The organism is uncultured Phascolarctobacterium sp., assembly GCF_905212365.1.
GTDB lineage: Bacteria > Bacillota > Negativicutes > Acidaminococcales > Acidaminococcaceae > Phascolarctobacterium_A.
The window spans coordinates 1-57671 of the sequence record NZ_CAJMEH010000004.1; the positions used below are offsets into that span (position 1 = coordinate 1).

Annotated in this window: 53 protein-coding genes and 1 pseudogene (1 of these 54 running past the window's edge); 22 read left to right on the forward strand and 32 right to left on the reverse strand. The window is 49.9% G+C overall.

Annotated features, from left to right (window positions below; genetic code table 11):
- From QZ105_RS01345 to QZ105_RS01375, 7 genes are all read right to left on the reverse strand, one after another.
- Positions 1-358, reverse strand: a 358-nt coding sequence (locus QZ105_RS01345) for an L-serine ammonia-lyase, iron-sulfur-dependent, subunit alpha (RefSeq protein ID WP_293728052.1), incomplete at its 3' end; no start/stop codon positions are given.
- A 10-nt stretch (positions 359-368) separates the two neighbouring features.
- Positions 369-1034 (reverse strand): L-serine ammonia-lyase, iron-sulfur-dependent subunit beta, encoded by a 666-nt coding sequence (sdaAB, locus tag QZ105_RS01350; protein ID WP_293728053.1) that lies wholly within the window; start codon positions 1032-1034, stop codon positions 369-371.
- Between the two features lie 13 nt (positions 1035-1047).
- Positions 1048-1488, reverse strand: coding sequence for a HutP family protein (locus QZ105_RS01355; RefSeq protein ID WP_293728054.1), 441 nt, complete (start codon positions 1486-1488; stop codon positions 1048-1050).
- 4 nt (positions 1489-1492) lie between these two features.
- Positions 1493-2926, reverse strand: coding sequence for a sodium:solute symporter family protein (locus tag QZ105_RS01360; protein ID WP_293728055.1), 1434 nt, complete (start codon positions 2924-2926; stop codon positions 1493-1495).
- 466 nt (positions 2927-3392) lie between these two features.
- On the reverse strand, positions 3393-4139 hold the full coding sequence (locus QZ105_RS01365; protein ID WP_293728056.1) for a DNA methyltransferase: 747 nt from the start codon (positions 4137-4139) through the stop codon (positions 3393-3395).
- Positions 4139-5020, reverse strand: coding sequence for a type II restriction endonuclease (locus QZ105_RS01370; RefSeq protein WP_293728057.1), 882 nt, complete (start codon positions 5018-5020; stop codon positions 4139-4141). Before QZ105_RS01370 ends, QZ105_RS01365 begins: the two co-directional genes overlap by 1 nt.
- An 83-nt stretch (positions 5021-5103) precedes the next feature.
- Positions 5104-6039, reverse strand: a complete 936-nt coding sequence (locus QZ105_RS01375) for a DNA adenine methylase (protein ID WP_293728058.1) — start codon at positions 6037-6039, stop codon at positions 5104-5106.
- Positions 6040-6308: 269 nt separating this feature from the next.
- Here QZ105_RS01375 and QZ105_RS01380 point away from each other — a divergent pair, with 269 nt between their 5' ends.
- The 5 genes from QZ105_RS01380 to QZ105_RS01400 are packed head-to-tail and all read left to right on the forward strand — an operon-like array spanning position 6309 to position 10910.
- Entirely contained in the window at positions 6309-6548 is a 240-nt protein-coding gene (locus QZ105_RS01380; RefSeq protein WP_293728059.1) for a TIGR03905 family TSCPD domain-containing protein, read from the forward strand.
- A 32-nt stretch (positions 6549-6580) separates the two neighbouring features.
- Complete coding sequence (locus QZ105_RS01385) at positions 6581-7531, forward strand: magnesium transporter CorA family protein (protein WP_293728060.1); 951 nt, start codon at positions 6581-6583, stop codon at positions 7529-7531.
- A 24-nt stretch (positions 7532-7555) separates the two neighbouring features.
- Positions 7556-7786: a hypothetical protein gene (locus QZ105_RS01390; RefSeq protein ID WP_293728061.1), complete on the forward strand. Its 231-nt coding sequence runs from the start codon at positions 7556-7558 to the stop codon at positions 7784-7786.
- Between the two features lie 12 nt (positions 7787-7798).
- Positions 7799-9334 carry a helicase HerA-like domain-containing protein gene (locus QZ105_RS01395; RefSeq protein ID WP_293728062.1) on the forward strand — a complete coding sequence of 512 codons (1536 nt, stop codon included), beginning with the start codon at positions 7799-7801 and terminating at the stop codon, positions 9332-9334.
- 10 nt (positions 9335-9344) lie between these two features.
- Positions 9345-10910 (forward strand): ClC family H(+)/Cl(-) exchange transporter, encoded by a 1566-nt coding sequence (locus tag QZ105_RS01400; RefSeq protein ID WP_293728063.1) that lies wholly within the window; start codon positions 9345-9347, stop codon positions 10908-10910.
- A gap of 80 nt (positions 10911-10990) precedes the next feature.
- Here the strand turns inward: QZ105_RS01400 and atpC are convergent, their stop codons facing one another.
- From atpC to pdxS, 13 genes are all read right to left on the reverse strand, one after another.
- Positions 10991-11401, reverse strand: a complete 411-nt coding sequence (atpC, locus tag QZ105_RS01405; protein WP_293728064.1) for an ATP synthase F1 subunit epsilon — start codon at positions 11399-11401, stop codon at positions 10991-10993.
- Between the two features lie 2 nt (positions 11402-11403).
- Complete coding sequence (atpD, locus tag QZ105_RS01410) at positions 11404-12816, reverse strand: F0F1 ATP synthase subunit beta (RefSeq protein ID WP_293728065.1); 1413 nt, start codon at positions 12814-12816, stop codon at positions 11404-11406.
- A 30-nt stretch (positions 12817-12846) separates the two neighbouring features.
- The gene (gene atpG, locus QZ105_RS01415; protein WP_293728066.1) at positions 12847-13731 is read right to left on the reverse strand and encodes an ATP synthase F1 subunit gamma; all 885 of its coding nucleotides are present in this window, start codon (positions 13729-13731) and stop codon (positions 12847-12849) included.
- A 7-nt stretch (positions 13732-13738) separates the two neighbouring features.
- Positions 13739-15565 carry a F0F1 ATP synthase subunit alpha gene (gene atpA, locus QZ105_RS01420; protein ID WP_293728067.1) on the reverse strand — a complete coding sequence of 609 codons (1827 nt, stop codon included), beginning with the start codon at positions 15563-15565 and terminating at the stop codon, positions 13739-13741.
- A 93-nt stretch (positions 15566-15658) separates the two neighbouring features.
- On the reverse strand, positions 15659-16138 hold the full coding sequence (gene atpF / locus QZ105_RS01425; RefSeq protein ID WP_293728068.1) for a F0F1 ATP synthase subunit B: 480 nt from the start codon (positions 16136-16138) through the stop codon (positions 15659-15661).
- Positions 16139-16183: 45 nt separating this feature from the next.
- A complete protein-coding gene (gene atpE / locus QZ105_RS01430) occupies positions 16184-16447 on the reverse strand; it encodes a F0F1 ATP synthase subunit C (protein WP_366935949.1) in 264 nt (87 codons plus the stop codon).
- Positions 16448-16501: 54 nt separating this feature from the next.
- Entirely contained in the window at positions 16502-17215 is a 714-nt protein-coding gene (gene atpB, locus QZ105_RS01435) for a F0F1 ATP synthase subunit A (protein ID WP_293728070.1), read from the reverse strand.
- Between the two features lie 16 nt (positions 17216-17231).
- On the reverse strand, positions 17232-17636 hold the full coding sequence (locus QZ105_RS01440; protein WP_293728071.1) for a hypothetical protein: 405 nt from the start codon (positions 17634-17636) through the stop codon (positions 17232-17234).
- Positions 17633-17893, reverse strand: a complete 261-nt coding sequence (locus QZ105_RS01445) for an AtpZ/AtpI family protein (protein ID WP_293728072.1) — start codon at positions 17891-17893, stop codon at positions 17633-17635. The genes QZ105_RS01440 and QZ105_RS01445 overlap by 4 nt, the downstream gene beginning before the upstream one ends.
- 93 nt (positions 17894-17986) lie before the next feature.
- A complete protein-coding gene (wecB, locus tag QZ105_RS01450) occupies positions 17987-19144 on the reverse strand; it encodes a UDP-N-acetylglucosamine 2-epimerase (non-hydrolyzing) (protein ID WP_366935950.1) in 1158 nt (385 codons plus the stop codon).
- A gap of 16 nt (positions 19145-19160) precedes the next feature.
- The gene (locus QZ105_RS01455) at positions 19161-20174 is read right to left on the reverse strand and encodes a glycosyltransferase family 4 protein (protein WP_293728073.1); all 1014 of its coding nucleotides are present in this window, start codon (positions 20172-20174) and stop codon (positions 19161-19163) included.
- A gap of 281 nt (positions 20175-20455) precedes the next feature.
- Complete coding sequence (pdxT, locus tag QZ105_RS01460) at positions 20456-21028, reverse strand: pyridoxal 5'-phosphate synthase glutaminase subunit PdxT (protein ID WP_366935952.1); 573 nt, start codon at positions 21026-21028, stop codon at positions 20456-20458.
- Positions 21025-21900 carry a pyridoxal 5'-phosphate synthase lyase subunit PdxS gene (pdxS, locus tag QZ105_RS01465; RefSeq protein ID WP_293728107.1) on the reverse strand — a complete coding sequence of 292 codons (876 nt, stop codon included), beginning with the start codon at positions 21898-21900 and terminating at the stop codon, positions 21025-21027. Before pdxS ends, pdxT begins: the two co-directional genes overlap by 4 nt.
- 136 nt (positions 21901-22036) lie before the next feature.
- Between pdxS and QZ105_RS01470 the strand changes: the two genes are divergently transcribed.
- Entirely contained in the window at positions 22037-23452 is a 1416-nt protein-coding gene (locus tag QZ105_RS01470) for a PLP-dependent aminotransferase family protein (protein WP_293728075.1), read from the forward strand.
- 2 nt (positions 23453-23454) lie between these two features.
- On the opposite strand, the gene QZ105_RS01475 is transcribed toward QZ105_RS01470, so the two are convergent.
- A complete protein-coding gene (locus QZ105_RS01475) occupies positions 23455-24075 on the reverse strand; it encodes a YigZ family protein (RefSeq protein ID WP_293728076.1) in 621 nt (206 codons plus the stop codon).
- 228 nt (positions 24076-24303) lie between these two features.
- On the opposite strand from QZ105_RS01475, the gene QZ105_RS01480 reads away from it, so the two are divergent.
- Positions 24304-25281: a bile acid:sodium symporter family protein gene (locus tag QZ105_RS01480; protein WP_293728077.1), complete on the forward strand. Its 978-nt coding sequence runs from the start codon at positions 24304-24306 to the stop codon at positions 25279-25281.
- Positions 25282-25399: 118 nt separating this feature from the next.
- Here QZ105_RS01480 and QZ105_RS01485 read toward each other — a convergent pair whose 3' ends face one another.
- The 3 genes from QZ105_RS01485 to QZ105_RS01495 form a co-directional block, all read right to left on the reverse strand.
- Positions 25400-25756 carry a type II toxin-antitoxin system PemK/MazF family toxin gene (locus QZ105_RS01485; RefSeq protein ID WP_293728108.1) on the reverse strand — a complete coding sequence of 119 codons (357 nt, stop codon included), beginning with the start codon at positions 25754-25756 and terminating at the stop codon, positions 25400-25402.
- Positions 25757-25761: 5 nt separating this feature from the next.
- Positions 25762-26016, reverse strand: coding sequence for a hypothetical protein (locus QZ105_RS01490; protein ID WP_293728078.1), 255 nt, complete (start codon positions 26014-26016; stop codon positions 25762-25764).
- Positions 26017-26135: 119 nt separating this feature from the next.
- Positions 26136-26825 (reverse strand): hypothetical protein, encoded by a 690-nt coding sequence (locus QZ105_RS01495; RefSeq protein WP_293728079.1) that lies wholly within the window; start codon positions 26823-26825, stop codon positions 26136-26138.
- Between the two features lie 838 nt (positions 26826-27663).
- Between QZ105_RS01495 and ahpC the strand changes: the two genes are divergently transcribed.
- The 4 genes from ahpC to QZ105_RS01515 all read left to right on the forward strand — a co-directional run bounded on the left by ahpC (position 27664) and on the right by QZ105_RS01515 (position 35451).
- On the forward strand, positions 27664-28227 hold the full coding sequence (ahpC, locus tag QZ105_RS01500; protein WP_293728080.1) for an alkyl hydroperoxide reductase subunit C: 564 nt from the start codon (positions 27664-27666) through the stop codon (positions 28225-28227).
- A gap of 4 nt (positions 28228-28231) precedes the next feature.
- Positions 28232-29878 carry an FAD-dependent oxidoreductase gene (locus tag QZ105_RS01505; protein ID WP_293728081.1) on the forward strand — a complete coding sequence of 549 codons (1647 nt, stop codon included), beginning with the start codon at positions 28232-28234 and terminating at the stop codon, positions 29876-29878.
- Positions 29879-30145: 267 nt separating this feature from the next.
- Positions 30146-33586 (forward strand): pyruvate carboxylase, encoded by a 3441-nt coding sequence (gene pyc / locus QZ105_RS01510; protein ID WP_293728082.1) that lies wholly within the window; start codon positions 30146-30148, stop codon positions 33584-33586.
- A 311-nt stretch (positions 33587-33897) separates the two neighbouring features.
- Positions 33898-35451 carry a hypothetical protein gene (locus tag QZ105_RS01515; protein ID WP_293728083.1) on the forward strand — a complete coding sequence of 518 codons (1554 nt, stop codon included), beginning with the start codon at positions 33898-33900 and terminating at the stop codon, positions 35449-35451.
- Positions 35452-35530: 79 nt separating this feature from the next.
- On the opposite strand, the gene QZ105_RS01520 is transcribed toward QZ105_RS01515, so the two are convergent.
- From QZ105_RS01520 to QZ105_RS01530, 3 genes are all read right to left on the reverse strand, one after another.
- The gene (locus QZ105_RS01520; protein WP_293728084.1) at positions 35531-36028 is read right to left on the reverse strand and encodes an HD domain-containing protein; all 498 of its coding nucleotides are present in this window, start codon (positions 36026-36028) and stop codon (positions 35531-35533) included.
- 233 nt (positions 36029-36261) lie between these two features.
- Entirely contained in the window at positions 36262-37935 is a 1674-nt protein-coding gene (locus QZ105_RS01525) for an ammonium transporter (protein ID WP_293728085.1), read from the reverse strand.
- A 187-nt stretch (positions 37936-38122) separates the two neighbouring features.
- Positions 38123-40210, reverse strand: a complete 2088-nt coding sequence (locus tag QZ105_RS01530) for a glutamine synthetase III (protein WP_293728086.1) — start codon at positions 40208-40210, stop codon at positions 38123-38125.
- A gap of 444 nt (positions 40211-40654) precedes the next feature.
- Between QZ105_RS01530 and QZ105_RS01535 the strand changes: the two genes are divergently transcribed.
- Entirely contained in the window at positions 40655-42109 is a 1455-nt protein-coding gene (locus QZ105_RS01535; RefSeq protein ID WP_293728087.1) for a 4Fe-4S dicluster domain-containing protein, read from the forward strand.
- Between the two features lie 79 nt (positions 42110-42188).
- Here QZ105_RS01535 and QZ105_RS01540 read toward each other — a convergent pair whose 3' ends face one another.
- Positions 42189-43085, reverse strand: coding sequence for a LysR family transcriptional regulator (locus QZ105_RS01540; RefSeq protein WP_293728088.1), 897 nt, complete (start codon positions 43083-43085; stop codon positions 42189-42191).
- A gap of 111 nt (positions 43086-43196) precedes the next feature.
- Between QZ105_RS01540 and QZ105_RS01545 the strand changes: the two genes are divergently transcribed.
- The gene (locus QZ105_RS01545; protein ID WP_293728089.1) at positions 43197-44534 is read left to right on the forward strand and encodes an MATE family efflux transporter; all 1338 of its coding nucleotides are present in this window, start codon (positions 43197-43199) and stop codon (positions 44532-44534) included.
- Between the two features lie 68 nt (positions 44535-44602).
- Here the strand turns inward: QZ105_RS01545 and QZ105_RS01550 are convergent, their stop codons facing one another.
- Complete coding sequence (locus QZ105_RS01550; protein ID WP_293728090.1) at positions 44603-45154, reverse strand: hypothetical protein; 552 nt, start codon at positions 45152-45154, stop codon at positions 44603-44605.
- Positions 45155-45537: 383 nt separating this feature from the next.
- Between QZ105_RS01550 and QZ105_RS01555 the strand changes: the two genes are divergently transcribed.
- The 9 genes and pseudogenes from QZ105_RS01555 (at position 45538) to hemL (ending at position 55702) form a co-directional block, all read left to right on the forward strand.
- Positions 45538-47001, forward strand: coding sequence for an NAD(P)/FAD-dependent oxidoreductase (locus QZ105_RS01555; RefSeq protein WP_293728091.1), 1464 nt, complete (start codon positions 45538-45540; stop codon positions 46999-47001).
- Positions 47002-47003: 2 nt separating this feature from the next.
- Positions 47004-48272 (forward strand): NAD(P)/FAD-dependent oxidoreductase, encoded by a 1269-nt coding sequence (locus QZ105_RS01560; protein WP_293728092.1) that lies wholly within the window; start codon positions 47004-47006, stop codon positions 48270-48272.
- Positions 48273-48284: 12 nt separating this feature from the next.
- Positions 48285-48659 carry a DUF1667 domain-containing protein gene (locus QZ105_RS01565; protein ID WP_293728093.1) on the forward strand — a complete coding sequence of 125 codons (375 nt, stop codon included), beginning with the start codon at positions 48285-48287 and terminating at the stop codon, positions 48657-48659.
- A gap of 161 nt (positions 48660-48820) precedes the next feature.
- On the forward strand, positions 48821-49522 hold the full coding sequence (locus QZ105_RS01570; RefSeq protein ID WP_293728094.1) for a bifunctional precorrin-2 dehydrogenase/sirohydrochlorin ferrochelatase: 702 nt from the start codon (positions 48821-48823) through the stop codon (positions 49520-49522).
- On the forward strand, positions 49476-50780 hold the full coding sequence (hemA, locus tag QZ105_RS01575) for a glutamyl-tRNA reductase (RefSeq protein ID WP_293728095.1): 1305 nt from the start codon (positions 49476-49478) through the stop codon (positions 50778-50780). Before QZ105_RS01570 ends, hemA begins: the two co-directional genes overlap by 47 nt.
- On the forward strand, positions 50752-51672 hold the full coding sequence (gene hemC, locus QZ105_RS01580; RefSeq protein ID WP_293728096.1) for a hydroxymethylbilane synthase: 921 nt from the start codon (positions 50752-50754) through the stop codon (positions 51670-51672). Before hemA ends, hemC begins: the two co-directional genes overlap by 29 nt.
- A gap of 13 nt (positions 51673-51685) precedes the next feature.
- Positions 51686-53199: pseudogene (gene cobA / locus QZ105_RS01585) on the forward strand (uroporphyrinogen-III C-methyltransferase).
- A 56-nt stretch (positions 53200-53255) separates the two neighbouring features.
- A complete protein-coding gene (gene hemB, locus QZ105_RS01590; protein WP_293728097.1) occupies positions 53256-54248 on the forward strand; it encodes a porphobilinogen synthase in 993 nt (330 codons plus the stop codon).
- 146 nt (positions 54249-54394) lie between these two features.
- Positions 54395-55702, forward strand: coding sequence for a glutamate-1-semialdehyde 2,1-aminomutase (gene hemL / locus QZ105_RS01595; protein WP_293728098.1), 1308 nt, complete (start codon positions 54395-54397; stop codon positions 55700-55702).
- A 77-nt stretch (positions 55703-55779) separates the two neighbouring features.
- On the opposite strand, the gene QZ105_RS01600 is transcribed toward hemL, so the two are convergent.
- The 3 genes from QZ105_RS01600 to QZ105_RS01610 form a co-directional block, all read right to left on the reverse strand.
- Positions 55780-56988, reverse strand: a complete 1209-nt coding sequence (locus QZ105_RS01600; protein ID WP_293728099.1) for an ATP-binding protein — start codon at positions 56986-56988, stop codon at positions 55780-55782.
- Between the two features lie 249 nt (positions 56989-57237).
- Complete coding sequence (locus QZ105_RS01605) at positions 57238-57573, reverse strand: type II toxin-antitoxin system RelE/ParE family toxin (protein ID WP_293728100.1); 336 nt, start codon at positions 57571-57573, stop codon at positions 57238-57240.
- Positions 57570-57671: the 3' portion of a hypothetical protein gene (locus tag QZ105_RS01610; protein ID WP_293728101.1), read on the reverse strand. The gene runs 207 nt beyond the window's last position; 102 of the gene's 309 nt are visible here — the last part of the coding sequence; the start codon falls outside the window, past its right edge; its stop codon occupies positions 57570-57572. Before QZ105_RS01610 ends, QZ105_RS01605 begins: the two co-directional genes overlap by 4 nt.

The following is a 57671-nucleotide window of genomic DNA, read 5'->3' on the forward strand; positions in this document are numbered from 1 at the left end:
CCGTCGGCGCTGCCACGATACGGCCCATGGCCGCGTTGCATTCGCCCACCGCCGTAGCGTAAATCACGGCGTCCAGCGCTTTATCTCCCAAAAGGCGGACAAGCTGCTGCCCGGCAGCCGCCTGAGCCAATTTTTTCGCGTCGCCGCCCGTCAGGCCGCTGTGCGAGCGCACGCCGGTCAAGCCATGCTCCACCGATTTTTCCATAACTTTAAGCATGGCTTTCATCTGCTCCAGCAAGTCTTCTTGGCTGCATTCCAGCTCGCGCATATTATAATCCAACAAAAATTCATCCAAAGGCTGCTGCCAACCGGCGGCTTCATCAATCCAACCGTTTAACGAAAGCATTTCTTTTTTCATCGCAAGCTCCTTACAAAACACTGCCGATAAAGCGCACTGATTCAATCTGCTGCAAAGCGCCGATAAGATTGATAATTCCCTGCGGCACAGCCTGGTCGCATTCAATAACCATGGAGGCCATACCGCCCTTATTGCTGCGGAAAACGCGCATCGTCGCGATATTCACTCCGGCATTAGCCAGCGTGCTCGTCACCAGCGCAATCACGCCGCGTGCGTCCACATGCACGGTTAAAATGGCCGGCAGCCTGCCTGTGAGCTCCACGGGAAAGCCGTCGATTTCCGTTACCTTGACCTGCCCTCCGCCAACGGAAGAACCGATAATTTCACAGTAGCTGCCGCCGGCAGAGGTCAGCTTAAACAGCACCGTATTAGGATGGGCCTTATTGCCCAAATCTATTTTATGGTAAGAATAAGCAAGCCCTGCATCCGCAGCATATTCTGCTGCCTGGGGAATGCGCTCGTCGTCGGGCAGCCATCCCATTAAGCCTGCCAGCAGCGCCATGTCCGTGCCGTGCCCCTGATAGGTTTCGGCAAAGGAGCCGTGCAAGTGAATTTCCGCCTTTACCGGCCGAGCTCCTAAAATGCTGGAGGCCAAAAGCCCCAAGCGCACAGCTCCGGCCGTATGCGAGCTGGACGGCCCAATCATCACCGGGCCGATAACGTCAATAATATTCATGGTCAATCACCCTTTATTCATCGCTGGCCAGGGAACGGTGAGCCAGCCCCACGCACATTTCGTTAAGATTGAGTACGCCCACGCCCATGTACAGCGCCACGCATAAATGCTCGCCGCAGCGGGCCAAGCCAATCTTGCCGCCCACATTAAAGCCCACGGCCTTATTCTTCACCTGCTCCAGCGCCTCGTGCGCCGCCCCGGCCACCGCGCCTGCGCCCACATGAGTTTCCGTCACCAGCCCCTGGCGCTGAGCGGCAACTACGGCGCGCTCGATAATCTTGACGATGGAGGGAATGAACTCGCCGCCAAAATCCACGGCCGTCGCGCGGATGCCCGAAGCCGCCAGCCTTTCCTTAACGCGCATTTCCTCCTGCCGGTTTTCCGTCAGGGCGATGCGCAGAGCGGCGCGGCCTATTTCGATACTGTTCAAAGAGTTTTTGCCATTTTCGTGCATTTCATCAAGCCTCTTCTGTTTTTTCTACATCCTTAATCTTATTTTTATCCACAACGGAAATCAGCAGGAAGGTGATAATGCAAATTACCCATTCAAAGTAAACTACCTCTTGGAAGAAAGGTTTAATAGCGCCCAAAACATTCCCCGGCATATACCACAGCACAATGCCCACAATGCCTACCAGCGTCGTCCAGAAGGCGCTGCTGCGGCGGCAGACTCCCGGCGCAAAAACCGTAAAGAAGAAAATGCAGGTCAGCGCCGTCGTCATGGACAGGCCGGCAATCATAGTTTTAAGAATGCCCGCGGCGTTGAAGGCAAACCACAGCGTTACCATACCTACGACAAAGATAATCATACGGTTGATTTTAACAAAGGCCGTATCGTTGATATTGGGATTGATAAAGCGTTTATAAATATCCTGAGAAAACAGCGTGCCTGCGCCCAGCAAAATTGTGCAGGCGGTGGATACGTCGGCGGCCCACAAAGCGGCCAGCGTAGCGCCGGAAGCGATGGGGTTCAGGCTCATAACTACCTTAGGCATAGCCAGCGCAGCCTTTTCCACAGGAATATCGGGGAACATAACCTTAGCGACCAAACCCAGAATCGCGCACAAAAAGCCGATGGGGAAAATCAGCAGGCCGCCCAGCAAAAAGCCGTTGCGGGCAGTTTTTTCATTGCTGGCGCCGCAGGCGATCTGCACCGGGCCCTGCGCCGTAATAGCCTGGGTAATCATAACGATGAACCAGCTTACGATAACGACGATAGGAATACCGCCCAGCGGATTCATCATCACGGTCGCGTTAGGCAGATTAGCTTCCAACGCTTCAAGCCCGCCCACATGAATCACCGCTTCGATGCAGGAATAAATGATGCCCAGATAAATCAGCGTCACGCTGACGATATTAGCCAGGCCGCTGGACCACAGGCCGCCGATCAGCGTAATGCCGATAAATACCACGGCGCTCATCAGCATACCGCTCTTAAAGGTAAAAATGTTAGGCAGCAGGGACGACAGAATAGCGCCGCCGGCTAAATATTGCAGCGCCGTAATAACGCACATAATGATAATCAGGCCGATAGCGCTGATAACGCGGCCCTTGGTATCATAATATTTTTCAAAGAACTCCGGAATAGTGGAAACCTTCAAAGCGCGCAGCTTGCCTGCCGCTACCAGGCCCATCACTACGGAGCCTGCCGCCCAGGCGGCGTTGTACCAGCCTGCCGCCATACCGACGGAGAAAGCTCTTTCCGCCACGCCTACGGTAGAAGCCGCGCCGACAGCCAAGCCGGTAATGTTGACGGCAATCAAGGCGCTGCCCAGCTTGCGCCCGGCAAAGAGATATTCCGTCGAGCCCTTATCAGCCCGGCGCTTTACCCAAAAGCTGATGCCGAACAGCATCAAGATGTACAGACAAACGATAACCAGTTGAATAGACATAAATACACTACCTTTCTTCCATGCTCCCTTGTATGCATAACGATAAACTGCTTACCATACTACCATGCTACGCGGGTACGATTAATTTTAATTATACCAATAATCAGCCGCAATTAAAAGTATTTCTGAAAAAATCCTATTATGCGGAATGTACTTCAAAAAAAGCCGAAGATATAGTAATCCCAGTCATCAAGATATCTTTGATGCATTAGCTTGTTGTAAAAATAATTGTCCCAATGAATATGCTTCAGTAAAAAATGCTATCATTGCCATTTATAATTGTGATGACTTAGATTTATCCCAAATCAATGCCTACTTTCTAGATTATGAAGGGACTAGACGTCCTATCCAAATAATCCTTTTAGCCATAAAATGGTTATTCATGGAACAGGACTGCGCCTACTGGAATTACTCTGGGAGAAAAATGCTTTTTGAAGGTCTTGCAAATCGTCAATTAGTATAAATCTTACTTTTTAAACACAAAAAGATATTCATGAGCAATCAATAAAAAATTATACTTTATGCTATTGGTTTTCCAATACCCAGTAGCTTTACAATTGTGTTGCTCTTTAATTATCAATTCCTTGAGCTTAAAGCCTGCATCTTCAAAAATATGCATGACCTCAAAGGACATAGGTATCATATTACCTTTTTGCCTAGTATCTCCCATTAAAATAGCGCAAAATTTATCTTTTTTAAGAACACGGTAGCATTCATCTGCTACCGTTTTCATTTCCTCAAGAAAATTTTTGACCTTTAAACGCGATAAATCATTTTCTATGTCTTCACTATATTTAATAATATTGGCATAAGGAGGATGCGTGCATATAAGATCAATACCTTCGTCCGGAATAAAATCTAAATGTCTTGCATCTCCTTTACGCAAATATACCTTGCCATCAGCGCCATTGAACTCAAAATTTACTTTCTCTTTGCATCTATTCAGTGCTAAATCGTTTACATCAACCCCAATGATATTCCTATTCAGCAATTTTGCTTCAACAAGCGTCGTTCCACCACCAGCAAACTGATCAAGTACCAAATCACTTTCTTTAGAATACCTGAGCATAATATTACGAGGAATATACGGAGACCAATTCCCGCGCCATTTTGCATCGTGAGTAGCCCAATCCCCACGCTTAGGAAACGACCAATGCGTTGTCATTTCGAGTTCAAAATCATCCGGCTCCCATTTTGTAATTTTCTTGGCCATTATTTGAAAACCTCTGCAATAATACCTTCTTCCAAATCCTTGATATTATAGATATTATCCATTACGTCAAAGGTTTCTTCAAGATTATTACGAGCACTCATCCATCCTTTGCCGTCAGTAAACCACACAAAAGTAAAGCCTTCAATAGTATCAGTTTCAAGAGCAAGCGTTTTGTAGCTTCTTGCAGTTTCATTAAGCTTACTTCCGCTACTGCCATAAAAATTAGTTTCAATTCCATAAATCATATTTGAAGTTTTAACAACAAAATCAAAACGTTTTTCCATCTTACCTTGATTAGAAATAGCTGAAAGATCAATCCCCCATTTCTCTGTAATTTGATGGATATACATTTCCTTAAAATAATCGCGCTCTTTAGTAAATCCTGCTTTTTTTATAAAACTCTCTACTAAATTTTCCATTAAATGTCCGCCACGATTTTTACGTCCATTAGAATCCAAGCCTGTTTCAACACCAGTTGCATAATCAACCAGATTATTGATAATGTGCTTTTCTAATAAATCAAATAAACCTGTGTGTTGCATAAAATAAGAGTATTGTTCAGGTAGCACCCTTATGTCAATAATATCTTTTCTAAAGCCAAACTTATACAGACACCCGCCGTTTTCATCCTGACAATAAATTTCATTTGCTCTGACTGCCAGCAATAACGGTATACATTTTAAAACCTCAGGATATTTCTCAATTAATGTCTCAAAATCTTTCTTAATATTTTTAGAGCCTATGAGAGAATTGAGAATGTTTAATTCAATCTTGATTTCATTCACATTATGATGTACCTTTTCAAAATCAATATAATACCCATAATCTGCGATACTATCACGAAATCCAGTCAACCAACTACTAAAACTTCTTTTCAACATATTAAAGCTCCTTAAATTCTTCAAATTGCCATTCCTATTTAAAATTTTTATAGTAAAATGACATCTTTTTCATTATTAACTTATCATAAAAAATTAGCTATAAGCAGTTCTCTAACTTTTCCTCTCGCTTCGCCATTACAGTTAATCATTCTATTTGCTTCAACTCTTTTAATATTATGTGAGGAGTAAATATTATCAAAAAAATCATCATCTATATTATAGTTCTTTGGATCAGAATTGCTAACAACAATCTTAGCGCCCTTTTCATTCATTTTATCAACAAATCTTGCTAGTTTAACCTGTTCTTCATCATCAAATAAATATTCTGTATATGCGGTAAAGCTTGAAGTATCACTAAGCGGCCGATAAGGCGGATCGAAATAAACAAAGGTCTTTTCATCAATAAAGCTTTCAGATTTTCGATAATCTCCACAAATAATATCGACGCCTTGTAAAAATTTCGACGCTGCACGCAAATTAGCTTCATCGCAAATCAAAGGATTTTTATATGATCCCATCGGAACATTAAAATATCCCTTTTTATTAACACGGAACAAGCCATTAAAACAAGTTTTATTAAGGAAAATCATAAGTGCGGCTTTTTCACTATTGATATTACTATCGCCGTTTACTTTTAAATCATTGAACCTCGCACGCTTCGCAAGATAATATTCCTTACGCCTAACTATATCCATCTGTATAAATTCTCTCTGCATAATTTCAAGAAAAAAAATCAAATCATCAATATTATTTTGGATAATATGATAGGTATTGATAAGTTCTGCGTTAATATCGCTGATATATACTGCTTCCAAATCATATTTATTTAAAATATCAAAAAGCACGGCCCCTCCGCCCACAAAAGGCTCAGCATACTTGGTAATCATACCGTTTTTAAAAGGGTAATACTTTTCTATTTCTGAAAGAAGTTGACTTTTACCGCCCGCCCATTTCAAAAAAGGCTTTGCTTTTTTGAAATTTTTTTGTATGTCGCGAACGTCCGCAAACATAAACTCCATGCCAGTACCTCCATTTATAATCAATAACAGTATATTCTAAATCAATCTCAAAAACAATACCACATAATGAATCGCCTGATAGTTTTTTCCCAATCGCTCTAATACCCTCGATTGTTTTGCTTTATACTTTTTTCCAAAAATCTCGTAAAATTTTTGCGAAAGGCGCGCCAGAAAAAGGATTTTATTTTTTTATGTCGAAATTTTTAATGTATGTTATGTCAAGCTGTATAAAAATCTCGGCCCCGCGCCGAAGCATGGAGGGAAATGATATGTATTCTTACGCACCCAGCGGCGTTTGCGCCCGTAAAATAAATTTTGAAATCGTCGACGGCAAGCTGCACAATGTAAAATTTATCGGCGGCTGCCCCGGCAATTTAGCGGCCATCGGTAAGCTTGTAGAAGGGCAGGACGCCCGCAGCGTCGCCGCAATTTTAGCGGGCAACGACTGCAACGGCCGCGGCACCAGCTGCGCCGACCAGCTGTCCAAGGCTATTTTAGCCAATCTGTAAGCGCCGTTTACTACACGAAAGGAGGGAGCGCCATGTACAAAATTTTAAAAAGCACCGACAATGGTTTGGACGAGCTGGAGCTGGACAATTTGGAAAAGGGCTACTGGCTCGACATAGTGGCGCCCTCTGAAGAGGAATTGCAGGAAATTGCGGCGGCCACCAAAATCCAAATGGATTTCTTAAGCGCCGCGCTGGACGAGGAAGAAAAATCCCGTATCGAAGTGGAGGACGACCAAATCCTCATTCTGGTCGATATCCCCTTTCTGCGCAGCAATAAGGATTACGACACCCTGCCCCTGGGCATCATTATAACAGCCACGGGCATCGTTACTATTTGCCTGGAGCCTAACGGTGTCACGGCTGATTTCGGCAGTCACAACAGCCGCCTGTTCAGTACCTTTAAAAAGACTCGCTTCCTGTTCCAGATTCTGTATAAATCCGCGACCTTATATTTGAAATACATTCGTATTATTATCCGCCGTACCGACGAATTGGAAATTCATCTGCGCCAGTCCATGGAAAATAACGAGCTGTTTAATCTTTTGGATTTGCAAAAATCCCTGACCTACTTTTCCACCTCTCTGCGCAGTAATTCCATCGTGATGGAAAGGCTGCTGCGCCTGCGCAACGCCACCCAGTCCCAGCATCTCATCAAGGTTTATGAGGAGGACGAGGATTTGCTGGACGACGTTATCATTGAATACAAGCAGGCCGTGGAAATGGTAGAGATGTACAGCCACATTCTCAACAGCATGATGGAAGTATTCGCCAGTATCATCAGCAATAACTTGAACCTGGTGATGAAATTTTTAGCTTCCATTACGATTCTGCTGGCCATTCCTACGTTAATAAGCAGCTTCTGGGGCATGAACGTGGCCGTTCCTTTCGAGGATACTCCTTACGGCTTCGCCATCGTCGTAGTGCTGGCCTTCGTCGTCGCTATCGGCAGCGCTTTGTGGCTGTGGAAGCGGCGTATGTTCTGACGCACTCTGCAAGAAGGAGAGCTTATGTCTAAAGTAATTGCTGAAAAGCTGTTGGCTGGAATTATTTTCGGCGACAGCGACAATAACGAATATATTTATCTGCCGGGCGGCGAGGTTGGCTCGGAACGGCCCCTTTGCGTATTGGAGCGCAGCGGCGGCCGGAACGACCTGCCCTTGGACGAAGCCGCCTATATGGTGCAGCATCTGACGCTCAAGCCATGCAGCCACCCTTTGCTGGGCAAGCGTTCATATTAAGGAGGAAAGCTTATGTATGTACCCGAACTGCACAAGGTCTGGCTCTGCCAAAACGCTCAGGGCAACATTTATCTGACGCCCAAAATGGCTAACCGTCACGGGCTGATTGCCGGAGCTACCGGCACGGGCAAAACAGTTACGCTAAAAGTTTTGGCTGAAGGTTTCAGCGAGATGGGCGTGCCCGTATTTTTAGCCGACATCAAAGGAGACGTATCCGGTATGTGCCTGCCGGGCGAGGACAGCCCCGGCTTTCAAAAACGTATCCGGGAAAAATTAGGTTTGGACATCGACTGGCAGTTTGCCGGTTATCCCGTGCGCTTCTGGGATGTTTACGGCAAGAAAGGCCTGCCCGTGCGCACCACCATCTCCGAAATGGGGCCGGAGCTATTAAGCCGTTTGCTGGAGCTTAACGATACCCAGACAGGCGTTATGAATATTATCTTCCGCGTGGCCGACGAGCAGGGCCTGCTGCTTTTGGATTTAAAAGATTTGCGCAGCATGACGCAATACGTCGGCGACAACAGCGCCGCTATCAAGCTGCAATACGGCAACGTGTCGCCGCAAAGCATCGGCGCTATTCAACGCGCGCTGCTGCGTTTGGAGGACCAGGGCGGCGATATTTTCTTCGGCGAGCCCGCGCTGGATATCAGCGAGTGGTTTGCCATCGATACTCAGGGGCGCGGTAAAATAAATTTACTGCACTGCGCCGAACTGTATCAAAGCCCGCTGCTTTATTCCACCTTCCTGCTGTGGATGCTGTCCGAGCTGTACGAAATTTTGCCGGAAGCAGGCGACCTGGATAAACCGAAGATCATCTTTTTCTTCGACGAAGCGCATTTGATTTTTAAGGACGCGCCGCGCAGCCTGCTGGATAAAGTGGAGCAGATCGTGCGTTTAATCCGCTCCAAAGGCGTGGGCGTTTATTTCGTAACGCAGCAGCCGGCAGATATTCCCGAAAGCATTTTAGCGCAGCTGGGCAATAAATTGCAGCACGCCCTGCGCGCCTATACGCCGAAAGAACGCAAAGGTTTGAAAGCGGCGGCGCAAGCCTTCCGTCCCAATCCTGAACTGAACGCGGAGGCGGCGCTCAGCGAGCTGGGCACGGGCGAGGTTTTGGTTTCCCTGCTTGACGAAGAAGGCGTGCCTTCCATGGTACAGCGCGCTTACGTTATGCCGCCGCGCAGCTATTTGGGCGTGTGCAGCGACGGCCTGCGCCAGCAAAATATAAACTCCGATTACCTTTATCATAAATACTCGCAAGCTATCGATCGCGAATCAGCCTACGAGGTTTTGCAAAAGCGCGCGCAGCAGGCGGAAGCAGTTCCTAACAAAAAGGAAGAAGAGCAAAATTCCAGCAGCCTGCGCGACGAGATTCGCCGCAACGCGCCCACCGGCAAAAAGGCGGCTCCATCTGCGCGTTCCTCCCGCACGACGCGTGAAACGCCGTCGGTTTTGGAAAAAGTTGCGACCAGCGCGCTGCAAACCTTCGGACGTACCATCGCCACTTCCCTGGCGCGCGGCCTGCTGGGCAGCCTGCTCAAAAAGTAAGCGCGTTATCATGGACAGTAAAAAACAAATTATTGGAACCTATAAATCCATCGGCAATTGGCACCGCTTTCGCCTGCGCCTGTTCGCCGAAGGCATCTTGACCGGCGTTTTTGCAGGAGTAGTAATCAGCCTGTTTCGCTGGTCCTTGTCGGAAGCGGAAGCCGGACGCGCCTACCTGTACGAACAACTAGCGCTTTGCGAATGGCCGTGGCACGCCGCCTGGTTCGCCGCGCTCATAATATTGGGTTTGATTTTGTATCGTCTGACCAAGCTGGAGCCCATGGCCGCAGGCAGCGGCATCCCCCAGGTTAAGGGCGCGCTGTTAGGCTTAATAAAAATGCGCTGGTTTTCCGTTATGTGGGTCAAGCTTCTTGCCGGCGTTTTAGGCATTGGCGCGGGCTTGTCCTTGGGCCGCGAGGGCCCGTCCATTCAGCTGGGGGCAGTGGCCGCCCAGGGAGTCAGCCGCCTTTTAGGCCGCACCCGCATGGAGGAACGCTATTTAATGACCAGCGGTGCCAGCGCCGGTTTGGCCGCAGCTTTCAACGCGCCCTTGGCAGGCGTAATTTTTGCGTTGGAAGAGCTGCACCGCAATTTTTCCATCATGGTGCTGCTGCCTTCCATGGCCGCAGCCATGACGGCAACTGTAATTTCCCGCGCTCTGTTCGGCCGCGATTCTATTTTTGAAATCCCCGATTTACAGCTTTTGCCCATCAATTATTACGGCATCGTCGTGCTCGTCGCGCTTTTTGCCGGTACGGCAGGCGTAATTTTTAATCAAGGGCTGCTTAATATCGGCCGCTTTTATAATTTACCGCTCTTTAAAAGCCAGGTGCATAAGATTATTTTCGCACTGCTGACTGCCGGTGCGCTGGGCTATTTTCTGCCGGAAATCCTTGGCGGCGGCAACGAACTCATCAATCATTTGGCAAAAACGCCGGTCAGCCTGCAAATGCTCCTGCTCCTTTTGGCAGGCAAGCTGCTTTTTACGCTGATAAGCTACGGCTGCGGCGTCCCCGGCGGCTTCTTTTTGCCCATGCTGGTCATCGGCGCGCTGAGCGGCAGCATTTGCGCCAATGTGCTTATCAGCTTACAGCTAATCGAACCGCTTTACGCCGCTAATATTATGGTTGTCGCTATGGCGGCGCTTTTTTCATCTTCAGTGCGCGCGCCCATTACAGGCACCGTTTTGATTATGGAAATGACGTCATCCTATCAGCAACTGCTTTCGCTGGCCATCGCCTCCATGGTGGCTTTCGTTATCGCAGAACTGTGCCAGAGCAAGCCTATTTACGAGGAGCTCTTGAACCGCATGCTGCAAAAGGAGCGCCCTGCAGCTTCTGTTTTAGAGCAGCGCAATGTCATCGAGCTGGCCGTTTGCAGCGGCAGCCAGGTCGCCAATAAATTTATCAAGGATATTTCCTGGCCGCATAACACTCTTTTAGTTGATATTAAGCGCGGCGAGCAGCAAATCGTTCCGGCCGGCGACACACGGCTGCTACCCGGCGATTTCATTTATGTGCTCACAGAAAACGAGCATGTGGAGGCATTGCAAGGTATGGCAGGCGCGGAGGAATAATATCATCATCTGCATTACAAAAAGCCCCGCTCATACGAGCGGGGCTTAATTGTTGTTTCATTGCATTGTCTTGAAATGCTTTAAGCCTTGCGGGCGGCACGCAGACGAGTGAGCGCTCTCTTAAGCGCACGCTCTGCACGGGCATGGTCGATATCGTTGCTTTGGCTTTGCAAACGATGTTCGGCACGCTCCTTAGCTGCATTAGCGCGGGCAGTATCAATATCAGTATCAGCTTCGGCAATAGTTGCCAAAACGGTACATTTATTGTCCTTCATTTCCAGGAAACCGCCGCACACTGCAAAGGTCTTTTTCGTACCGTCAGTAAACTCCAGCTTCATAGGCGCAATGTCCAGGGTAGCAATGATGGGCAAATGCTTGGCTTTGATACCCAGGCCACCGGACAAAGAGCGGAAGCCAACATAGGTTACATTTTCAGCGGAAAAAAGCATCTTATCCGGCGTGACAATTTCAAATGTAAAAGGTGTAGCCATTATTATTCCTTCATAGTTGCAGCCTTGGCAACAGCGTCATCAATGGTACCAACCATATAGAAAGCGCCTTCGGGCAGGTCGTCATGCTTGCCTTCAAGGATTTCTTTGAAGCCGCGGATGGTTTCCTTCAGAGGAACATATTGACCGGGAGTACCGGTGAATTGTTCAGCAACGAAGAATGCCTGGCTGAGGAATTTCTGAATCTTACGAGCACGGGCAACGGTTACCTTATCGTCCTCGCTCAATTCTTCCATACCAAGAATTGCGATAATATCTTGCAATTCTTTATAGCGTTGCAGGATAGCTTGTACGCCACGAGCAACTTTATAGTGCTCTTCACCAATTACCAGCGGGTCAAGAATACGGCTGGTGGAGTCGAGCGGGTCAACTGCCGGATAAATACCAAGCTCTGCGATTTGACGGGAAAGTACGGTGGTTGCATCCAAGTGAGCGAAGGTGCCTGCCGGAGCCGGGTCAGTCAAGTCGTCCGCAGGTACGTATACGGCCTGTACGGAGGTGATGGAACCGGTCTTGGTGGAGGTAATACGCTCTTGCAAAGCGCCGATGTCGTTCGCCAAGGTAGGCTGATAACCTACTGCGGAAGGCATACGGCCCAGCAATGCGGATACTTCGGAGCCAGCTTGAATGAAACGGAAAATGTTATCGATAAAGAGCAATACGTCTTGGCCGCCAACGTCACGGAAGTATTCAGCCATGGTCAGGCCGGTCAAGCCAACGCGCATACGTGCTCCAGGAGGCTCGTTCATCTGGCCGTATACAAGAGCGGTCTTGTTAATAACGCCAGACTCTTTCATTTCGCCCCACAGGTCGTTGCCTTCACGAGTACGCTCGCCAACGCCTGCGAATACGGAATAGCCGCCGTGTGCAGTTGCGATGTTATGGATCAGCTCCATAATAATAACGGTTTTGCCTACGCCGGCGCCGCCGAACAGACCGATCTTACCGCCCATTGCATACGGAGCGATCAAGTCTACGACTTTAATGCCGGTTTCCAAAATTTTAGTAGATGTTGCCTGTTGGTCGAAGCTGGGAGCCGGTCTGTGGATAGGCCAGTGGTCAGCAGCTTCAACAGGGGTATCGTCATGGTCAACAGTCTCGCCGAGCACGTTGAAGATACGACCCAGTACGCCGGGGCCAACCGGTACGCTGATAGGAGCGCCGGTATCAACTGCTTCCATACCGCGAACAAGACCATCGGTGGAGCTCATAGCAACGGCACGAACTACATTGTAGCCGATATGCTGCATAACCTCAGCGGTCAGGTGAATTTTTACCTTACCTTCATCGGTGGTGCCATCAATTTTGATAGCGTTCAGGATAGCAGGCATGCTCTTCGGAGGGAACTCAATGTCGATAACAGGGCCAACAACTTGTACGATTCTACCTGTATTCAAGGTTTTAGCCTCCCTACGAATTAATTAAGATTATTGCTGCGCTTGCTTCAGCGCTTCTACGCCGCCAACGATTTCGTTAAGCTCACGGGTAATGGAAGCCTGACGTGCCTTATTATAGGACAGCTCCAGGTTTTGTACCAGTTTAGCGGCGTTATCAGTAGCAGAAGACATAGCGGTCATACGGGAACCCAGCTCGCTGGCAGCGGATTGTACCAGAGCAGCGTAAACGACGGTTTCCAGATACTTGGGTGCAAGCACCTCAAGCGTTTCGTCCTCGCCGGGTTCGAACATAAAGGTTGCTTCAGCCTTGCCCTTTTCCTTCACAGGGGGCTCTACCGGCAGAATCTTTTCGCAGGTAGGAGTCTGGGACAAAGCGGTTTTAAACAAAGTAAAGATGATACGCAGCTCGTCAAAGCCCTCGTCGGCAAAACGTTTTGCCGCATCTTGGGCAATTTCAGCAGCGTTATCATAAGACGGTCTGTCAGAATAACCGAAGTGAGAGCTCAGCACATTATAACCGCGGCGTTTGAAGAAATCCCTTGCCTTACGGCCGCTGGTAATTACAACGACTTCAGAATCGCATGCGGAAATTTCCGCAACAGCCATTTTCAATGCGTTAGAGCTGTATGCGCCGGCCAGACCTTTATCAGAGGCGAGCACCAGATAACCAACTTTTTTTACTTCACGATGTTGAAGCAGCGGGTGTTTTTTGGCACTTAGGCCTGCAAGAATACTCGGATCGCTCACAACGTTGGACAACACTTCTTTGATCTTGATGGCGTAAGGACGGCTGGCGGCAGCACGCTCCTGAGCGCGTCTCAGGCGGGCGGCGGCAACCATTTTCATAGCCTTGGTGATCTTACCAATGTTACCTACGCTCTTCATGTGGCGATGAATCTCGCGTGCAGTAGCCATTAGTTAATCACCTGCCTTCACTGGATACAAAGGTTTCCTTGAACTCGGCGATAGCTTTCTTCAATGCTTCTTCATTCTCATCGGTGATTTTCTTGGTTTTGAGGATATCTGCGCCTACTTCAGGATGGTTAGCTTCCATGAAGTCCAGGAATTCTTTTTCGCAGCGGGTTACTTCTTTAACCGCTACGTCGTCGAGATAACCTTTAGTGCCAAGGTAAATGGCCATAACCTGTTTTTCAACAGACAGCGGGCTGTATTGACCTTGCTTCAAAACCTCGGTCAGACGCTGGCCGCGATCCAACTGAGCTTTAGTAGCTTTATCCAGGTCAGAAGCAAACTGAGCAAATGCTGCCAGTTCGCGGAACTGTGCCAAATCCAGACGCAGAGTACCTGCAACCTGTTTCATAGCCTTAATCTGAGCTGCGCCGCCTACGCGGGATACGGACAGACCGGAGTTGATAGCCGGACGGATACCGGAATAGAACAGTTCGGATTCCAGGAAGATCTGACCGTCGGTAATGGAAATTACGTTGGTCGGAATGAAACCGCCTACGTCGCCTGCCAGGGTTTCGATAACCGGCAGCGCGGTGATGGAACCGCCCTTCAGCTCGTCATTCAGCTTAGCAGCGCGTTCCAGCAGACGGGAATGCAAGTAGAATACGTCGCCAGGATAAGCTTCGCGTCCGGGAGGACGGCGGAGCAGCAGGGACATTGCGCGGTATGCAACAGCGTGCTTGGACAGGTCGTCGTATACGCACAGAACGTCTTTGCCCTGGTCCATGAAATATTCAGCCATAGTTACGCCAGCATACGGAGCCAGATATTGCAGCGGAGCGGAATCTGCTGCGGTAGCGGCAACGATGATGGTGTATTCCATTGCGCCGTGCTGTTCCAAAGTACGAACGATACGGGCAACGTTGGAAGCCTTTTGGCCGATAGCTACATAAATGCAGATAACGCCTAGGCCTTTTTGGTTAATGATAGTGTCGACAGCAACTGCAGTCTTGCCGGTGCCGCGGTCGCCGATAATCAATTCGCGCTGGCCGCGTCCGATAGGAACGAGTGCGTCGATACATTTAATACCAGTCTGCAGCGGAGTATCAACGGACTTACGGTCTGCGATACCATGTGCAGGGGATTCAACAGGACGATATTCAGCGGCAACGATTTCACCTTTGCCGTCGATGGGATCGCCGATAGCGCTTACAACGCGGCCCAGCAGGTTTTCGCCTACGGGAACCTCCATGATGCGGCCGGTACGGCGTACAACGTCGCCTTCCTTAATCTTGGTTTCGCCGCCCATCAATACGATGCCGACGGAATCAGGGTTCAGGTTCAGTACCATGCCGGATACATTGTGCGGCAGCTCTACCAACTCGCCTGCCATTGCGTTTTTCATACCGATAACGTTTGCGATACCGTCACCGATCTTCTCTACGATACCAACTTCTTCAAGATCAGCATCCACATTGTAATTCTCCAGCTTAGCGCTCAGAGCATCACCCATAGCTTCGGGTTTAGTGTACTCGTGAATGTCAATGCCACTCAGAGCAACTTCCATTTTCTTCAGCTTGCGAGCTGCGGAAGCGTCGTAAACCTTGTCGCCAACTTGGATAATGATACCGCCGAGAATTGCCGGATCAACCTTTTTATTCAGGAAGATTTCACGGCCCAGTTTCTCGGTGAGAATTGCAGAAATGGATTGATACTCGTCCACGGATAATTTTTTAGCCGTGGTAACGTTTACATCTAACAGCTCTTTAATGGAGCCGAGATCAATTTTGAAGCTGGACAATTCTTGCTTAATCAAAGCAATATTTTCTTCGCTCTTCATATTGTACCAATCACCTCCGAATACCGGCTTTCATCTTTGCTGATTCGCATTTCAGCAGATTCGTCCGGCTTGTTAGGGAAAGCGGCAAAACGCTTATTTCAGAATAGAATCAACGATTTCGCCGGCTAATTTTTTGTCTTCTTCAGAACCTAATTTTTGTTCAACGATCTTACCAGCAGCAATCATGGACAGGTTGATAACCTGAGCACGGATATCGTCCAGAGATTTTTGCTTCTCCAGAGCGATGGTTTCTTTAGCTGCAGCAATCAGCTGCTCCTGCTCTGCCTTGGTGTCAGCCATGATCTTATCATGAGCAGCCTGTGCAGTTTTGCGGGCATTATCGATAATAGCCTGTGCTTCCTGTCTTGCATCCGCTAATTTAGCAGCGTATTCAGATTTAACGGCTTCTGCGTCAGCCTTAGCCTTGTCAGCAGCCTCCAAATCGCTGGCAATTTTATTCTTGCGCTCTTCCATAATGTTCAACAACGGTTTGTAAGCGAATTTCGCAAGAACGAAAACAAGAACCAAAAAGTTCAGGATCTGCGCGATGAGTGTTGCGTTAATATCAACCAATTATAGCACTCTCCTTTATTGTTTTCTTAAAATCAGGGATACAAATTATTTAACGAAGGGGTTAGCAAATACGAGAACGATTGCAATTACATAGCAAAGAATAGGCATGGACTCTACCAGACCTACGGATACCAGCATGTTGGTGAACAGTTTGCCGGCTTCTTCCGGTTGACGAGCCATAGCTTCCAGACCCTTACCGCAAAGATTACCGTTGCCGTGTGCAGCGCCCAGAGCAGCGCCAAAGCCGATGAGACCTGCTGCAATCAAAGATGCAGCCGTAATGATAGCATTTTCAGTCATTTTATTCATCCTTTCGAACTAAATACTTTAATTTTTAAATGATTTTCGGTGCTGAACTGCATCTTATTCGTGATGTGCGAATACAAGTGCATAGCTGGTCAGCGTCAGCATGGTGAAGATAAAGGCCTGTAAGAAGCCAATAAATAAGCTGAACATTACCCAGAATTCGGGTACTACCCACGGAGCCAATTGATACAGTACAATCAGCAAAATTTCGCCTGCCAGGATGTTACCAAATAGACGAAGAGCCATGGTCAGCGGTTTGGTTACTTCTTCCAGCAAATGCAACGGCAGGAAGGCCATAGAAGGACTTACAAAATGTTTGAAATGGCCCAATCCGTTTTTGCCTATACCTACGACATAAACGCCGAGAGCAACTGTCAGAGACAGTGCAAAGCAAGTGTTCACGTCATTGGTAGGAGAAGTCCAATGTGCTCCAACCTGAGGAAGCATACCAAGTTCGTTACCAATGAAGATAAACATAAAGAGGGTAATGATAAAAGGAGCCATGTATTTGCGTCCTTTTACTCCCAAGGTATCTTCCATCAAGCTGCTCAGGAAATCAACAAAGAATTCCATCACATTTTGTAAACCGCTGGGAACCAGCTTCGGACTTCTTGCAGCCATGATGAAGAGCACGAAAACGATAGCCATCGTGATCCAGGTCATATACATTGTCTGCATATTGATGACGATACCAGGGGCTACTTCTGTGGCAAAATAATGGATGATCTCGCCGGAATGTTCTTGTGCTGCTGCAGCTGCTTCATTTCCCATTCTTTCACTCCTTTCTTCACGTCTCCTCCTTATTCAGTCGGTACGCGACAAATGTTAAAGTAATAATTAAAAAAATATGTATAAGAAGAAATCCTATGCACAAACCAGCTACATAGTATTTCATCTTCAACATCAAAAGAAAAATGCTGATAGCCGAAAGCATACGGTACACCTTGTAGCGCCGCATAATCTTCAGCCCCTCCAAAGGATACTGCGCATAAGGGAGAGCCTTACGGATACCGGCGAACATAATCAGCGTATCCAAAAGCCCCAGAACAACTCCCCTAAACAAGGATACGGTAAACTCCCGTGTACAGGCAAAGTAAGACAGCAACAGCACGGGCACAGCCCAAAGCGCCAGCTGCATCAAAATTTTATTGCTGTGTTTGGCCATCAGGGGAGTAAGATCAAATTTCATCATTTTTTCTCATCCTCATCGTCCTTATCCAGCATCGTAGTATACACCAATTTGAAGAACGTCAGAAATATAGAAATAAACGCCAGGCAGATGCATGCCATACGCCAGGTGTGATCGCCGGTCTGAAAGTAATTATCCAGCCAGTTGCCACCCCAATAAGCCAACAGAAAATCAACCACCGCCATAAAGCCTAACGACGAAACGGTAGCCAGAGCGTTCAGCGCTCTGATATATTCTCTATCACTTTTGCGTTTATCCATCTTCTCCATCCCTGGGCAGATATTACTGAACGTATGCCTAAATTCACAATTGTGTATAATATAATTTTAAATTATTTCACAAACAATGTCCACTTAATTATGCTGAAATTCGGAAAAAATTTCTGCGTCAAAGCCATTTTTGCGTAAAATAGCGCTGATGATACGTTGGCAGGCCTTGCCGTCGCCGTAAGGATTGGCTGCCTCCGCCATGGAGCGGTAATGAGCGGCGTCATCCAAGAGCAAATTAGTTTCCCGCAGCACGTCCTCGTAGGCCGTGCCCACCAGCTTAACGGTACCGGCCTCCACCGCTTCGGGACGTTCCGTAGTATCGCGCAGCACCAGCACCGGCTTGCCTAAAGCGGGAGCCTCCTCCTGAATGCCGCCGCTGTCCGTCAGCACGATGTCGACCTTAGCCATTAAATTAGCGAAAGGCTCGTAATCCATAGGCTCGATAAGATGCACACGGTTCAAATGCCCCAGCTCCTGCTGCACAATTTCGCGTACCTTAGGGTTCTTATGCACCGGGAAAATAGCCTCCACATCCTCATGAGCCTCCAGCACGCTTTTCAAGGCGCGGTACACATGACGCATAGGCTCTCCCAGATTTTCGCGGCGATGCGTAGTCATCAAAATCAGACGGCGGCCGCTGGCAAACACCTTGTTAAAGTCCTCATCCTCAAAATGATAATCGGAACGCACGGTAGTCTGCAAAGCATCGATAACAGTGTTGCCCGTTACCAGAATATTTTCCGGCTTGACATTTTCCCGCAGCAGATTGGCCTTGCTGGTCGAGGTAGGAGCAAAATGCATATCGGCAATAGCGCCTGTCAGCTTGCGGTTCATTTCCTCCGGATAGGGGGAATATTTATTGCCGGTGCGCAGCCCGGCCTCCACGTGCCCTACGGGAATCTGCGCATAAAAGGCTGCCAGCGCCCCCGCAAATGTAGTCGTAGTATCGCCATGCACCAAAACCATATCGGGCTTGGCTTCCTCCATAACAGGCTTCAGGCCCATCAGCGCACGGGTAGTAACGTCGTACAGCGTTTGGCCGCTGGTCATAATATTCAGGTCGTAGTCCGGCTTAATGCCGAAAAGCTCCAGCACCTGGTCCAGCATTTCGCGATGCTGAGCGGTAACGGCCACAATGGGCTGGATATATTCGGGATATTTGCGCATCTCCAATACCAGCGGACACATTTTAATCGCTTCCGGGCGGGTACCGAAAACAGTCATCAATTTAAGTTTTTTCACGGTTCTTCCTCCCCCTTTACCTGTCGTTCAGAATACCGATTTTTTTAGCGCCGACTGCCACAGCCGTAATGATAGCGGCAATGATTAAAGCCGCGTAAAAACCGTCCACCTCGGCCCACAGCACTGCCGCAATGCCCAAAACCGCGGTAATGCCGTACATCAGCAGCACTGCCTGCTTTTGGTTCATGCCCATGGCCAGCAAACGGTGATGCAGGTGCCCCTTATCCGGCTGGAAGATAGGGCGCCCGTTGCTGTAGCGACGCATGATGGCGAAGGCCGTATCCATAATCGGCAGGCCCAAGGCAATGGCCGGGACGATCAGCGCCACAGTCGCCGCCGTTTTTACCGCGCCGTATACAGAAATAGCCGCCAGCATATAGCCGATGAACATACTGCCCGTATCGCCCATAAAAATAGTGGCCGGATTAAAATTATAACGAATAAAGCCGATAATGCCGCCGGCCAGCGCCGCCGTCATGACCGCGATATGGTAATAGCCCATCTGCACCGCTACCAGAATCACCGTCAGCGACGCAATGGCAGATACGCCGGCAGCCAAGCCGTCCAGCCCGTCTATCAGATTAACCACATTCGTAAAGCTGATTACCCAAAAAATAGTCAGCGGTATGGACAGATAATCCAAATAAAAATAGCCGCCCAAAGGATTATTAACCCATTCGATGCGTATATCGAAAAGCACCAGTACGCAGGCAGCAAAAATCTGCCCCAGCAGCTTGACCTTCGCCGGCAGCTGGTATTTATCGTCCAGCACGCCCACGATAACAATCACCGTACTGCCAACCAAAATACCCACAATATCCTTAGTCAGCTCCAGGCTCGCTACTGCGGCAAACATAAAGGCAATATAAATAGCCAAGCCGCCCAAGCGCGGCATAATTTTTTTATGCACTTTGCGGTTATCGGGCCTGTCGATAGCACCGATGCGGAAGGCTATTTTTTTTATATAAGGAGTCAATATATAGCTCACCAAAGCGGCAAGCAAAAAGGGAAACCCATAAGCGCTTAACATTATTATTTTCTCCAAACGTCAAACAACAGACAAAACAGAAAATCTAAAGCTACGTCTATATAGTATATCATCTTTCAGTGTTGCGTCAATTACTTTTGTTACAAAAAATACAAGGACGCCGTATTTTCGTTATAAAATAAATATAAAATACAGCCCGATTATAGCCTGCGCGACGTCCGCAGCGAAATAATTCCATTACTGATAACAGCCTGTACGCAGCGTTCCGCGGCAGCAAAAAAGCGGCGCGCCGACCAGCGACGAACCGCTTACGAATTTTTATTTTATTTTTCGCACATCGCGAGAAAATATTTGTGAATCGCCATACTTTTATCCAAATCCAGCTCCGGGTGAAACGCCAACGCCAGCTGATCGCCGTAACGCGCCGCCACAATACGTCCGTCGACTTCCGCCAAAACTTTTACGCCAGCGCCGGCGCTTTCAATATAAGGCGCGCGGATAAAGGTCATAGGCACGCTGCCCAATCCGGCAAAATCCGCCTGCGTATGAAAGCTGCCCAGCTGCCTGCCGTAAGCGTTGCGTTTTACGGTAATGGGCATAGTAGCAAAATGCACCTTATCATCGTTGCTCAAATGCTCCGCCAATAGAATCATTCCGGCGCAGGTCGCCAGCACCGGCAGCCCCTGCTGAATTTTTTCCTTGAGCGCAGCATACATATCCAAATCACGCAGCAGCTTGCCCTGCACCGTACTTTCGCCGCCGGGCAGCACCAAGCCGGTCAGTTCCTGTTCCACATCCGCCTTCTGCCGCAGCTCTATGCAGGGCGCGCCTAAAGCGCGCAGCGCCTGAATATGCTCGATAAAGGCCCCCTGTACCGCCAAAACTCCAATCATTATTTACCACGCTCCGCCATCAGCAGCTGAATTTCCTGTTCGTTGATACCCACCATGGCTTCGCCCAGATTTTCGGACAGCTCGGCCAGCATTTTCGCATCCTTAAAATTAGTGACGGCTTTCACAATAGCCTGCGCTCTTTTTGCCGGATCGCCGGATTTAAAAATACCGGAGCCAACGAAAACGCCCTCTGCGCCCAGCTGCATCATTAAAGCGGCATCAGCGGGAGTTGCTACGCCGCCGGCGGCAAAATTAACTACGGGCAGGCGCTTATGCTCATGAACATAAACTACTAAATCATAGGGCACCTGCAGCTCCTTAGCGGCATTAAACAGCTCGTCCTCATTCAAGGCTGCCAGCTGCGCAATCTGCTGGTTCATTTTACGCATATGGCGTACTGCCTGTACTACGTCGCCGGTACCGGGCTCGCCCTTAGTGCGGATCATAGCCGCACCTTCGTTGATACGGCGCAGCGCTTCGCCCAAATCTCTGGCGCCGCACACGAACGGCACTTTAAATTTAGTTTTGTCGATATGATAAACGTCGTCCGCCGGAGACAGCACTTCGCTTTCGTCGATGTAATCGATTTCCAGCGCTTCCAGAATCTGCGCTTCCACAAAATGACCGATGCGGCATTTTGCCATTACAGGAATAGAAACGGCGTTCTGAATTTCTTTAATCAGCTTGGGGTCGCTCATGCGGGCTACGCCGCCGGCAGCGCGGATATCTGCGGGAATCTTCTCCAGCGCCATTACGGCGCAAGCGCCGGCAGCTTCGGCGATACGCGCCTGCTCCGGATTAGTAACGTCCATGATAACGCCGCCCTTGAGCATTTGAGCCAGCTGTGCATTTAATTTATAGCGTTCGTTCATTATAATTCCTCCAATAATAATTTACTTGGGATTTTGCTTTACAACAGCCTCCGCTACGTAGTATTATACAGACAGCTGAACATATTCATATACTCATTTTTTGCTAAATTATTATTGTCAGATGACAAGGAGAAATCAAATGCTGACTTATAGCTTTGCCAATCTGCACGGCGACAGTATGTATAACCATCTTTATAAATGCATCAAAAAAGATATTGCAGCAGGTACGCTGCAGGCCAACGAAAAGCTGCCCTCCAAACGGACGCTGGCCAAAAATTTAGGCGTCAGCCTTATTACCGTAGAAAACGCTTACGCCCAGCTCGCGGTAGAAGGCTACATTTATTCCCAGCCTAAGCGCGGCTATTACGTAGCAGATTTGCAGCAGCAAAAACCACCGCACCAGCGCGCCTTGCCGCCTGCAGCCGCTTGGACAATGGACAAAAAAAAGCCGCTGCTGAGCTTTGCTCAAAGCAGCGTTCCTGCAGATACCTTTCCATATAATACATGGGCGCGACTGCTGCGCCACACCCTGACTACCGCCGACGAACACGCGCTGATCAGCGACAGCTCCGCCGGGGGCGCAGCCCCTCTGCGCCGGGCGCTGGCACGCCATCTGTACCAGTTCCGCGGTATGCAGGTACAGCCGGAGCAAATCATCATCGGCGCCGGCACCCAGACTCTGTATAATTTAATCGTCCAGCTTTTGGGGCGCAGTCATATTTACGCGCTGGAAGACCCCGGCTACCCCCAGCTGGCGGCTATTTACCGCGCCAACGACGTTTTCTGCCGCCATCTGCCCATGGACAATCAAGGCCTATGCGCCGACGTACTCGCCAGCAGCGGCGCGGATATTCTGCACATCACGCCCTCCCACCAATTTCCTACCGGCGTCACCATGCCCATCAGCCGCCGCTACGAGCTGCTGCGCTGGGCTGCGCAAAAGTCCTGCCGCTATATTATCGAAGACGATTACGATTGTGAATTCCGCCTGTCAGGCAAGCCTATCCCTCCGCTGCAAAGCATAGATACGGAAGAAAAGGTAATCTATATCAACACCTTTTCCAAAACGCTGGCTCCTACCTTCCGCGTCAGCTATATGCTGCTGCCGCCCCATCTGGCTACACTCTTTTATGAAAAACTGGGCTTTTATTCCTGCACAGTTTCCAATTTCGAGCAATTCACTTTAGCAAAATTTATTGACGACGGCTATTTTGAACGCCACATCAACCGCATGCGCACCTATTACCGCAACAAACGCGATTTGCTGCTGCAATACCTTGCTGACTGCCCCGCCGCTAACGCACTGCGGCCGGAGGGCGAGGACAGCGGCCTCCACTTTTTGCTGCACTTGGCTACGGACGCGCCCGACACTACGCTCAAGCAGGCGGCCGCCGAGCAAAATATCGAAATAAAATTTTTATCCGACTACTATTACCAAAAAACTAACGACTACAGCCATACCCTGCTGATGAATTATGCCGGACTGGCGGAGGAACGGCTGTATCCCGCGCTGGATAAGCTTTTCAGCGCCCTGCTGCCCTATTTAAAGCTATAAGCTTATTCAACCGGCACCTCAGCATACTCGCTGCTCTCCAGCTCCAGCTCTATAGCTCTGTTCAGTCGTTCAGTCAGCCAAGCTTCCGCCTCCTCCTTCTGACTGTCGCGCATCTGCAAAATTATCTTAGCCTGCAGCCCGTATTCAACATCGGCAATGGCGAACAAGCTTTGCTGGTACAAAATATTTAAAATACGCCCTGCGCTGTTCACATCATAGGTAAAGCTAAAGCGGCTCATTAAAACCCGCTGGGCCAGCCCGCATTCCTTCAAGGCCCCGGCTACGCTGCCGCTGTAGGCACGCACTAAACCGCCTGCTCCCAGCTTAATACCGCCGAAGTAGCGCGTTACTACGGCCGCCGTACCGACGAGCTGGTTTTTACGCAGCACCTCCAGCATAGGAATGCCCGCCGTACCCGACGGCTCGCCGTCGTCGCTGGAACGCTGCGCCAAATCGTCCACTATATAGGCCGAACAATTATGGGTGGCATCCCAAAACTCTTTTTTTACGGCTTTGATAAACTCCTGCGCCTCAGCTTCACTGTTCACCTTTTTCAGCGTGCAAATAAAACGTGATTTTTCTATAATTATTTCTTTACGGTAATCCTTGCTTATCGTGTACAAGAGGTGTGCCTCCGTCCTTAATTTTCTTCATTTTTATAACTATTATAACACATCGCTGGCACGTGATGAAAAATTTTACTGTTTTTCACAGCATCACTTTATTTTTCAGCATATCTTTGCTATAATAGTGGACGTTTAAAATATAAAGGAAGAAGTTCGCGCAAGCGGATATTTTTCCAAGGGCATCCGCCCGCAGTATTTATTTTTTAAGGGAAAGAGGTATATCAAATGAAACAAATCTGCGCATTGATCGGCAAGTTCTTTGGCATTATCGCCATCGTCTTTCTGATCCTCGGTATGGTCATGCCCCAGAATTTTCTGTGGGTATTAGGTAAGGTGGGAGGCATCAGCGTTCTTAGCTGTCTCTTAGGCGTTGTAATGTTCGGCATGGGCACAACGCTCAACTTGAAAGATTTCGCTTTAGTTTTAAAACGCCCCGCCGACGTTTTAATCGGCGCATGCGCACAATTCTTTATTATGCCCGGTCTGGCTTACTTACTGGCTACGGCTTTCAATCTTGACCCAGCGCTGACTGCCGGCGTTGTACTGGTGGGCACCTGCCCCGGTGGCACTTCCTCCAATGTTATTACCTTTATGTCCAAAGGCGACGTAGCGCTGTCCGTTACCATGACCAGCGTTTCCACCGTACTATCTCCTATTTTAACTCCGTTCATCACCTATTTAATCATCGGTCAGAAAATAGCTTTCGATCCGGTAGGTATGTTCTTCTCCATCGTGCAAATCGTAATTCTGCCCATCTGCCTGGGTTTAGCAGTTAAATCTTTTCTGCCCAAACTGGCAGCTACGGCTACCGACTATCTGCCCGCAGTCTCCACTATCGCTATTTCCTTAATCATCGCCGGTGTAATCGGCGCCAGCCGCGACCTGATCCTCAAAACCTCCGGCCTGATTATTCTGGTAGTTATTCTGCATAACTGCTGCGGTTATGCACTGGGCTTCGGCATTGCACGCCTGTGCGGTCTCAGCTGGAAAAAAGCAGTCGCTCTTTCCGTAGAGGTTGGCATGCAGAACTCCGGTCTGGCAACCGGTCTTGCTAAAGCTCACTTTGCCGCAATGCCAGCAGCTACCGTTCCCGGCGCTGTGTTCTCCGCCTGGCATAATATTTCCGGCGCAGTTCTGGCTTGGCTGTTCCAAAACTATCTGAATCCTAAATTCGATCCTGATTACGATAAGGAAAACGCATAAAACTAATATTTATTCAAATGCATCGTTTCGCAAGCGCCGCTTTTCCGCGGCGCTTTCTTTTTCTGCTCAACAGCAGGAAATACCTATTTTGCAGCAAAGATAGTAAAGATATTATAGATTATTGCAGATCTAAGATAGCCGCTATAGTCTCCTGTACGCCAGTAAATTGCTCCGGTGCCAGTTCAGCCACTTTTTTCCAATTTCTTACTGTATAATCCATACTTTTTATTTGTTCACATAAAATATCCCCATGAACAGAACATTCCCCGGAAATCTTTACATGCAAAGGGAAGCTCTCCCTAATTGTCGATGTTATAGGGGCTACTACCGCCAAACCAGTATGCCTTTGAAATTCTGTAGCCGATATTACCAAAGCTGGCCTTCGTTTTTGAATTTCCACACCGGCCTGCGGGTCAAAATCCAATAAGATAATATCTCTTTGCATAGGAACCTTTGCTTTAAACTTAAAAATCATATTAGTCAAAATTCCTTTCCAACAGAGTCGCCTGAAGCAGCCTCGTGGCACTTATAGCTTCCTTCATAACCAGCAAATAATTCTTCCAAAGATCGTCTTTTTTTTAAGATTTTTTGAATAATAATTTGCTGCCCGTCAGCAGTAATAGAAATATCATCTCCTAAGGACATATTTGCTAAGGAAAGCATATCCTTTGTCAAGCGAATCCCTTGGCTATTTCCCCATTTGCTGATTGTAGATATTAATGTCATCGTAGTCATATTATCACCACCTTTAATCGCAAAATGTATATGCTTGTATATACATTTTAGCAAATAACAGCAATGCAGTCAAGAATAAACAATAAAGCCAACGCATTTGTGATTTTTTATCCCACCTCCTAAAAATAGCTTTGTTCATTCTCCTGTGCCAATAACTGCCGCAGTCCGGAAAAATCTGCGTTGACAAACGATAACAATGTATATTTATTATGCAGGTAAGCAATGAAATCCTGTAGATTATTGCAATTCATAAATCTGCCCTTCATGTGCAAATATTCGCGCAGCACAGCATTTACCATGCGCACAACGCTTACGTCCACAGAATCATTAGAAAATTTGTTTAATTGAAGATATATTTCTTTAAAACTATAGGGCATAGGACAAAAGCCTCGCTGCTGTAAGCTGATGAATAAACGCCCATAAAGCAGCAGCCTGCGCATTTCCTGATTAAGCTCATCTGCCGTTTCCGTATACAGCCACTTATTATCGTCCGCATATATACTCCACTTGGGTGGCAACGGCATTCCCCATGCCTTCAACAACTGCTTACCTATACTTTCCGGAAATACCGGATAGTACAAATTCAAATTTTGTATATCCTTGACCTGAAATGCTATGACTGTACCGCCTATCAATTTACCCCCATTAATCCAGCTATACACCTGCTGTCCAGGAGCTAAATCCTCGTATACCTCTACATCAACCTTAAAATATTTGCCAATCTGTAACCGTGTCCCTTCATTCCTGCAATATCGCTGCATGAATAGATTAATCTCCTTAACGGACGCCATAGTGAAATCATTCATCATACCAAAACGCTCTCCTTTGTTGTAAGATTTTGAAAATTTCGAGCAATCAATATGTATTCCAAAAATAATCTTCAAAATTTTACGCACTCACTCATTTTCATTACATATTTCTGCGTTTTTTCAGAACATTCCTGTTATACAATCAACTTGTTAATATTATACATTATTTTCTCTAAAAGTCTATATGTATATCAGAAATTTTTGAAATTTATTTTCAATTGAAGCAGGAGGATTTTTAACAAGTATCTAGAATAGAGCAGCTCTTTTATACATTTTTCCAAGAAATAATGTCAAGTAAACATATGTTAATCAAGCTGACCACAATATATAAGCGTCAATATAAGCCTAGAGTATAACACGATAACCGAGTACTAGCTTGCGTAAAACAGTTTAATATGTCAGCCTGGCGTACCGCCTGCCGGACAGCGACGAGCATTTTCAAATTTATCTGCGACCCGACGGCAGTCAGATAGAAGACGCTTTTTGGTCGTCCTATGATACTCAAGCCGAAAATTCGCAGGACAAAAACGAATCGTAGCAGAAACGGAAAGCGATAAATAACTGCACTACTAGCCAAGAGAAGAATTTACAATTCGTTGAAGAAATAATAAGCGAAAATTCAAGCGCTAACGCAATACTCAGCGCGCACAAAGTAGCCAACGCAGCTAAAGCGTTGGCTATTCTTCATTATGCTGGGATAAAATTCACAAAAGTATCAAGACATTGCCTCCTAATGGATAATAATTATCCTTGACATTGTTTGGTCATCCCTTTATAATATTTATAGAAGTTAGTTCTCGCTAACTAAAAATAAGTTATATTTTAAGGAGGTATTTTTATGTCCCTGATCAACAAAGAAGTTAATGATTTTACCGTACAGGCATTTGTAAATAATTCTTTCCAAGCTGTTTCCAAGGCTGATATTCTTGGTAAATGGAGTGTGTTCTTCTTCTATCCCGCAGATTTCACCTTTGTCTGCCCCACTGAATTAGAAGACTTAGCCAACAAGTACGCTGAGTTTCAAGCTATCGGCTGTGAAATCTATTCCGTTTCCACCGACACCCATTTTGTACATAAGGCTTGGCACGACGCTTCCGAGCGCATCAAAAAAATTCAATACCCGATGCTGGCCGACCCCACCCACGCTCTGTCCAAAGATTTTGAAGTACTGATTGAAGAAAACGGTCTGGCAGAACGCGGTACCTTTGTTGTTAATCCCGAAGGCAAAATCGTTGCCTACGAAGTAAACGCCGGCAACGTAGGCCGCAACGCCGACGAACTGCTGCGCAAGGTACAGGCTCTGCAATTTGTAGCTGCCCATGGCGACGAAGTTTGCCCGGCTAAATGGCAGCCCGGCGCAGAAACCTTGAAGCCCAGCCTTGATCTCGTAGGTCAGCTTTAATATCATGGCACAGAATTACGATAATTTATATGACGTAGTGGTTATCGGCGGCGGCCCGGCAGGCTTAACGGCAGCCCTGTATTTAGCCCGCGCTCGTTACCGCGTACTGGTCGTGGAAAAGGAGCAGTTCGGCGGCCAGATTACCATTACCGATGAGGTAGTCAATTACCCCGGCGTAGAACGTACCAACGGCAAAGCTCTTACCGAAACCATGCGAAAGCAGGCGCAAAGCTTCGGCGCAGAATTTCTGCTGGCCGAGGTAGAAAGCCTTTCCTTAGACGGAGATATCAAAACCGTGCAAACCAGCCGCGGCGAATTACGCTGCTTTGGTATCCTTTTGGCTACCGGCGCTCATCCCCGCAAGGTGGGCTTTCTGGGCGAAGAAGAATTTAAGGGTCACGGCGTAGCCTATTGCGCAACCTGCGACGGCGAATTTTTCACCGGCAAGGACGTTTTCGTAGTAGGCGGCGGTTTTGCCGCTGCGGAGGAAAGTGTATTTTTAACAAAATATGCCAAGCACGTTACCATTTTAATCCGCGGCGAGGATTTCACCTGCGCTGAAGCAACTGCCGAAGCAGCTCGTAAGCATGAAAAAATTACGATTCTTACCAATACTCAGGTAGAAGAAGTAAGCGGCGATTCCGCCCTGCGTCTGCTGCGCTACCGTAATAATATTACCGGCGAAGTAACCGAATACCGTCCGCCGGAAGGCGACACCTTCGGTGTCTTTGTTTTCGCCGGTTACGCTCCGGCTACCGAATTGGTTCGCGGGCTGGCCGACGTAAACGAACAAGGCTATATTCTTACAGACCGCAGCCAGCGTACCAGCGCAGAAGGACTGTATGCCGCAGGCGACGTTTGCGTTAAACCGCTGCGTCAGGTAGTCACCGCCGTAGGCGACGGCGCTTTAGCAGCAACAGAGCTGGAACGCTACGCGGCAGAAATGCAGCAAAAGACTGGCCTGCATCCCAAGCAGCCTAAAGCATCCGCTCCCTCTCCGGCTCCTGCTGCTGCCAACGCAGCGCCGAAAAGCGAAGCAGGGCTGTTCTCTGCCGATGTTTTAGCACAGCTGCAAACTGTCTTCAGCAGAATGGCACAGCCTCTGCGTCTGCGCCTGTATTTAGACCAACGCTCTGTTTCTGCCGAGCTGCGAGGTTACATGGAAGAGCTTGGTAAGCTCACTGATAAGCTGAACATAGAAATTGCTTCAGATGCCGGCTCCGTATCCGCTCTTCCCTGCGTGCAGGTTTGCCGCTCCGACGGCAGCTGGACGGGTCTTGCTTTCCACGGCGTTCCCGGCGGCCATGAATTTACCTCCTTCATTCTAGGACTCTACAACGCAGCCGGTCCCGGCCAAGCTCTGGACAGCGCTGCGGCAGCAGCTATCAACGCTCTTCCTGCCCCTATCGATATGAAGATTTTAGTATCGCTTTCCTGCACCATGTGTCCGGAGCTGGTAACTGCGGCTCAACGCATTGCGTCAGCACATTCTCAGATTACCGCGCAAGTCTACGATATCACTCATTTCCCGGAGCTGCGGGAGCAGTACAAGGTTATGAGTGTACCCTGTCTGATTATCAACGACAGCCAGGTTTCCTTCGGCAAAAAGAATATCAATCAGCTGCTGGAACTTCTCTCCAAGAAGGCGTAAAGCCACAGCCATGCCGCTAAACAAATGTCAGCTATAAGCTGCACGCTACTGGCACGGCATATGTTTTAAATTAAATAATCTCATAAACTTTCAAACCCGTACACAAGGCTTCCCCTTTGTATGGGTTTCTTCTTTTTTTATAATATAGTACACGCCAATTTTCACAAAATAATATATAAGAATACCTGTATACATCTGTTAGCCTGCTTGCATTACACCCGGCTTTTATATACAATAAGGCTGTAATCAAGACAAGGAGGAGCTATCATGCCCAAAATTAACACAGTTTTAGTTGCTAATCGCGGCGAAATCGCCATTCGTGTTTTTCGTGCCTGCAATGAATTAGGCATCCGCACTGTTGCTATATATTCTAAAGAAGACACCCTGTCCCTGCACCGCAATAAGGCTGACGAAGCTTATTTGGTAGGCGAGGGCAAAAGCCCTACGGACGCTTATTTGGATATCGAAGATATTTTGCGTGTAGCTAAGGAACACGACGTGGACGCTATCCACCCCGGCTACGGCTTCTTATCCGAAAACAGCAATCTGGCGCGCCGCTGCTCCGAAGAAGGCTTAATCTTCATCGGCCCGCGCCTTGAGCATTTAATTATGTTCGGCGATAAAATCAACGCCCGCAAACAAGCCGAGCTGGCCGGTATCCCTATGATTCCCGGCAGCAAAGGCACCGTCAGCAGCCTGCAAGAGGTTTTAGACTTCGGCGAGCAATACGGTTATCCTATTATCATCAAAGCTGTCAACGGCGGCGGCGGCCGCGGTATGCGCGTCGTCAAATCGGCGGAGGAAGCCGTAACAGCTTACGACATGGCTAAAAGCGAAGCGAAAAAAGCTTTCGGCAACGACGAAATCTATTTGGAAAAATATCTGCAGAACCCCAAGCACATTGAAGTGCAAATCATCGGCGACACCCACGGCAATTTGATGCATTTATTTGAGCGCGACTGCTCCGTGCAGCGCCGCCACCAAAAGCTGGTGGAAATAGCTCCGGCCTTCTCCCTGCCTGTGGAGCAGCGCCAGGCCATCTGCGACGCCGCAGTAAAGCTGATGAAAAATGTAGATTATATCAGCGCCGGTACGGTGGAATTTTTAGCCACTCCCGACGGCAAATTCTATTTTATTGAAGTCAACCCTCGTATTCAGGTCGAACATACCGTTACCGAGCAAATCACCGGCATCGATATTGTGCAGACTCAAATCCGCATTGCCGAAGGCTACAGCCTGCACGGCCCGGAAATCGCTCTGCCCCGGCAGGAAGAGCTGCGCTCCATCGGCCATGCCATTCAGTGCCGTATTACTACCGAAGACCCGTCCAATAATTTCATGCCCGACACCGGCAAGCTGATTACCTATCGCAGCGGCGGCGGCTTCGGCATCCGCTTGGATGGCGGCAACGCCTTCACCGGCTCCGTTATTACCCCTTATTACGATTCTCTGCTAGTTAAGGCCACCACCTGGGGTCTGACCCATCAGATAGCTATTACGAAAATGCTGCGCTGCCTGAAAGAATTCCGCATCCGCGGCGTTAAAACCAATATTCAATTTTTGGAAAACGTGCTGCAGAACGAGCATTTCGTCAAAGGCGACTACACCACGGACTTTGTAGACAAAACGCCGAAGCTGTTCGTTTTCCCCAAAACCCTTGACCGCGGTAACAAGCTGTTGCATTACATTGCCGATATTACCGTCAACGGCTATTCCAACGTAGGCGTGCAGCCCAAGCCAGACTTTGCGCCACTGAATCTGCCCAAACCCTATAACGGCATTTTAGCTTTGGGCGCTAAGCACGTTCTGGATACCCAAGGCCCAGAAGGCTTGGCCGATTGGGTAATGGCACAGCAGGAGGTACTTGTTACCGACACAACCTTCCGCGACGCCCATCAATCCCTGTTTGCCACCCGCCTGCGCACTAGCGATATGCTGCGCGTAATGCGCGATACCGCCGGTAAGCTGCCCGGACTTTTCTCCTTTGAATGCTGGGGCGGCGCTACCTTCGACGTAGCCTACCGCTTCCTAGACGAAAGCCCCTGGCAGCGTCTTGCTCAATTCCGCCAGGCAGCTCCCAATATTTTATTCCAAATGCTGCTGCGCGGCGCCAATGCCGTAGGTTATACCAGCTACCCCGATAATGTAGTGAAGCACTTCATCCAACTGGCCGCTAAGAACGGCATCGATGTTTTCCGTATCTTCGACAGTCTCAACGGTCTGGATAATATGCGTCTTTCCATCGACACCGTGCGTGAATGCGGTAAGGTAGCCGAAGCCGCGTTGTGCTACACTGGCGATATTCTCGACCCGCATCGCGATAAATATGATCTGCAATATTATATCGATATGGCGAAGGCCTTGGAAAAGGCCGGCGCTAATATTATCGCCATTAAGGATATGGCCGGCCTGTTAAAGCCGGAAGCCGCTTACAGATTAGTCAGCAGCCTGAAATCCTATGTAGGCGTTCCCATTCACCTGCACACGCACGAGGGCAGCGGCAACGCCATTTATACTTACGCCCGCGCTATCGACGCAGGCGTGGATATCGTGGATACGGCCATGAGCTCCATGAGCTGCGGCACCAGCCAGCCCTCTACCAGCAGTTTGTATTATGCATTAAGCGGACATCCCCGCCAGCCGCGGCTGGACGTTGATTCCCTCAACGAGCTGTCCCGCTATTGGGAAACCGTGCGTCCTTATTATAAAGCTGCCGACAGAACGGAAAACTTCCCCAATCCCGAAGTTTACGTTCACGAAATGCCCGGCGGCCAGTACACCAACCTGAAGCAGCAGGCTCAGGCCTTGGGCCTGATTCACCGCTGGGAAGAAGTCAAGGACATGTACCACCGCGTATCCATGCTCTTCGGCGATTTAATCAAGGTTACGCCGTCCTCTAAAATCGTAGGCGACATGGCGCTGTTCATGCTGCAAAACGAGCTGACGGAAGAAGACGTTTACGCTAAAGGCGACGTGCTGGACTTCCCGTCTTCCGTCGTAGAATTTTTCGAGGGCCGCATCGGCGTTCCTTATCAGGGCTTCCCGGAAAAACTGCAAAAAATCATTCTCAAGGGCCGTCAGCCTATTACCGTGCGTCCCGGCGCTGCTTTAGAACCCGTGGACTTCGAAGCTGTTCGCAGCAAGCTCAAAGACATGGGCGCGCCTACTACCGACGAGGCAATCAGCTCCTACTGCCTGTATCCCAAGGTATTCACCGATTGGGTAACCCGTTACAACGAATTTGGCGACGTATCCGTACTTGATACGCCTACCTTCTTCTTCGGTATGACTCCCGGCGAAACTATTAAGGTAGAAATAGAGCAGGGCAAGGTGCTGGTCATCAAATTAGACCATATTTCCGAAGCCAACGCCGCCGGTATGCGCACTGTGACCTTTGAGTTCAACGGACTGCCCCGCGAAATCATTATTAAGGACCGCAACGCCAAAGCAACCAGCGTCACCCGCAAAAAAGCGGACAAGAGCAAGCTGGGCGAAATCGGCGCTTCCCTGTCCGGCTCCGTAGTCAAGGTGCTGGTGGAAAAAGGACAGGCCGTAACCAAGGGCACGCCTCTAATCGTCACCGAGGCCATGAAAATGGAAACGACTTTATCAGCGCCTATCTCCGGTATCGTCAGCGCTATTCATGTAGCTGCCGGCGAGCGCGTGGAAAGCGGCGACTGCCTGATGGAGATTACAACGCAAATGTAAAACAAAGGCTTGCCATTTTCTTATCTCTATGCTATACTTTAAGCACAAAAGGTTATGGACACGTTTCTTCCAAAGCGTGGCACAAAAAAGCAGCGGAGGCGACCGCTGCTTTTTTATTATGCTGGTGCTGCTCTAATATCTGTCCAGCCATTTGCAAATATAGTAGGCGACTATACTTGCTCCAACAGATACGACAAAGGTATGGATACTATCTTCCAATGCTAGACACCTCCCTCCTACTGGAAAGAGTCGCAGCTTTTTTATTTTACCATAAAATTAAATTCAGTGAAAGTTTTTTTGCAAGCAAATCTATGAATAAATCATTATACCATTACATCAAAAATCATATTGACGAGGAAGGTTTTTACACCGAGCCCGACCTACCCGACAGCGGCGATTATCCTTACCTTACGGAGCCAGGACATACCGACGCTTTTTATTACACGATGGATATGCCCGCTGCGGTAGACGACGCCAGCCTTCTGCTCAAGGACCTGCGCGCCTATCTGGCCGAGCCCCTGCAGCCCCGCCGCCAACGCCTGTACCATGATCTCAAAAGTATGTCCATGGCCGAATACTGCGACCCCTTCATCTCCTCTTTTGACGCGGACGATATGAACATCATAGCCCTCGACTTGGCGCGCAGCTTTTTCTACAACGCCCGCCACCGCGAACCGCTGAAATTTGCCCTGATACTTTTCGGCCTGTACGGCATGGAGCGCCTGCAGCAGGAGGATCCCCAGCTGTGGCAGGATATTGTCACGCTGGCCCACTGCGAGGAATTTACCTTCAGCTTTTTATACGGCTGCCGCATCGGCAACTATACGCCGCAAAAAGCAGTATGGGAGCTGCTGGGCTGCACCAAAGGCTGGGGCAAGGTTTTCGCCATCATCGACTGCCAATGCGCCGACGAAGCTCAACGCTTGTGGCTTTTGAAAAACGGTCCCGATATCGACGTGGAATATCCGCCACTGTCCGTCAAGCTGATGCAGGCCACAAACATGGCCCAGGTGCTGCAGCAGCCGGTAATTTCCTTTACCGTTTATAAAAGCGCCATGGCCATTATCGGCAATTATTTATTTATGCTGCTGCATTATCCGCCGCAAAATGTGCGTGAAAGCTATAATCTGCACAACATCGACATTTATCCCATGCTGTGCAGCTTGCTGCGCCACGCGCAATATCTGGCCGTCATCCCCGAAGACCTGCTAGATATGATAACCATTGCTAACACTCTGCGCAGCCTGCTGGAGGAAAACAATCTGTATTCCTTGTCGCCCAATCAATGCCACGAGCTGATTTCCCGCTGCGATAAAATGGTCTACTGTCAGGATTGGCAGGAGCAGATACAGCAGCGCCTGATTATCGACGGTCAAATCAATTATCAGCTGGCTGATTTTGCCTACGAAACGGAAGTAGACGTTTGGCCTCGGCTGTTCGCCCACTGGCAGCAGCACCCCTTGGAATATACGCTCTTTCCTTACCTGCTGTTCTACGAAGGCGACGACCGTTCCCAGCGCGTTCTGCAGCTTATTACTAACCAGCTGCCATTATACGCCGCCGAACTGCACGCTTTAGTAGTGCCGCTACGTTACCTGCAAATCCATCCGGGGCAAGGCGAAGCAATTATCACAGCCGCTCTGGGTTCGCTGCACGAGCTGCTGCGCGGCTGCGCCTGCGACGCTTTGGAAAGCTGGGAACTGCAGCAGCTGACGCCGACAATTAGAGACGCCCTGCGCCAAACCATCCACACCAGCACCGACGAACTGGTCAAGGCCCGCGCCGCCGCGTTGCTGCAAGGGCAAAAGCTTGATTTAGAAGCCTTGATGCGCAAGCTGAAAAAGCTGCACGCCAGACAAAAATAATTTTTTCTTCATTATAATATAATACAAAACTCCTAAAGCAGAATTCTGAAATCAAAACAGTCTGCTTTAGGAGTTTATTTTATTCCAGCCCAAACATAGCCTGTGCCAACAATTTGCCGCTGTCCGTGCGGAAAATTTTCTCCACAGTATAAGCTATCGCATTTTTGCTTAGTCCGTCCTCATAAAAATTTACGAGAAAGTCGGCTTCGACTAAAATCTGATAATCAAGCCCATCTATATTATTATAGGTATGGTGATGCCCTACAAGATAACAAATTTGTTCTACTACCGCGGCGTCATAGCCTAGCTCCGCTAAAATCTTTTGCGCCACAGCAGGGCCCTCCTGCTCCTGAATTTTACCGGTGCATTTGCCTGCGCCGTACTTAGCTTCGCCAATTTTAATGCCACAGTCGTGAATGAGGCCCGCAGCCTCCACCAGCTCAACGGTCTGCGCGTCTAAATTTTCCAGCAGCGCTATTTCCCGCGCCAAGCTGGCTACCTTAATTAAATGCTGGCAGCGGCGCGGATCGCCGCTGAAATATTCCAGCATAGCTTTATATAAAGCGATATTTTGCATTTCAAAAATCTCCTTTCCCTATTAATTGTAATTCTGCTTTAAAAAAATATTTTGCATTTATATTATACTTCATCGCATAATAAACTCCAATAGGAAGCTAGTTTATAAACTTGGTTGCAGCTGCTGAAACCAAACCGTAGCCAGCCAACGCAAAAGAGACCGAAAACCCCGCATGACGCAAGGGCTTTCAGTCTCTTCTGCTATATTAGGGAGTAATTAGGGAGAAGCAATATTTAACCTTCAATAGGTTTATCCTGCAAGGCGTCGAAGCCGGTTTCGCCGGTGCGGATCTTCACAACGTCTTCCACATCGTAAACGAAGATCTTGCCGTCGCCGTATTTACCGGTGTACAGCACTGTTTTAGCGGTATTGACTACATCTGCCACAGGAATAGCGGAAACAATCATTTCTACCTTAACCTTGGGCAGCAGATGAGCGGCAATTTCCGCGCCGCGGTACATTTCCGTCTGACCCTTTTGAATACCGTACCCCAAAACCTTAGTTACAGTCATGCCGGTGATGCCCAGCTTATCCAGAGCTGTCTTCAAAGCCTCAAAGCGGTTCTGCGAAGTAATGATGACCACCTTGCTCAGCTTAGCCGCGCCTTCAGGCTTAACAGCAGAAGTCTTTACTGCTGCGGGAGCGGTATAAACGGCGACGGGGACCTCAACAGGAGCGGTAGGCATGAAGTCTGCATAACTGCTGAGTAAACCATGCTCTTCCATATCCAGGCCTTTGATTTCTTCTTCTTCGCTGACACGCAGGCCGAAGATTTTATCCAAAACTTTAAAGATGATTGTCATAGCCACGCCCACATACGCGGCTACCACTGCAACGCCAAGAATTTGAATTAACAGGAAATCCGTGCCACCGCCATACAGTAGGCCGCCGTCCAATGCGAAGAAACCGGTTGCGATAGTGCCAAAGGCGCCGCAAACGCCATGAACGGAAATTGCGCCGACAGGGTCGTCAATTTTCAAGGTCTGGTCAAAAAATTCAACGGAAACAACTACCAGAACGCCGGCAAGCAAACCGATAATCAAAGCTCCGGCAGGGCTTACCATATCGCAGCCGGCGGTGATAGCAACCAAACCGGCCAGAACGCCGTTCAGCGTCATGGAAACATCAGGCTTGCCGTAACGAGCCCAGGTGTAAATCATGGTAGCGGTCGCGCCTGCTGCGGCAGCCATATTAGTGGTAATGAAAATCGAACCGATGGAAGTCAGCACGTCGTCGCCCGTAGCGCAGACGGTTGAAGCGCCGTTAAATCCGAACCAGCCGAACCACAGCAGGAACACGCCCAAAGCCCCCAGCGGAATGCTGTGACCGGGAATAGCGTTGACGCTGCCGTCCTCATTATATTTGCCGATACGAGCGCCGATCATGCGCGCGCCGATTAAGGAAGCAACGCCTCCGACCATGTGTACCGCCGTGGAACCGGCGAAATCATGGAAGCCCATTTGCGCCAGCCAGCCGCCGCCCCAAATCCAATGGCCGCTGATGGGATAAATGAAAGCGCTGATAACAACGCTGTAAATGCAATAAACGAGGAAATTAGTACGCTCGGCCATAGCGCCGGAAACGATGGTCGCCGCCGTCGCGCAGAACATGGTTTGGAAAATAAAATATACGGTGGACGGATAGCTGGCGCCGTAATCACCCTGTACGAAAAAGTCCGGCGTGCCAATGAATCCGCCGATATCCGTACCGAACATCAGTCCAAAGCCGATAATCCAGAAAACGATAGAACCCAAGCACATGTCCATGACGTTTTTCATAACGATGTTCGCTGCGTTCTTAGCTCTGGTAAAGCCGGTTTCTACCATAGCGAAGCCCGGCTGCATGGAAAATACCAGGAAAGCACCAATGAGTACCCATATGGTGTCGGTTGCTGCAAATTTATCCATTATTAGTCACCCCTCAAACAAAATACAAATATGGATATTTTTATATGTCATGCCTGCGGCATGTTATTTTCTAGGCACTCTTTAGTGTTTATGGTCTAGAGATAAAGAAAGAGGCGTACCCCTTGCGGGATACACCTCGTTGTGTATCAAAGCTGTACGGTTGGCTTACGCATCCGCCGCGAGCGTCTTACTCGTTGACGCCGAAGAGCAGCTCGCCGTAGGTCGGATAATCCAAATATTTGCCGCCGGTCAAAGCTTCGGCCGCGTCTACTGCGCTGCGCAGCGCGCCCATATCCTCCAATACTACATCGTGGTAGAAGCAAGCCTGCTTCTTGCTGCATTCGATAGCTGCGGCCTCGTGCATATCTTTTTCCAATTTCACGGAAGCAGCGTACATTTCCGCGCTCAGCTTGCTCAGCTTATCCGCCAGCTCAGCCTCAAAGCCTGCGCTGATGCCTGCGGCTTTTTTATCCAGCACGGCTTTAGTCAAATCGCCGGTATAAGCGCTGACTGCCGGAAGGATATCCTTGTGGAACATATCCAGCGCGGTAGCCGCTTCAATGGAAATTGTCGTGCTGTAGTTTTCCAGCAGGATTTCCACACGGGATTTAACTTCCGCTTCGGTGAAAATATTATGCTTCGTGAACAGCGCTACATTTTTCGGAGCGCCCATGTACGGAATAGCTTCCGGCGTGGATTTGAGATTCAGCAGACCGCGTTTGGCGGCTTCCTCCACCCATTCGTCGGTATAACCGTTGCCGTTGAAGACGATGCGTTTATGCGCAAGATAAGTTTCTTTTACCAAATCGTAAACTGCGGCTTCCAAATCGGAAGCGTTCGCCAATCTGTCGGCAAAACCGTCCAGCTCTTCGGCGACGATGGTGTTCAAAACGATGTTGGGGCCGGAGATGGAGAACATGCTGCCCAACATACGGAATTCAAATTTATTGCCGGTGAAGGCGAACGGAGAAGTACGGTTTCTATCGGTATTGTCCTTTACCAACGCGGGAATAGTGTCGTCGCTGATTTTCATGAAAGCTTCGGGATTGCCGGTATAAACCTTATCGGCGGCGATAGCTTCCAGCACGGCGGTCAGCTCGGTGCCCAGGAAAACGGAAACGATGGCCGGAGGCGCTTCGTTAGCGCCCAAGCGATGGTCGTTGCCGGCGCTGGCTACGGATACGCGCAGCAGGTCCTGATATTCGTCAACCGCTTTTAAAATTGCTGCCAGGAAAGTCAGGAAGCGCAGGTTCTTATAAGGCTCCTTGCCGGGGTCCAGAAGATTCATACCTTCTTCCGTACTCAGGGACCAGTTGTTGTGCTTGCCGCTGCCATTCACGCCTTCAAAGGGTTTTTCATGCAGCAGGCAAACCAAACCGTGACGCAGCGCTACGCGCTTCATAAATTCCATCATCAGCTGGTTGTGGTCGGAAGCCACGTTCGTGGAGGAGAAGATGGGCGCTAATTCGTGCTGAGCCGGAGCTACTTCGTTATGCTCGGTTTTGGCAAGCACGCCAAGTTTCCACAATTCATCGTCCAAATCCTTCATAAAGGCCAATACTCTTTGTTTAATGATGCCGAAGTAATGGTCTTCCAGTTCCTGACCGCGAGGAGATTTAGCGCCGAACAAGGTGCGGCCGCAATAAACCAAATCCTTGCGTTTTTCCCACATTTTTTTATCTACCAGGAAATATTCCTGTTCGGGGCCCACGGTGCTGTTGACGCGTACGGTGCTGATGCCGAACAGTTTCAAAATTTTGCAGGACGCTTTGCTTACGGCGTTCATGGAGCGCAGGAGCGGCGTCTTTTTATCCAGCACCTCGCCGGTGTAGGAGCAAAACGCCGTCGGGATGCACAAACAGTTATCTTTTACGAAAGCGTAAGAGGTGGGGTCCCAAGCGGTGTAGCCGCGGGCTTCAAAGGTAGCGCGCAGGCCGCCGGACGGGAAGCTGGAAGCGTCGGGTTCTCCCTGAATTAATTCCTTGCCGGAAAAATCCATAATTACGCGGCCTTCAGCGGTCGGAGAAATAAAGCTTTCGTGCTTTTCGGCGGTGATGCCGGTCATGGGCTGGAACCAATGGGTAAAGTGGGTGCAGCCATGTTCCAGGGCCCAATCCTTCATTGCGTTAGCGATAATATTAGCAATTTCCAAATTTAACGGTTTGCCTTCTAAAACCGCAGCTTTATAAGCCTTGTAAGTTACGGTCGGCAGACGGTCTTTCATAACGGTTTCGTTAAATACTAAGCTGCCAAATAATTTCGGTACATCGTTCATACGTAAAACCTCCCTAATCTCTCTCGTTTAAAAACCAGAAGCGCTTTTGGGTTTACTCACGTAAGCCCCTCTCAATAAAATAATATCAGCAAGCATCCTTTTGCAGATTTTTTCTATCTGCCTCTGCAAAAATGAGAAAGCACCGCAGGCCGCTTATCGCCGCCCCGGTGCTTCGTTGCACTGCCTGGCAAGAAAAATTTTTTCTTGCGTAATATAAAACAAAAAAGCAACATTGGAGTTTGGATTGACGTCCAACAACACCATTGTTGCTTTATGGGCTTATTATAAAACCAGCCGGCGATTTTGTAAAGGGGGTAAAGCAAAATTTTTTAAAATTTTTTCTGCGCCGCCGGCGCAATGTTTTTCTTCAAAGCTGGGCAGGAATTTGTCCCAACGCGCAGAATTTAAATAATATATGCCAAGCTTGCCAAGGAGGATACAAATATGGAGCTGACCGCCGTTGCCCAACTGCGACGTATGGTGCTGGAGCATTTATCCCGCTATACCTGGAACGATGAACTCGTCGACCATGTTTACGATATTTTGCAGGAGGTGCGCGAGGACACGCCGCGCTACCGCTGCTGCGTCTATAAAGAACGGGCCGTTTTAAAAAACCGTATCGACATGGCCCTGGGACAGGAATGCAAAACCAATATCATTGAAGCGTCCAAGCTGACGCTGAACGAGCCGGAGCGCAAAGATTTGCCGCTTATCGACGTGCTTCCGGCAGCCTGTGACCAATGCCCCATCGAAGCTTATCATGTAACGGATATCTGCCGCCACTGCATCGCCCATAAATGTATGAACAACTGCCCGCGCAAAGCCATCAGCCTGGTGCAAAACCGCGCCTTCATCGATAAAACCAAATGCGTGGAATGCGGCCGCTGCAAGCAGGTCTGCCCCTACGGCGCCATCATCGAAATTCACCGCCCCTGCGTCCGCGCCTGCGCCTTGGGAGCCGTCAGCATCGGCGAAGACCGTAAGGCAGTCATCGACCACGAAATTTGCGTCAGCTGCGGCGCTTGCCGCAACGCCTGTCCCTTCGGCGCTATTGACGAACGCAGTAATATCGTGCGCGTTATCGCCAGCATCAAAAGCGGCCGGGAGGTTATAGCGCTGGTAGCTCCCTCCATCGTAGGCCAGTTCGGCTTAAAGGTCACCATGGGTCAGGTCTACAGCGCGCTGAAAGCAGCAGGCTTCGCCGACGTGGTAGAGGTCGGACTGGGCGCAGACATCACCAGCGTTAAGGAAGCCAAAGAATATATCGAAAAAGTACCATCCGAACAAAATTATATGACCAGCTCCTGCTGCCCGGCCTTCGTTAAACTTATTAAAACGCAAGCGCCCCAGGCCGCGGCTAAAATCAGCGAAACGGATTCGCCAATGATTTCCGTCGGCCGCTACGTTAAAGCGCAGCGACCCCAAGCAGTTACCGTTTTTATCGGCCCCTGCATAGCTAAAAAGAACGAAGCCCGCGAGCATAACGATATTATCGATTATGTGCTGACCTTTGAAGAAGCCATGTGCATGCTGGAGGGCAAGGATATTGAATTTGCCGACCAACCGGTTGGTCAGTACGAACGCGAAGCGTCTAAGCTGGGTTTAGGCTTCCCCTTAACGGCGGGCGTTACCGCCGCAGTACAGGACACCGTTGCCGCTATGGGCGGGCAGGTACGCCAAGCGCATTACGCCAGCGGTTTGGATAATTGCCTACAAGCTGTCAAAGACGCCGAAGCGGGCAAGCTCGACTGCAGTTACCTAGAAGGCATGGCCTGTCCCAACGGCTGCCTTGACGGACCGGGAACGGTGGGCGACTTCCGTATCACCAAGGTCGCTCTCAGCAAGTACGCCACCGCCGCGCCCAACCAGCAGGCTGTGAACACGGAACATACAAAATAAAATTTAAAATTCATCTCTGATTTCCCTGCGAAAAATTAAACCAGCCCGCGGCCGCGTAAGCCCGGGCTGGTTTTTGTTTTTAAAGCAGCGTAGTAATTTCTTGATGGTTGGCAGCCAGCTCCGCGCGCAACAGCTGCAAGAAGCCGCGGCTATAATTATTTGTGCGGCGCGCGTCCTTGGGTAACAAATAATAAATTATTTCATCCGGCGGCGGGTTCTGCAACCGCCGTTTAAAAATTCCCTGCCGCCGCGCGAATAAATCCGCAATATAGACGGGCGCAACCGCCCAGCAATCCGTGTGGCGCAAAAAATATTCCAAAAGCGGCATCTGGTCGAGCACTATCTTCGCTTTCGCCGTACTTCCAAACCAATAATCGTGCCACAAATCAAATTCCGGCGTCCAAGGCAAGCGTATTTCCCGAAGCGGGTCAAGCTCGTTCGGAGCGACGGGATCGTCACCACCCGGCACACGGCTGAGCAGATAAAATTCTGAGCGCATGGCGGGCACGGTTTCCACCGTCGGCGAAAACACGTCGTCCGAAATCAAAGCCAAATCCAAATTTCCGCTTTCCATATGCTCGTAGCATTCCGTAGAATGATGCTGAAAAATATTCAGGCGGCATTCAGGATATTTTTGTAAAAAGAGTTCCGCCACCGGCGGTAATAAAATATTGCAGACGCTGCCCACCGAAGCCAAACGTAGGCTTGGCGTCCTGATGAAATTTCGCAGAAACCCGCTTTCGGCCAGCAGCTCCTGCCAGCGCTGCGCCAGCGACACGAAAGCTTTGCCCGCGTCCGTAAGCTCGATATAGCGCTGCCCCTTACGCCTGACCAGCAGCGTGCAGCCCAATTCTTCCTCCAACGACGCCAACCTTCTGCTCAGCGCCGGCTGGCTGACGAATAAAGCCTGCGCCGCTTCCGATATCGTCCCATGCTGCACCACGCTTAAAAACGCGGCTATTTCCTGTTCTGTCATACGCTATCCTCTTAATATGCAAGATACGTATATTATAACTTCTTAATAGGCATTTTACAAATATTAGATGCGATAGTATATTATCTTTAAAGCAAGAAGGGAGCAAAAGCCATGCCTAAAGAACTCGCCCACGGGAATATACCGCGCCAGCTGTTGACGTTGGCGGTTCCCTTAATCATCGGCAATATTTTGCAACAGCTTTATAATACTATCGATGCTTTGGTAGCCGGACGTTTTATCGGAACTGAAGCCTTCGCCGCCATCGGCGTCGCCTCCTCCGTCATGAACCTATTTATTTTTGTAATCGGCGGCGGCTGTACGGGGGTCGGCATCATTTGGGCGCAATTTTACGGGAAAAAGGATTGCCTATCCTTCCGTAACGAAGCTTTTCTGGCTTTTGCCGTCGGAACGGCGTTTACCATTTTGATAAGCGCCGCCGGTTGGTACGCTACGGACGACGTTCTGCGCTTGATTTCTACGCCGCCTGAAATTATCCCGTCTTTAAAAATTTATTTGCAAATTATTTTCGCCGGGCTGTTGACGACTTTTTTATATAATTATTGCAGCGTGCTGCTGCGCGCCGTCGGCGATACGTTCATGGCTCTGTTTTTTCTGGCTGTGGCTATGCTGCTCAATTTGTTATTGGATTTGCTTTTCGTCGCCGCGCTGCAATGGGGCATCGGCGGCGCTGCGTGGGCGACCGTGCTGGCGCAGCTCTTTGCCGCGCTTTGCTGTTACATTTATTTACGACGGCGCCTGCCCCAGCTTTTATTTGGCAAGGACGATTGCAAAATAGATTGCAAACTTTTGCGCCGCACCTGCGGCTACGCTTTGGCGACTGCCATGCACAATTCAAATCTTTACATCGGCAAGCTGCTGGTGCAGGGCGCGGTCAACAGCTGCGGCGTCGGCATGGTAGCGGCGTACACCGCCGCCGGGAGATTAGAAGGCTTCGTCAATTCTTTCGGCGACAGCGGTACGGCAGCGTTGAATATTTTTATCGCGCAAAATATCGGCGCACTGCGCCTCGACCGCGTTAGGCGAGGATTTTTTACCGGGCTTAAGCTGCTCGTGCTGTTCGGGGCAGCGTCATCTCTATTGCTTTACGCCGGCGCGCCTGCGGGCATCGCTTTTATGCTGGGAACAGGCGTTGGTGAAGGCTGGCTGCAGGGCGTGGAATATATGCAAACCGTAGCGCTCTTTTACTTTTTATGTTTTACGGGCAACGCCTTAGCCGGATATTTTGAGGGCTGCGGCCGGTTAGCGCTTCCCACAATCGGCGCGACCGGGCACATCGCCCTGCGCGCACTCCTTGCCTATCTGTTTATCGGCGAATACGGCTTAATCAGCGTAGCCTACGCTACTGGCGTTGGCTGGCTATGCGTAGTCTGCTTCTGGTCCTGGGCTGCGCGAAAGAGTATGCGTTCCCATACCAAGGACGTAGATTAAAAATTTGCCAATATAAAAGGCTTCCCCGCTTTATTAAGCGCCCGGGAAGCCTCAATTTTTTCTCGCCGTTACCAGCCCACGCCAATCCACGGCCCGTGATGCCTATGCCCGCCTATGCCGATACCGATGCCGATAGGCACGTTCCAACCGCGGCGGCTCGCCTTCTCCCGCTCAATCTTCATGAACCAGAAGCGGTAAACCTGCGCGCCGTTGTCCAGCTTACGCGTTAAATCCTTATCCGTAATAATTTTATAGCCGTTAAAATTTGTATTGTCGTTTTCGTAATCAAGCAGCATCTTGCTCATCTGCTCGTAAGTCGCTTTGTTCAAAGTGTACAGGCGCAGCATCTCAGCGTTAGGCAGCTGCAAAATAAGCTGCTTGCGTAAGGAGCGGTTCTTAGCCAGCCCTTCGTAAACCTCCACCTGGTCGTCCTTGACTTTAACGTAAAGCAAATCTGCGTCCGCGTCCTGCTCCGGCCAGCGGCGCTCCATTTCTTCTACCGTTATAACGACTGCCGGGCGCACGCCTTCGTCCTTGGCGTCCGCCTGCTTTTCCTTGGCCCAAGCCGTACAGCTGAGGCATAATACAAAAAGCAAAAAAACAAGCCATAATTTACGCATTGCGCATACCTCCTTGCCGCTATTTGTTTTCCGCAGGTTATTTTTACTGATTATATGCTTACATCCTTTTCTAAGAATATGATAACATATCTCTTAGAAGTTAGGCAACGAAGTTATACTAATGGTTTTATTGTATTTTTCAGAAGAGGATTAAACTACTAAGGCGCTAAAGCCGCACCGATATTTTGATTGAAGAGCCGGAAAAGTATCTGCCCTTGCGTTATTTTCTGCTCAAGCGGTAACGTCTACGTCCCGCGCGGACAAAATTTGATAAAATTGTGAAAAAATCTGCGAAGAACTGCTCTGCGGCAGTTCTTTTTTTTGGCAAAATGTGATAAAATTTACTTGTAATTTTCAAGAAAATTCAGCAAGGAAGTGACAGAATGGAATTTGTAAAATCCGCTGATGTAGTCGTTATTGGTGGCGGCATTGTGGGTACTGCTGTTTTGCGCGAGCTTTCCAAGTACGACCTGAAATGCGTACTGGTTGAAAAAGAGCCGGACGTCGCTTTAGGAACCACTAAAGCCAACAGCGCTATCCTGCACGCAGGCTTCGACGCCCCTACGGGAAGCCTGAAGGCTATTACCAATGTCCGCGGCAACAGGCTGTATCACGAATTGGAAAAAGACCTGGATCTGGATATTAAATGGACCGGTTCTTTAGTCGCTGCAACTACCGACGAAGAAATGCAGACTTTGCAGGAGCTTATGCAGCGCGGCCGCGCCAACGGCGTAGAGGGCCTGCAAATCCTGACTCATGAAGAAGTTTTAGAGCAGGAGCCTAACCTGACAACCGTAAAAGGCGCATTGTGGGCTCCCAGCGCCGGCGTATGCTGGCCTTTCGGCGCAGCCATCGCTTTCGCTCAATGCGCTGTGCAAAACGGCGCGGAAGTAATCCGCGACTGCAAGGTATTGGGCTTTATTAAAGAAGAAGGCCGCATTACCGGCGTTCAAACCTCCAAAGGCGTTATCGCAGCTAAATACGTAGTCAACGCTGCCGGTATTTATGCGGATGAAATCGCTAAATTAGCGGGCGACGACAGCTTTACCATCACCCCGCGTAAGGGCGAATATATTTTGTTTGATAAGACTGCGTGCAGCAGCCTGGTTTACGGCGTCGTATTCCCCACGCCGACGAAAAAATCCAAGGGTATTCTGGTTTGCACCACTACCCACGGCAACACCTTTATCGGCCCCAACGCCAACGAGCAGGAATCCAAAGATGATCATGCGGTTACTACCGGCGGCATGAATGAAATCATTGCTTCCGCCCGCAAGCTCATCCCCAATCTGCCCATGGGCGCCGCCATTACAGAATTTGCCGGCCTGCGCGCAGTTTCCAGCACCGGCGACTTCATCATCGGCCCCTGCGACGCCGTTCCCGGTTTATTTAACGCCGCAGGTATGCAGTCCCCCGGCCTGACCGCGGCTCCAGCCGTAGGCGAGCTTATCGCCAACGAAATCGCCCGCGTATCCGGCGCTGCCAAAAAAGCCGACTTCAAGGCTGCGCTGCCTAAGAAAAAAGCTTTCACTCGCATGACCGCCTCCGAGCAGGCAGCTAAAATTGCAGAGAATAAGCTGTATGGCCGCGTAATCTGCCGCTGCGAAACCGTAACCGAAGGCGAAATTGTGGAAGCTATCAACTCCCCCGTAGGCGCCCGCACTGTGGACGGCGTAAAACGCCGCACCCGCGCAGGTATGGGTCGCTGCCAGGGCGGCTTCTGCGGCCCGCGCGTTACCCAGATTTTGGCCCGCGAGCTGAATATCCCCATTCCGGAGGTACTCAAGGAGCGCGCAGATTCCAATATGTTCTATGAAAAATATCCGGTAGACGGCGGGGAGGAATAATTATGAACCAGTTATATGATGTAATTATTGTCGGCGGCGGCCCTGCCGGTCTTTCTGCTGCTTACAGCGCCTGGCAGAACGGCGCCAAGAAAATCATCGTTATCGAGCGCGACCGCGAATTGGGCGGCATTCTGCAGCAATGCATCCACAACGGCTTCGGCCTGCATCACTTCAAAGAGGAGCTGACCGGCCCCGGCTATGCGCACCGCTGCATCGAGCTGATTAAAGACAAACCCGAAATCGAAACTTTGGTTGACACCATGGTTTTAGACGTCCAAAGCAATAAAACCGTTATTGCCGTCAACCCGGAAAAGGGCTTGCTTAAATTAGAAGGCAAAACCGTAATCCTGACCATGGGCTGCCGCGAGCGTACCCGCGGCGCTATCCGCATTCCCGGCGAGCGTCCCGCAGGCGTATTCACCGCCGGCGCAGCACAGCGCATGGTAAATATGGAAGGCTATCTGCCCGGCCATAAAATCGTTATTCTGGGCAGCGGCGACATCGGCCTCATCATGGCCCGCCGCATGAGCCTGGAGGGCTGCAAGGTGCAGGCCTGCCTGGAAATCTGCCCCTTCTCCAACGGCTTAACCCGCAATATCGTACAATGCCTGAACGATTACAATATTCCTCTGTATCTGTCCCACACCATCGTGGCTATTCACGGCGAAGAGCGCGTAACCGGCATTACCGTGGCCAAGGTTGACGAACGCATGACGCCGATTCCGGGTACGGAATTTGATATCGAATGCGATACCGTGCTGCTGTCCGTAGGTCTGATTCCCGAAAACGAATTGTCCCGCGGCCTCGATTTAGCCATGAACCCGCTGACCAACGGCCCCGTTGTCGACCAGCACCGCGAAACCAGCCTGGACGGTTTCTTCGCCGCAGGCAATGTAGTACACGTACACGACCTGGTTGACTTCGTATCCGAGGAAGCGGAAATCGCCGGCAAGTATGCCGCTCTCAAAGCGCAGGGCAAACTGGCCGCCGACAACCGCACCGTTACCGTAAAAGCTGTCGACGGCGTGCGCACCTGCGTACCGCAGCAGCTCACCCTGCCCGCCGCCATTCCGGCCGACGAAAAAATCAAGCTGTTTATGCGCGTAGCGGCTCCTCACCGCAAGGTCAAGCTGGTCATCAAGAGCGGCGACAATACGCTGCTGACCAAGCCCCTGCCCGTGGCTAAGCCCAGCGAAATGATCGCGGTAGAAATTCCTGCCGCCAAATTCAACCAGATCGGCGACGAAGTTACCGTCGGCCTGGTACTGTAAGGAGGGTATAAAATGGCTGTTGAAACTCGCGTTATGAACTGCATTATGTGCCCTATGGGCTGTGAATTAACCGTAACTATTGAAAACGGAGCCGTTACCAACGTTACCGGCAACACCTGCCCCCGCGGCCCTAAATACGCTAACGACGAAGTTACCGCGCCCAAGCGCATGCTGACCTCCACCGTGGCTATCGACGGCGGCGTACTGCCGCTGCTGCCCGTAGTCAGCGCCAACGTGCTGCCCAAGGAGCGCATTTTGGACTGCGCCCGCTATCTGCGCGGCGTTAAGCTGCAGGCTCCCGTAAAAACCGGTGACGTAGTCGTAGAAAATATTTTAGGCTTAGGCGTAAATATCATCGCCAGCCGCGACATGGAGCTGCACCAATAAGCTCAACCATTCTAACGCATCATTGCAAAGCTCCGTCCGTATTGCTCAAGCAGTATGGGCGGAGCTTTTTGTTTTTCATTCTTCCCGGACAAATTCGCGCTTCTATACTTTATAAAATCTATGATTTATGGTATCATATATAAAGTTAAGAAGACTGTTTAATGAAATATATTATCGTTTTCCAACAGGTGAATCAAGCAATGCTTATTAAGAACGATTTTTACTATCCGGCGATGCTGCGCTTACAAGGAAAGTACTGCGTCATCGTCGGCGGCGGCGCAGTGGCGGCGCGCAAGCTGACCACGCTGTGCGAGGCTGCGGCCAGCGTTACCGTGATAGCTTTGGATTTTTGCGGCGAGCTCCGGCAGCAGGCGCAAAAATATAATTGCCGGTTGATTCAGGCGTCTTACGACCCGCAATACCTTAACGGTGCTTTCATCGTCGTCGCCGCTACGGACAGCGCCGCAGTCAACAGACAGGTCACAGCCGATGCGCCCTGCCTGTGCAATAATATTACCGAGCCGGAGCTGAGTAATTTCATCGTCCCCTCGTCCTTCAGCGAAGGTACCATTACCGTAGCCCTGGCCACCGGCGGTATGCCGGCCTTTACGCGGCTGCTCAAACGGCGCTTGCAGCAAACCGTTACGCCGGAGCTGGCCGACTTCAACGATTTTTTATTACGGCAGCGCGCTTTGGTGCGGCAAATCCCCTCTGCCCCGGCCCAGCGCACAGCCTTTTGGCGGCAGACGCTAAGCGACGAGCTTTTAAATTTAGTGACGGCAGGCCAAGCTGCTCAAGCAAAGGAGAGAATATTAAATGCAATTAACGGTTTTAGGACTCAATCACAAAACGGCCCCCGTTGAGATCCGTGAACGCTTTAATTTCACTAGCGACCGGGTAGCCAGCATACTTCGGCGTATGCGCAATTACGATAATATCCCCGAAGCCATGCTGCTTTCTACCTGCAACCGCACGGAGCTGTACATGGTTATCGAAAATCCGCACGAGGCCATTCCCTTTTTAAAGCATCTGCTCAAGCATTTGGCAGGTGAACATTACAAGAACGAATATTTTTATCATCTGACGGGAACGCTCTGCGTACAGCATCTTTTCCGTGTTGCCTCCAGTCTGGATTCGCTGATTATTGGCGAAGGGCAGATTTTAAGCCAGATTAAAAATGCTTATCAAATCGCCCGCACCAACGGCATGACCGATACCATTTTAAATACGCTGATGAACCGGGCCATCGCCGTAGGCAAGCGGGTGCGCACGGAAACGAAAATCGCCTACAGCAGCGTATCCGTATCCAGCGCCGCCGTTGACCTGGCCATCAATATTTTAGGCGATTTGACGCACGCCAATATTCTCGTAGTCGGCGCTGGCCATATGAGCGAGCTGACGGCGCGTCACCTCATCGACAAGGGCGCAAAGACGATTTTCGTCAGCAACCGCAATTTGGATCACGCTCAGGAGCTGGCCGAAAAATTCAGCGGCACGGCCATCCCCTATCAGGAAATGTTTAAGCAGGCGGCGCAGGCCGATATCATCATCACCTCTACTGGCGCGCCCCATTATGTGCTGACCGCCGAAAATTTAGGGCCGCTGCTGCCCCAACGTCAGGGACGGCCGCTGATTCTCATTGATATTGCCGTGCCCCGCGACGTGGACCCGGCCTTAAACGGCATGAAGGGAGTAACCGTTTATAATATCGACGACCTAGAGGACGTGGTGGACGTGAATAAAAGCTTCCGCAGCCACGAAGCCCAGGTGGCCGAGCAAATTATTGCCGAGGAAATTGCGGCGCTCAAGGAACGCCTGCGCTATTACACCATGCGGCCCGTTATGGTGCAGCTGCACGATAAAATGAATTTTCTGCGCCAGAAGGTGCTCAAAAAAGCCTTTATCAAGCTGCCGGAGCTGACGGACGAGCAGCGCCGCATTATCGATTTAATGACCCAGCGGCTGGGGCATAAATTTCTGCGCGAGCCCATGAAGGCCATGAACGCCGTAGCCGGTACGCCGGAGGAAGAGCGCTACAAAAAAATGATGTGCGATTTATTCTTACTGAACGAAAGCGGAGAGGAGTTTGGCGATGAAAGCAAAATTGAAGATTGGGACTAGGCAAAGCCTGCTGGCTCTGTGGCAGAGCAACCACATTGCAGCCTGCCTGCGCAGGCAATATCCCGAATGCGAAATAGGATTAAAAAAGATAGTTACCAAAGGTGATAAAATTTTAGACGTGCCCCTGGCCCAAATCGGCGGCAAAGGTCTTTTTACTAAAGAAATCGAAGAAGAGCTGCTGAGCGGCGAAATCGATTTAGCGGTTCACAGTTTGAAGGATATGCCCACGGTGCTGCCCGAAGGCTTGTGCCTGACGGCCATCACCACCCGCGCCAACGTAGGCGACGCCTTCGTCAGCAATAAATACGCCAGCTTTGCGGAGCTGCCCCTGGGCGCGGTAGTCGGCACATCCAGCCTGCGCCGCAGGGCCCAGCTGTTAGCCGCTCGCCCAGATTTAAATATCCGGGATTTGCGCGGCAATGTGGATACCCGCCTGCGCAAGCTGGACGAGGGGCTGTACGACGCCATTATTCTGGCAGCCGCAGGCTTGGAGCGTTTGGGCCACGCCGACCGCATTAAAGGCTTGATTCCTTCCGGCGTTTGCCTGCCCGCCGTAGGTCAGGGCGCACTGGCTATAGAATGCCGCGCTAACGACACAGAAACCCGCGCCATGCTGGACTTTTTAGACGACCTGCCTACACGTCAGGCCACCAGCGCCGAACGCGCCTTTCTGGGCTTGGTCGAAGGCGGCTGTCAGGTTCCCATCGGCGTGCACGCTGACGTGGAGGGCGACAAAATCCGCGTGGAAGCTATCATCGCCGCTTTGGACGGCAGCACCGTTTTACGCGATACAATTACAGGCAGCGCCGACAACGCCGTCAGCCTGGGACAGGAATTAGGCAGAAAAATGCTGGCTAACGGCGGTCAGGAAATTCTGGCCGCAATACTTTAAGGAGCGTGACATAATGACTAAACAAGGTAAAGTTTATTTGATAGGCGCAGGCCCCGGCGACCCGGGCTTATTGGGCTTAAAAGCCAAGGAATGTCTGGAAACTGCCGACGCCGTAGTTTACGACCGTTTGGCCGACACCCGCATTCTGGCCTTCGCCCGTAAGGACGCAGAAATGGTTTACGTGGGCAAGGCCAGCGCCAACCACACCATGCGTCAGCCCGATATCAACAAGCTGCTGGTAAAATTGGCCCAGGAGGGCAAAACCGTTGCCCGCTTAAAGGGCGGCGACCCCTTCGTTTTCGGACGCGGCGGCGAAGAAGCCATCGAGCTGTTGGAAGCAGGGCAACCCTTTGAATTTGTTCCCGGCGTCACCAGCGCCATTGCCGTTGCCGAATACGCCGGCATTCCCGTTACCCACCGCCATGTAGCGACCTCCTTTGCCGTAATCACCGGCCACGAGGACCCCACCAAGGGCGAATCCACCATTAACTGGCAGGGTCTGGCCACTGCCGTGGACACTCTGGTCTTCCTCATGGGCGTAGAAAATATTGAAAAAATCAGCAAGCAGCTGATCGCCAACGGCCGCAGTGCCGACTGCCCCGCCGCCGTTATCCGCTGGGGCACTCATCCGGAACAGCGCACTCTGGTTACTACCCTGGGCAGCGCCGCCGCCGACGTCAAGGCCAATAACTTCAAGCCCCCCGCCATCTTCATCGTCGGCGAGGTGGTTAAGCTACGCCAGCAGCTGCAATGGTTCGACAACAAGCCGCTGTTCGGCAAAACCGTTATCGTCACCCGCGCCCGCGCTCAGGCCAGCGAGCTGACCAAAAAGCTGGAAGCCCAGGGTGCAAAGGTTATCGAAGTTCCGGCAATTAAAATCGTAGCGGCCGCAGATTACGCTCCCCTGGATAAAGCTATCAGCGAGCTGCACGCTTATAAATGGCTTGTATTCACCAGCGCCAACGGCGTGGATTATTTCTTCCAGCGTTTGCTGAAAGCAGGCAAAGACGCCCGCGCCCTGGCCAACGTCAAGCTGGCGGCTATCGGCAGCGCCACCAAGCCTTGGCAGACCGCGGCCTCACCGCCGACCTTATTCCCTCCGCCTACAAAGCGGAGGAACTGGCCGAAGCTTTGGCCGGACAAATCGCCCAAGGAGATAAAATTTTAATTGCCCGCGCCAAAGTGGCCCGCGAGGTGCTGCCCGAATCCCTGCGCAAAATCGGCGCTCAGGTTGACGTAGTCACCGCTTATGAAACCGCAGCTGACTGCGAAAACAGGGACGAGCTGCTGGCAGCCCTGCGGAACGGCAGCGCCAGCGTCGTAACCTTCACCAGCTCCTCCACCGTTACCAATCTGCTGAAGGTTTTGGGCGAGAATAAGGAGCTGCTGCAAAAGGCGGCTTTGGCGGCCATCGGCCCCGTTACCGCCGCAACTCTGCGCCAGCACGGCCTGACCCCGGCAATCGAAGCAGAAAAATATACCATCGACGGCTTAATGCAGGCCATCGAAAATTTTTACAATAAATAAGCCGTTGACCAAGCGCCGTCCGCTTCCTCTCGGCAGGATTAAGGAGTGAAAGCAAAATGTCTATTACAGGATTTCCTATTTACCGTCCGCGCCGCACCCGCGCTACCGAAAATCTGCGCGCTATGATCCGCGAAACCGAAGTATCCGTTAAAGATTTAATCTACCCTATTTTCGTCGTTCCCGGCGAAAATATCAAACACGAAATAGAATCCCTTCCCGGAAATTATCACTGGTCCGTTGACCGCGTATCCGAATGCGTGGACGAAGTCGTTAAGCTGGGCATCCCAGCGATTATCCTTTTCGGCGTGCCTTCTTACAAGGACGCTGTCGGCAGCAGCGGCTGGGATATGAACGAGCCCGTGCAGAAGGCCTGCCAACTTATCAAAGCCAAATATCCCGGGCTGGTCATCATCACCGACGTCTGCCTGTGCGAATACACCGACCACGGCCACTGCGGCGTACTGCAGAACGGCTGCACCGTCAATAACGACGAAACCCTGCCTCTGCTTGCGAAAGTCGCCGTTTCCCATTGCCAGGCCGGAGCCGATATGATTGCGCCCTCCAATATGATGGACGGTTATGTAAAGGCTATCCGTGAAGCGCTGGATGGGGCAGGCTTCAAGCATATTCCCATTATGGCTTACTCCGCAAAATTTGCTTCCGCCTATTACGGCCCCTTCCGCGCGGCAGCCGACTCCACTCCCTCTGCAGGCGACCGCAAAGGCTACCAGATGGACCCTGCCAACAGTGACGAAGCGCTGCGCGAAACTGCGCTGGACATTGAAGAAGGCGCGGATATCATCATGGTGAAGCCCGCGCTGGCCTTTTTGGATATCGTGCAGCGCGTCCACGAAACCTTTAACCGCCCGCTGTGCGTTTACAATGTCAGCGGCGAGTACGCAATGGTCAAAGCTGCGGCAGAAAAAGGCTGGATTGACGAAAAGCGCATCGTTATGGAAACTATGCTGGGCTTCAAACGCGCCGGCGCTAAAATGATTATCACCTATCATGCGCTGGACGTAGCCAAGTGGCTGCGTGAAAATCGCTGATAAAGCCTTTTGGATAAACCAAAAATAAAGCAGTCGAGAAAGTACCAGATGCGAGGCGTGGCGACGACGGCGTATAATAAATACTCCTAGGAGCCGCAACGAAGCAGATGGTATTTTATCGGCTGCTTTGAAGAAAGGAAATTTCTATGACTAATAATAAATCATTTGAAGCCTTTGAAGAAGCGTGTAAATACATCCCCGGCGGCGTCAACAGCCCCGTACGCTCCTTCCGCAGCGTCGGCGGCGTCCCTCCCTTCATCGCCGGCGGCAAGGGCAGCAAAATTTACGATATCGACGGCAACGAATATATCGATTACGTTTTAAGCTACGGCCCGCTGCTTATGGGCCACGTTCCCGACTGCGTAACCGCAGCCATTAAGGAAGCCGCAGAAAAAGGCACCTCCTACGGCGCGCCCACGCTGGCCGAAACCGAGCTGGCAAAATTAGTCTGCCGTCTGGTTCCCTCCATGGAAATGGTGCGCATGGTCAACAGCGGCACCGAAGCCACCATGAGCGCCCTGCGTCTGGCCCGCGCTTACACGGGACGCGACTGCATCGTAAAATTTATCGGCTGCTACCACGGCCACCACGACAGCCTGCTGGTAAAGGCCGGCAGCGGCGCTACAACCTTCGGCGTGCCGGACAGCCCCGGCGTGCCTAAAGCCGTAGCGTCTACCACTATCACCGTGCCGTTTAACAATTTGCCCGCGCTGGAAAAAGTTTTTGCCGAACGCGGCGCAGAAATCGCAGCCGTAATTTTAGAGCCTACTCCCGGCAATATGGGTCTGGTGCTGCCGCACGACGGCTACCTGCAGGCAGTGCGCGAACTGACAAAAAAATACGGCGCTCTGCTAATCTGCGACGAGGTTATGAGCGGCTTCCGCAGCGCCCAGGGCGGCAGCCAATCGCTGTACGAAATCGACCCGGATATTACCTGCTTAGGCAAGGTTATCGGCGGCGGCCTGCCGGTAGCAGCCTACGGCGGCAAACGCGAAATCATGCGGCAGGTTTCGCCCGCAGGCCCCATGTATCAGGCCGGAACCCTGAGCGGCAACCCGCTGGCTATGGCAGCAGGCATTGCGGCGCTGAACTATATGGAGCAGAACAAGGTCTGCGAAAAGCTGGAGAGCATGACCGCGATTTTAACCGGCGGTTTGGAACGGGCCGCAGCCAAAGCCGGCGTACCCGTGCAGGTACACCGTCTGGGCAGCATGTTCACCGTCTTTTTCAGCGATAAGCCCGTTACGGATTTTGACAGCGCCGCCGCCAGCGACTTGGAGGCCTTCAAAATTTATTTCCATTCCATGCTGGAACAGGGCATTTATCTGCCGCCGTCCCAGTTTGAAACCAATTTCCTCTCGCTGGCGCACAGCCCGGAGGATATTCAAAAAACCATCGACGCCGCAGCCAACGCTTTCGCAAAGGTTGCTGAAGCAAGAGGGTACAAGGCGTAAAATTTCATAAACAGCAAAAAGCCAGGAACTAAACTTTAAGATAAAGTTTCCGTTCCTGGCTTTCGTTTTTATTTTTATTACCACTCTTGCAGTAAAAAATCACGGATATTGCAATGAATAATGCCGTTGCGGCTCAAATCAAATTCGTCCATAGAAACTACATACTTAGGAAAATTATCCTCGATACCGTCGTATGCGCCAAATTCTCTCTCCACAGTTTCCGGCGACGCTAACAGATACGTTACCTGAACATAAAGCTTCTTTCCCTGCTTGGCAGCCACAAAATCAATTTCCTTAACGCCGTTGCGCCCCACATGCACAGTATAGCCGCGCCGCAAAAGCTCCAGATAAACTATATTTTCCAAAATCAAATTGATATTAGGCAAATTGCCGCCAAGCACCGCCTCGCGAATACCATGGTCCGCCACATAATATTTTTCATTAACCGCTAAAAGCTTCTTCCCCGGCAAATCCTCAAGCTTCACCTGATAAAATAAAAAGGCGTCCGCAGCTGCCTTAATATAATTCAGAATTGTTTCTGCCGAAACCTTGCGTCCTTCGCTTTTAAAATATTTAGCGATACTGTTGGCCGAAAAGCTGCTGCCCGTGTTCACCGTCATATAAGCGATAATTCTTTCCAGCAAATCCACGTCCCTGATATTATTGCGTTTAATAATATCTTTCAGCTCCACCGAATTATACAAATCCTGCAAATACTGACGGCAAGCCCCCGGCTCATAGCCTAAACGATGCAGATAGGGCATGCCGCCCAGCAATAAATATTTATTGAAGCAAGCGCTTAGGCCGCTTTCCGGAAACGCATCCCGATACAGCTCGTAAAATTCCCCAAAGGAAAATGGGTAAATAACAAACTCCACATAACGTCCGGCCAAATATGTCGCCAGCTCTCCGCTCAGCAATTTAGCGTTGGAACCCGTAAGATAAATATCGCAGTCCAAAGCCATGCGCAAGGAATTAATACATTTTTCCCAGTCCTCAACCTCCTGGATTTCGTCAAAAAACAAATAAACCTTGCCTTCTATTTTTTCGGCGCGCCGCAATATTTCATCATGCAAGGCCAGAGCAGTACACAGCCTCGCATTACTGATATCCTCAAAATTTATAGTAATAAAATTACCGGCGGCAGCGCCCTGCGCCAGCAGCTCCTTTTGTATCAGCTCCAGCATTACGGATTTACCGCTGCGGCGAATCCCTGTAATTACCTTAATCAAATCATTGCCAATAAACGGCCGGATTCTGTGCATATACAATTCACGTTCAATCATGCTATCACTTCCTTTGCTTTCATCTTATCACGGTTATAACCGAAGTGCAAGCCACTTTTGCAAATTCTATCGGTTATAACCGAAACTCTTCTGATTTTCAGCTATTATATCGGTTATATTGGTTAGCCGGATTTGCCTATAAATATAGGCAAGTGAATGTAATAATTATCTTAATCGAAAGAAAAAGCTCCTTACGCTCGCAGACGTAAGGAGCTTTTGCTGTGCAAAATTCAATATACGTTATATCAATCATTTTTTCATTCTTTTAAACGCTTCTTTAAAAACAATCTCGTCCTCTCTAACTGAAACGACGATTATTTCCATAGATTTTTCTTTTATAACCAGCTTATAAACAGCTCTTATACCCATTCCTCTAAATTTGATTTCTAGCAAGCCGGAAAGATTTATTCCGCGTTTATTCCCTAATCTTTTTCCATATCCTCCCTGATCCTTTGGATAAGGATTATACGAAGCCTTTTCTATACCGCCGGCTACGCGTGCTATGACCGAATGGCCTAATTTTTTCATATCCTCGATAGCATCTTCAGAATAAAAGACGTCAAATTTTTGCGAGCTATCATTCATTCAAATTCTACCTCACAATCAGGATTTACTTTATCAATACCCAAAATAGCCATTGCTTCTTTAGAAGAATATAATTTGCGGTCTGGCCTGCTTTGCCT

Excerpts from the sequence above, each read along its gene's own strand:
- sdaAB (WP_293728053.1), bottom strand. The coding sequence starts at position 1,034 with ATGAATATTATTGACGTTATCGGCCCGGTGATGATTGGGCCGTCCAGC.
- QZ105_RS01355 (WP_293728054.1), bottom strand. The coding sequence starts at position 1,488 with ATGCACGAAAATGGCAAAAACTCTTTGAACAGTATCGAAATAGGCCGC.
- QZ105_RS01360 (WP_293728055.1), bottom strand. The coding sequence starts at position 2,926 with ATGTCTATTCAACTGGTTATCGTTTGTCTGTACATCTTGATGCTGTTC.
- QZ105_RS01365 (WP_293728056.1), bottom strand. The coding sequence starts at position 4,139 with ATGGCCAAGAAAATTACAAAATGGGAGCCGGATGATTTTGAACTCGAA.
- QZ105_RS01370 (WP_293728057.1), bottom strand. The coding sequence starts at position 5,020 with ATGTTGAAAAGAAGTTTTAGTAGTTGGTTGACTGGATTTCGTGATAGT.
- QZ105_RS01375 (WP_293728058.1), bottom strand. The coding sequence starts at position 6,039 with ATGGAGTTTATGTTTGCGGACGTTCGCGACATACAAAAAAATTTCAAA.
- QZ105_RS01380 (WP_293728059.1), top strand. The coding sequence starts at position 6,309 with ATGTATTCTTACGCACCCAGCGGCGTTTGCGCCCGTAAAATAAATTTT.
- QZ105_RS01385 (WP_293728060.1), top strand. The coding sequence starts at position 6,581 with ATGTACAAAATTTTAAAAAGCACCGACAATGGTTTGGACGAGCTGGAG.
- QZ105_RS01390 (WP_293728061.1), top strand. The coding sequence starts at position 7,556 with ATGTCTAAAGTAATTGCTGAAAAGCTGTTGGCTGGAATTATTTTCGGC.
- QZ105_RS01395 (WP_293728062.1), top strand. The coding sequence starts at position 7,799 with ATGTATGTACCCGAACTGCACAAGGTCTGGCTCTGCCAAAACGCTCAG.
- QZ105_RS01400 (WP_293728063.1), top strand. The coding sequence starts at position 9,345 with ATGGACAGTAAAAAACAAATTATTGGAACCTATAAATCCATCGGCAAT.
- atpC (WP_293728064.1), bottom strand. The coding sequence starts at position 11,401 with ATGGCTACACCTTTTACATTTGAAATTGTCACGCCGGATAAGATGCTT.
- atpG (WP_293728066.1), bottom strand. The coding sequence starts at position 13,731 with ATGGCTACTGCACGCGAGATTCATCGCCACATGAAGAGCGTAGGTAAC.
- atpA (WP_293728067.1), bottom strand. The coding sequence starts at position 15,565 with ATGAAGAGCGAAGAAAATATTGCTTTGATTAAGCAAGAATTGTCCAGC.
- atpE (WP_366935949.1), bottom strand. The coding sequence starts at position 16,447 with ATGAATAAAATGACTGAAAATGCTATCATTACGGCTGCATCTTTGATT.
- atpB (WP_293728070.1), bottom strand. The coding sequence starts at position 17,215 with ATGGGAAATGAAGCAGCTGCAGCAGCACAAGAACATTCCGGCGAGATC.
- QZ105_RS01440 (WP_293728071.1), bottom strand. The coding sequence starts at position 17,636 with ATGATGAAATTTGATCTTACTCCCCTGATGGCCAAACACAGCAATAAA.
- QZ105_RS01445 (WP_293728072.1), bottom strand. The coding sequence starts at position 17,893 with ATGGATAAACGCAAAAGTGATAGAGAATATATCAGAGCGCTGAACGCT.
- QZ105_RS01455 (WP_293728073.1), bottom strand. The coding sequence starts at position 20,174 with ATGTTAAGCGCTTATGGGTTTCCCTTTTTGCTTGCCGCTTTGGTGAGC.
- QZ105_RS01470 (WP_293728075.1), top strand. The coding sequence starts at position 22,037 with ATGCTGACTTATAGCTTTGCCAATCTGCACGGCGACAGTATGTATAAC.
- QZ105_RS01480 (WP_293728077.1), top strand. The coding sequence starts at position 24,304 with ATGAAACAAATCTGCGCATTGATCGGCAAGTTCTTTGGCATTATCGCC.
- QZ105_RS01485 (WP_293728108.1), bottom strand. The coding sequence starts at position 25,756 with ATGATTTTTAAGTTTAAAGCAAAGGTTCCTATGCAAAGAGATATTATC.
- QZ105_RS01490 (WP_293728078.1), bottom strand. The coding sequence starts at position 26,016 with ATGACTACGATGACATTAATATCTACAATCAGCAAATGGGGAAATAGC.
- QZ105_RS01495 (WP_293728079.1), bottom strand. The coding sequence starts at position 26,825 with ATGATGAATGATTTCACTATGGCGTCCGTTAAGGAGATTAATCTATTC.
- ahpC (WP_293728080.1), top strand. The coding sequence starts at position 27,664 with ATGTCCCTGATCAACAAAGAAGTTAATGATTTTACCGTACAGGCATTT.
- QZ105_RS01505 (WP_293728081.1), top strand. The coding sequence starts at position 28,232 with ATGGCACAGAATTACGATAATTTATATGACGTAGTGGTTATCGGCGGC.
- pyc (WP_293728082.1), top strand. The coding sequence starts at position 30,146 with ATGCCCAAAATTAACACAGTTTTAGTTGCTAATCGCGGCGAAATCGCC.
- QZ105_RS01515 (WP_293728083.1), top strand. The coding sequence starts at position 33,898 with ATGAATAAATCATTATACCATTACATCAAAAATCATATTGACGAGGAA.
- QZ105_RS01520 (WP_293728084.1), bottom strand. The coding sequence starts at position 36,028 with ATGCAAAATATCGCTTTATATAAAGCTATGCTGGAATATTTCAGCGGC.
- QZ105_RS01525 (WP_293728085.1), bottom strand. The coding sequence starts at position 37,935 with ATGGATAAATTTGCAGCAACCGACACCATATGGGTACTCATTGGTGCT.
- QZ105_RS01530 (WP_293728086.1), bottom strand. The coding sequence starts at position 40,210 with ATGAACGATGTACCGAAATTATTTGGCAGCTTAGTATTTAACGAAACC.
- QZ105_RS01535 (WP_293728087.1), top strand. The coding sequence starts at position 40,655 with ATGGAGCTGACCGCCGTTGCCCAACTGCGACGTATGGTGCTGGAGCAT.
- QZ105_RS01540 (WP_293728088.1), bottom strand. The coding sequence starts at position 43,085 with ATGACAGAACAGGAAATAGCCGCGTTTTTAAGCGTGGTGCAGCATGGG.
- QZ105_RS01545 (WP_293728089.1), top strand. The coding sequence starts at position 43,197 with ATGCCTAAAGAACTCGCCCACGGGAATATACCGCGCCAGCTGTTGACG.
- QZ105_RS01550 (WP_293728090.1), bottom strand. The coding sequence starts at position 45,154 with ATGCGTAAATTATGGCTTGTTTTTTTGCTTTTTGTATTATGCCTCAGC.
- QZ105_RS01555 (WP_293728091.1), top strand. The coding sequence starts at position 45,538 with ATGGAATTTGTAAAATCCGCTGATGTAGTCGTTATTGGTGGCGGCATT.
- QZ105_RS01560 (WP_293728092.1), top strand. The coding sequence starts at position 47,004 with ATGAACCAGTTATATGATGTAATTATTGTCGGCGGCGGCCCTGCCGGT.
- QZ105_RS01565 (WP_293728093.1), top strand. The coding sequence starts at position 48,285 with ATGGCTGTTGAAACTCGCGTTATGAACTGCATTATGTGCCCTATGGGC.
- QZ105_RS01570 (WP_293728094.1), top strand. The coding sequence starts at position 48,821 with ATGAAATATATTATCGTTTTCCAACAGGTGAATCAAGCAATGCTTATT.
- hemA (WP_293728095.1), top strand. The coding sequence starts at position 49,476 with ATGCAATTAACGGTTTTAGGACTCAATCACAAAACGGCCCCCGTTGAG.
- hemC (WP_293728096.1), top strand. The coding sequence starts at position 50,752 with ATGAAAGCAAAATTGAAGATTGGGACTAGGCAAAGCCTGCTGGCTCTG.
- hemB (WP_293728097.1), top strand. The coding sequence starts at position 53,256 with ATGTCTATTACAGGATTTCCTATTTACCGTCCGCGCCGCACCCGCGCT.
- hemL (WP_293728098.1), top strand. The coding sequence starts at position 54,395 with ATGACTAATAATAAATCATTTGAAGCCTTTGAAGAAGCGTGTAAATAC.
- QZ105_RS01600 (WP_293728099.1), bottom strand. The coding sequence starts at position 56,988 with ATGATTGAACGTGAATTGTATATGCACAGAATCCGGCCGTTTATTGGC.
- QZ105_RS01605 (WP_293728100.1), bottom strand. The coding sequence starts at position 57,573 with ATGAATGATAGCTCGCAAAAATTTGACGTCTTTTATTCTGAAGATGCT.